At 51.3% G+C, this 57,671-nt stretch carries 50 protein-coding genes (1 of these 50 running past the window's edge); 10 read left to right on the forward strand and 40 right to left on the reverse strand.

Translation table 11 applies throughout. From position 1 onward, the window contains the following. Positions 1-516 precede the first annotated feature (516 nt). Positions 517-1,890 carry an IS1380 family transposase gene (locus tag ACR1UW_RS00005; RefSeq protein WP_498934154.1) on the reverse strand — a complete coding sequence of 458 codons (1,374 nt, stop codon included), beginning with the start codon at positions 1,888-1,890 and terminating at the stop codon, positions 517-519. 212 nt (positions 1,891-2,102) lie between these two features. Between ACR1UW_RS00005 and ACR1UW_RS00010 the strand changes: the two genes are divergently transcribed. Beyond that, on the forward strand, positions 2,103-3,551 hold the full coding sequence (locus ACR1UW_RS00010; RefSeq protein ID WP_498932894.1) for an IS66-like element ISBst12 family transposase: 1,449 nt from the start codon (positions 2,103-2,105) through the stop codon (positions 3,549-3,551). A 69-nt stretch (positions 3,552-3,620) separates the two neighbouring features. On the opposite strand, the gene fliB is transcribed toward ACR1UW_RS00010, so the two are convergent. The 16 genes from fliB to ACR1UW_RS00090 form a co-directional block, all read right to left on the reverse strand. Then, positions 3,621-4,556: a flagellin lysine-N-methylase gene (fliB, locus tag ACR1UW_RS00015; RefSeq protein WP_498934156.1), complete on the reverse strand. Its 936-nt coding sequence runs from the start codon at positions 4,554-4,556 to the stop codon at positions 3,621-3,623. A 451-nt stretch (positions 4,557-5,007) separates the two neighbouring features. Beyond that, positions 5,008-5,121 carry a flagellin gene (locus ACR1UW_RS00020; protein WP_081823197.1) on the reverse strand — a complete coding sequence of 38 codons (114 nt, stop codon included), beginning with the start codon at positions 5,119-5,121 and terminating at the stop codon, positions 5,008-5,010. Between the two features lie 348 nt (positions 5,122-5,469). Further along, the gene (locus ACR1UW_RS00025) at positions 5,470-6,648 is read right to left on the reverse strand and encodes a flagellin N-terminal helical domain-containing protein (RefSeq protein WP_498934158.1); all 1,179 of its coding nucleotides are present in this window, start codon (positions 6,646-6,648) and stop codon (positions 5,470-5,472) included. Between the two features lie 185 nt (positions 6,649-6,833). Further along, positions 6,834-7,073, reverse strand: coding sequence for a carbon storage regulator CsrA (csrA, locus tag ACR1UW_RS00030; protein ID WP_498934160.1), 240 nt, complete (start codon positions 7,071-7,073; stop codon positions 6,834-6,836). 16 nt (positions 7,074-7,089) lie between these two features. After that, positions 7,090-7,524 (reverse strand): flagellar assembly protein FliW, encoded by a 435-nt coding sequence (fliW, locus tag ACR1UW_RS00035; RefSeq protein WP_237420861.1) that lies wholly within the window; start codon positions 7,522-7,524, stop codon positions 7,090-7,092. Between the two features lie 22 nt (positions 7,525-7,546). Next, on the reverse strand, positions 7,547-8,101 hold the full coding sequence (locus ACR1UW_RS00040) for a DUF6470 family protein (protein WP_033006521.1): 555 nt from the start codon (positions 8,099-8,101) through the stop codon (positions 7,547-7,549). A gap of 21 nt (positions 8,102-8,122) precedes the next feature. Further along, positions 8,123-9,022 (reverse strand): flagellar hook-associated protein FlgL, encoded by a 900-nt coding sequence (flgL, locus tag ACR1UW_RS00045; protein WP_031212447.1) that lies wholly within the window; start codon positions 9,020-9,022, stop codon positions 8,123-8,125. Positions 9,023-9,032: 10 nt separating this feature from the next. Continuing rightward, positions 9,033-10,574: a flagellar hook-associated protein FlgK gene (gene flgK / locus ACR1UW_RS00050; protein WP_498934162.1), complete on the reverse strand. Its 1,542-nt coding sequence runs from the start codon at positions 10,572-10,574 to the stop codon at positions 9,033-9,035. 121 nt (positions 10,575-10,695) lie between these two features. Next, the gene (locus ACR1UW_RS00055) at positions 10,696-11,229 is read right to left on the reverse strand and encodes a flagellar protein FlgN (RefSeq protein ID WP_498934164.1); all 534 of its coding nucleotides are present in this window, start codon (positions 11,227-11,229) and stop codon (positions 10,696-10,698) included. Next, positions 11,226-11,495 carry a flagellar biosynthesis anti-sigma factor FlgM gene (gene flgM, locus ACR1UW_RS00060; RefSeq protein WP_033014950.1) on the reverse strand — a complete coding sequence of 90 codons (270 nt, stop codon included), beginning with the start codon at positions 11,493-11,495 and terminating at the stop codon, positions 11,226-11,228. The genes ACR1UW_RS00055 and flgM overlap by 4 nt, the downstream gene beginning before the upstream one ends. A gap of 68 nt (positions 11,496-11,563) precedes the next feature. Then, positions 11,564-11,977: a TIGR03826 family flagellar region protein gene (locus tag ACR1UW_RS00065; protein ID WP_498934166.1), complete on the reverse strand. Its 414-nt coding sequence runs from the start codon at positions 11,975-11,977 to the stop codon at positions 11,564-11,566. 21 nt (positions 11,978-11,998) lie between these two features. Continuing rightward, positions 11,999-12,439 (reverse strand): YaaR family protein, encoded by a 441-nt coding sequence (locus tag ACR1UW_RS00070; RefSeq protein ID WP_033014948.1) that lies wholly within the window; start codon positions 12,437-12,439, stop codon positions 11,999-12,001. After that, positions 12,426-12,689 carry a hypothetical protein gene (locus ACR1UW_RS00075; RefSeq protein ID WP_023633638.1) on the reverse strand — a complete coding sequence of 88 codons (264 nt, stop codon included), beginning with the start codon at positions 12,687-12,689 and terminating at the stop codon, positions 12,426-12,428. The genes ACR1UW_RS00070 and ACR1UW_RS00075 overlap by 14 nt, the downstream gene beginning before the upstream one ends. Continuing rightward, positions 12,686-14,395 (reverse strand): hypothetical protein, encoded by a 1,710-nt coding sequence (locus ACR1UW_RS00080; protein WP_498934169.1) that lies wholly within the window; start codon positions 14,393-14,395, stop codon positions 12,686-12,688. Before ACR1UW_RS00080 ends, ACR1UW_RS00075 begins: the two co-directional genes overlap by 4 nt. A 67-nt stretch (positions 14,396-14,462) precedes the next feature. Beyond that, entirely contained in the window at positions 14,463-15,155 is a 693-nt protein-coding gene (locus tag ACR1UW_RS00085; protein WP_498934171.1) for a ComFC family protein, read from the reverse strand. Next, a complete protein-coding gene (locus ACR1UW_RS00090; RefSeq protein WP_498934173.1) occupies positions 15,152-16,543 on the reverse strand; it encodes an ATP-dependent helicase ComFA in 1,392 nt (463 codons plus the stop codon). The genes ACR1UW_RS00085 and ACR1UW_RS00090 overlap by 4 nt, the downstream gene beginning before the upstream one ends. An 865-nt stretch (positions 16,544-17,408) precedes the next feature. Between ACR1UW_RS00090 and ACR1UW_RS00095 the strand changes: the two genes are divergently transcribed. Beyond that, positions 17,409-17,558 carry a hypothetical protein gene (locus ACR1UW_RS00095; RefSeq protein ID WP_498934175.1) on the forward strand — a complete coding sequence of 50 codons (150 nt, stop codon included), beginning with the start codon at positions 17,409-17,411 and terminating at the stop codon, positions 17,556-17,558. Here the strand turns inward: ACR1UW_RS00095 and ACR1UW_RS00100 are convergent. The 3 genes from ACR1UW_RS00100 to ACR1UW_RS00110 form a co-directional block, all read right to left on the reverse strand. Then, on the reverse strand, positions 17,549-18,394 hold the full coding sequence (locus tag ACR1UW_RS00100) for a DegV family protein (RefSeq protein WP_094239231.1): 846 nt from the start codon (positions 18,392-18,394) through the stop codon (positions 17,549-17,551). The two genes, ACR1UW_RS00095 and ACR1UW_RS00100, sit on opposite strands and share 10 nt — an antisense overlap. A 243-nt stretch (positions 18,395-18,637) precedes the next feature. Continuing rightward, complete coding sequence (locus ACR1UW_RS00105; protein WP_047819041.1) at positions 18,638-19,312, reverse strand: response regulator; 675 nt, start codon at positions 19,310-19,312, stop codon at positions 18,638-18,640. Further along, a complete protein-coding gene (locus ACR1UW_RS00110; protein ID WP_498934178.1) occupies positions 19,309-20,490 on the reverse strand; it encodes a sensor histidine kinase in 1,182 nt (393 codons plus the stop codon). The genes ACR1UW_RS00105 and ACR1UW_RS00110 overlap by 4 nt, the downstream gene beginning before the upstream one ends. Positions 20,491-20,706: 216 nt before the next feature. Here ACR1UW_RS00110 and ACR1UW_RS00115 point away from each other — a divergent pair, with 216 nt between their 5' ends. The 5 genes from ACR1UW_RS00115 to ACR1UW_RS00135 all read left to right on the forward strand — a co-directional run bounded on the left by ACR1UW_RS00115 (position 20,707) and on the right by ACR1UW_RS00135 (position 27,310). Next, complete coding sequence (locus ACR1UW_RS00115) at positions 20,707-21,348, forward strand: YigZ family protein (protein ID WP_033009501.1); 642 nt, start codon at positions 20,707-20,709, stop codon at positions 21,346-21,348. Positions 21,349-21,380: 32 nt separating this feature from the next. Further along, positions 21,381-22,388 (forward strand): LCP family protein, encoded by a 1,008-nt coding sequence (locus tag ACR1UW_RS00120; RefSeq protein ID WP_498934180.1) that lies wholly within the window; start codon positions 21,381-21,383, stop codon positions 22,386-22,388. A 241-nt stretch (positions 22,389-22,629) separates the two neighbouring features. Next, entirely contained in the window at positions 22,630-25,077 is a 2,448-nt protein-coding gene (locus ACR1UW_RS00125) for an SH3 domain-containing protein (protein WP_033009503.1), read from the forward strand. Between the two features lie 217 nt (positions 25,078-25,294). Beyond that, positions 25,295-25,972, forward strand: a complete 678-nt coding sequence (locus ACR1UW_RS00130; protein WP_498934182.1) for an SH3 domain-containing protein — start codon at positions 25,295-25,297, stop codon at positions 25,970-25,972. A gap of 3 nt (positions 25,973-25,975) precedes the next feature. Then, on the forward strand, positions 25,976-27,310 hold the full coding sequence (locus ACR1UW_RS00135; RefSeq protein ID WP_033009504.1) for a SpoIID/LytB domain-containing protein: 1,335 nt from the start codon (positions 25,976-25,978) through the stop codon (positions 27,308-27,310). A 144-nt stretch (positions 27,311-27,454) separates the two neighbouring features. On the opposite strand, the gene ACR1UW_RS00140 is transcribed toward ACR1UW_RS00135, so the two are convergent. From ACR1UW_RS00140 to ACR1UW_RS00200, 13 genes are all read right to left on the reverse strand, one after another. Further along, the gene (locus ACR1UW_RS00140; protein ID WP_011232627.1) at positions 27,455-28,711 is read right to left on the reverse strand and encodes a glycosyltransferase family 4 protein; all 1,257 of its coding nucleotides are present in this window, start codon (positions 28,709-28,711) and stop codon (positions 27,455-27,457) included. After that, complete coding sequence (locus tag ACR1UW_RS00145) at positions 28,708-28,974, reverse strand: hypothetical protein (protein WP_013146451.1); 267 nt, start codon at positions 28,972-28,974, stop codon at positions 28,708-28,710. Before ACR1UW_RS00145 ends, ACR1UW_RS00140 begins: the two co-directional genes overlap by 4 nt. Continuing rightward, complete coding sequence (locus tag ACR1UW_RS00150; RefSeq protein ID WP_014196795.1) at positions 28,971-30,053, reverse strand: glycosyltransferase; 1,083 nt, start codon at positions 30,051-30,053, stop codon at positions 28,971-28,973. The genes ACR1UW_RS00145 and ACR1UW_RS00150 overlap by 4 nt, the downstream gene beginning before the upstream one ends. Beyond that, positions 30,050-31,165 carry a glycosyltransferase gene (locus ACR1UW_RS00155; RefSeq protein WP_014196796.1) on the reverse strand — a complete coding sequence of 372 codons (1,116 nt, stop codon included), beginning with the start codon at positions 31,163-31,165 and terminating at the stop codon, positions 30,050-30,052. Before ACR1UW_RS00155 ends, ACR1UW_RS00150 begins: the two co-directional genes overlap by 4 nt. Next, positions 31,166-32,554, reverse strand: a complete 1,389-nt coding sequence (locus ACR1UW_RS00160; RefSeq protein ID WP_050367834.1) for an O-antigen polymerase — start codon at positions 32,552-32,554, stop codon at positions 31,166-31,168. It abuts the gene before it with no gap. A gap of 12 nt (positions 32,555-32,566) precedes the next feature. Next, complete coding sequence (wecB, locus tag ACR1UW_RS00165) at positions 32,567-33,625, reverse strand: non-hydrolyzing UDP-N-acetylglucosamine 2-epimerase (RefSeq protein ID WP_011232632.1); 1,059 nt, start codon at positions 33,623-33,625, stop codon at positions 32,567-32,569. 32 nt (positions 33,626-33,657) lie between these two features. Continuing rightward, the gene (locus tag ACR1UW_RS00170; protein WP_033009507.1) at positions 33,658-35,106 is read right to left on the reverse strand and encodes a lipopolysaccharide biosynthesis protein; all 1,449 of its coding nucleotides are present in this window, start codon (positions 35,104-35,106) and stop codon (positions 33,658-33,660) included. Between the two features lies 1 nt (position 35,107). Beyond that, positions 35,108-35,839 carry an N-acetyltransferase gene (locus ACR1UW_RS00175; RefSeq protein WP_011232634.1) on the reverse strand — a complete coding sequence of 244 codons (732 nt, stop codon included), beginning with the start codon at positions 35,837-35,839 and terminating at the stop codon, positions 35,108-35,110. 17 nt (positions 35,840-35,856) lie between these two features. Further along, complete coding sequence (locus ACR1UW_RS00180; protein ID WP_011232635.1) at positions 35,857-37,170, reverse strand: nucleotide sugar dehydrogenase; 1,314 nt, start codon at positions 37,168-37,170, stop codon at positions 35,857-35,859. Between the two features lie 15 nt (positions 37,171-37,185). Continuing rightward, positions 37,186-38,199 (reverse strand): Gfo/Idh/MocA family protein, encoded by a 1,014-nt coding sequence (locus ACR1UW_RS00185; RefSeq protein WP_011232636.1) that lies wholly within the window; start codon positions 38,197-38,199, stop codon positions 37,186-37,188. Next, on the reverse strand, positions 38,196-38,933 hold the full coding sequence (locus tag ACR1UW_RS00190; protein WP_498935344.1) for a lipopolysaccharide biosynthesis protein: 738 nt from the start codon (positions 38,931-38,933) through the stop codon (positions 38,196-38,198). The genes ACR1UW_RS00185 and ACR1UW_RS00190 overlap by 4 nt, the downstream gene beginning before the upstream one ends. A gap of 118 nt (positions 38,934-39,051) precedes the next feature. Continuing rightward, positions 39,052-40,170 carry a DegT/DnrJ/EryC1/StrS family aminotransferase gene (locus ACR1UW_RS00195; RefSeq protein WP_498934188.1) on the reverse strand — a complete coding sequence of 373 codons (1,119 nt, stop codon included), beginning with the start codon at positions 40,168-40,170 and terminating at the stop codon, positions 39,052-39,054. A gap of 235 nt (positions 40,171-40,405) precedes the next feature. Continuing rightward, positions 40,406-41,488, reverse strand: a complete 1,083-nt coding sequence (locus ACR1UW_RS00200) for a glycosyltransferase family 4 protein (protein WP_237420882.1) — start codon at positions 41,486-41,488, stop codon at positions 40,406-40,408. Between the two features lie 267 nt (positions 41,489-41,755). Here ACR1UW_RS00200 and secA2 point away from each other — a divergent pair, with 267 nt between their 5' ends. Further along, entirely contained in the window at positions 41,756-44,149 is a 2,394-nt protein-coding gene (gene secA2, locus ACR1UW_RS00205; protein ID WP_498934190.1) for an accessory Sec system translocase SecA2, read from the forward strand. Positions 44,150-44,187: 38 nt separating this feature from the next. Then, positions 44,188-45,081 carry an accessory Sec system S-layer assembly protein gene (locus ACR1UW_RS00210; protein WP_498934192.1) on the forward strand — a complete coding sequence of 298 codons (894 nt, stop codon included), beginning with the start codon at positions 44,188-44,190 and terminating at the stop codon, positions 45,079-45,081. Between the two features lie 172 nt (positions 45,082-45,253). Here the strand turns inward: ACR1UW_RS00210 and ACR1UW_RS00215 are convergent, their stop codons facing one another. From ACR1UW_RS00215 to ACR1UW_RS00235, 5 genes are all read right to left on the reverse strand, one after another. Continuing rightward, positions 45,254-46,660, reverse strand: a complete 1,407-nt coding sequence (locus ACR1UW_RS00215) for a S41 family peptidase (protein ID WP_498934194.1) — start codon at positions 46,658-46,660, stop codon at positions 45,254-45,256. 31 nt (positions 46,661-46,691) lie between these two features. Continuing rightward, a complete protein-coding gene (locus tag ACR1UW_RS00220) occupies positions 46,692-47,432 on the reverse strand; it encodes a hypothetical protein (RefSeq protein ID WP_498934196.1) in 741 nt (246 codons plus the stop codon). Positions 47,433-47,596: 164 nt separating this feature from the next. Then, positions 47,597-47,998: a hypothetical protein gene (locus ACR1UW_RS00225; RefSeq protein ID WP_498934199.1), complete on the reverse strand. Its 402-nt coding sequence runs from the start codon at positions 47,996-47,998 to the stop codon at positions 47,597-47,599. A gap of 173 nt (positions 47,999-48,171) precedes the next feature. Continuing rightward, positions 48,172-50,130: a phosphodiester glycosidase family protein gene (locus ACR1UW_RS00230; RefSeq protein WP_498934201.1), complete on the reverse strand. Its 1,959-nt coding sequence runs from the start codon at positions 50,128-50,130 to the stop codon at positions 48,172-48,174. Between the two features lie 160 nt (positions 50,131-50,290). Beyond that, positions 50,291-51,523 carry a CAP domain-containing protein gene (locus tag ACR1UW_RS00235; protein ID WP_498934203.1) on the reverse strand — a complete coding sequence of 411 codons (1,233 nt, stop codon included), beginning with the start codon at positions 51,521-51,523 and terminating at the stop codon, positions 50,291-50,293. A gap of 287 nt (positions 51,524-51,810) precedes the next feature. On the opposite strand from ACR1UW_RS00235, the gene ACR1UW_RS00240 reads away from it, so the two are divergent. After that, a complete protein-coding gene (locus ACR1UW_RS00240) occupies positions 51,811-52,944 on the forward strand; it encodes an IS4 family transposase (RefSeq protein ID WP_064214037.1) in 1,134 nt (377 codons plus the stop codon). Between the two features lie 451 nt (positions 52,945-53,395). Here the strand turns inward: ACR1UW_RS00240 and ACR1UW_RS00245 are convergent, their stop codons facing one another. Together ACR1UW_RS00245 and ACR1UW_RS00250 are read right to left on the reverse strand one after the other, a co-directional pair. Further along, a complete protein-coding gene (locus ACR1UW_RS00245; protein ID WP_498934205.1) occupies positions 53,396-56,998 on the reverse strand; it encodes a chitobiase/beta-hexosaminidase C-terminal domain-containing protein in 3,603 nt (1,200 codons plus the stop codon). A 74-nt stretch (positions 56,999-57,072) separates the two neighbouring features. Further along, positions 57,073-57,671: the final stretch of a 5'-nucleotidase C-terminal domain-containing protein gene (locus tag ACR1UW_RS00250; protein ID WP_498934207.1), read on the reverse strand. 2,836 nt of this gene lie beyond the right edge of the window; the window shows 599 of its 3,435 coding nt (coding positions 2,837-3,435); the start codon falls outside the window, past its right edge — the gene reads right to left on this strand; its stop codon occupies positions 57,073-57,075.

Here is a 57,671-nt window from a genome sequence, read left to right on the forward strand (position 1 = left end):
TGAAAGGTACGGGAATAATAGGAGATACAGTAGCTTATTTTGTATCTCTTTTGTTTATTATGGTTCCTGCGACATTGATTTACTTATCTAATTATCCAGATGCTGCACTAAAACAAATTTTTTATATAGCGAAGTGAGTTACTCTATTTACTGTAATTGAATGGATGGGACGAGAATATTTCAATACAATTAACCATCATAACGGTTGGAACATTTGGTGGTCTTTACTCTTTAACATAGTCATGTTTCCTATGATAAGACTTCATTATGTTAATTTTAGATTAGCATTACTTTTAAGTATTCCGTTTACCTGAATCCGTGATGGATTGACATCGACTTTGACTTTTTTGCTGGTTTTATGGATGCGTGATCCACCATTCCCTTTTTATGTTTAAAACAGAATGTCATCTTCACTCTCAGAAATGAAATAAATATCTTTTTTAGGTATATAAACCAAAGAAAAAACAAAAAAGGACAGAGGGTTAGGGTGAGTACAGAATTGCGAACAATCGTTCGTTATGCTCCTTCTCTCCATTTTATGTAAATGTTCAGAAGGGGCTCGCTATAGCCACTCCTTCGCGTCAGTTTCATCCAGATCTGTCGTGATCGGCGGACGAGTCGACCTGCCATCGTGATCACCGTCTGAATGATCGTCTTGATGCGACGGCGTTTCACTTTATGATGTAATGGATGTCTCGGATCGCTTAATAGATCTTGTCCAATCAGACGAAGAAGGTTGTACACGAATGCTCCCATGACTAACACGAGCGCATTCGTTTTCATCTTCCCAGATGGAAGTCGCTCTAAATCTAAGTCGCTTTTCAGTTCGCTATGAAACTGTTCGCATGTCGCATGATCATGATACAATGCGAGCACATCACTCATTCGAACATGCTCGTATCCTTCGAGGCGCACCCAGTAGCTTTCGACTTCGTAATCAGGAACGAGCATCAGCTGTCCATTTCGTTCCATCGTTCGTTCCATCACTTGGGTGACTTGAACGTACGTATACGTGTGTCCATCGATTGCTGCTGTCTGTGGAAGGCATAACTCATACGTTTGTACTCCTTCGGTTTGTCCATCATCGACGCGTCTGCCCTTTTGCGAAGCGATCTGGAACCAAAGTGCTTTCGATTCTCGGCGTAAGTTTCGCTTGATGACAAAGTCCACGTCTTCCTTTAGACATACGTGCACATTCGCTTCCGCATCGTTTCCTGCATCCATGCGGACAAGCAGACGAGACGAGGTCAGCGGACGAGCTCGATGGATGGCGGTAGTTAAAAACGAAGGCATGTTGTCTTGTACATGTTGTTTCCCTGGACGCAGCTCGGCATGAACGATATACCCTTCCTTCCCTGCATACGCAAACAACGGCGTAAAACCGTCAAATCCTTTATACGTTCGACTCACTCCTTCTTTTTTCGTATCGGAGTTGTCAAATGGGGAAGCATCTATATCAAGTGGGAGCCATGTCGTCTTCCCTTTGGTCCAACAAGGAGACAAGGTAGCGTGTTGTCGAACCAACAGACGCATCGATTCCTCCCAAATGATTGCTTCGGTCATCGGAAGACAAGCGAGCTGATCGAGTCGCTGTCGCAACGTTGGGGAGGAAGGTACGTGCCGAATGCCCATTGATGTCGAAAAGATATCGTCCTGACGATACGCTTCGATATGATCAAAATCCGTTTTTCCTGTGGCAAGCAAGCCGATCATCGAGCGAATGACGTCGCTATGGGAAATGTGCACATCTCGACGAACCGTTGGGAGCCGAAGGGCGTTTACTCGTTTATCCAGCTTCGTTTGGTGCAGTAAGTAGCCCACGAGAGCAAGCCCAGCACTTGGAGTAATCGCTTCATCTGTCAATACAAACCGAATCGGGAAATCTTTCATCACATTCACCTACTTGATGAAGAGTCGTCAACGTCGTTTTCCCTTATCGTATCAACGGTTTGCATCCATTGTAAAGATGTTTTGTCACGGATTCAGGTGATGTTCAAAAGAAAGATGATTCGTAACTATTCAGCCACATCATAAAGTGAGCTGAATATTTTCTTCTTTCCTTGTCTATGATGTGAATACTGATAGACAAGGAGGTGAATCGCATGTTGACGGTACAACAAGCTGTATTTACAGTTGAGAGCTTAATCGGCAAAGTTCAACAACAAAAACAGCTCATTCATCAACTCATTCAAGAAAATGAACATTTGCGTCACGAAAACAAACAACTACGCAAAGAAAATGAACAACTGAAGTACCGTGTTCAAGAGCTGGAAGCACGCACGAAAAAAAACAGCTCCAATAGCCATTTGCCCCCATCTTCTGACCGTTTTGAGAAAAAGCGTTCCTCCCGCGAGCCGTCTGGCAAAAAGCCTGGTGGGCAAGAGGGACATGAGGGGAAGACGCTCCGTCAAGTGGAACATCCACATCATCGTGTCGTCCACCGTGTGCATACGTGTCAAGGATGTGGAGCTTCTTTGTGTGAAGTCAAACCGTTCAAAGTCGATATCCGTCAAGTGTTTGATGTCCCTCGTGTGGCGATCGAGGTGACACAACATGAACGTGAAGTGAAATCGTGTCCACATTGTCGATGCGTGCAACAAGCCGAATTCCCATCCCATGTCACGAATCATGTGCAATACGGTCCACGGCTCACGGCGCTCGTTGTTTATTTACATCATATCCAATTGATCCCGTACAAGCGTTTAAGTGATACAATCGAAGCGTTATATCAACACTCGATTAGTACAGGAACCCTTGCCAATATGGTGAAACGAGGACGCGAAGCGCTGGAATCAAATATGGACATCATCGAAGACGCCTTACTTGAATCCAACATCCTGCATGTCGATGAAACGAGTTTGCGCATCAATGGGAAACTCGCATGGGTGCATGTCGCGTGTACATCGAGATATACATACTTGGCTCCTCACGCTTCTCGTGGAAAAAAAGCGACCGATGATATCGGGATTCTTCCCCGATATGAAGGGACGATGATGCACGATGCGTTCGGTACATATCCGAAATACACACATGCCACCCATGCCCTTTGTCACGCCCATCATTTGCGTGAGTTAAAAGGATTCATCGAACAAGGGCATACGTGGGCGATGCGCATGACCACGTTTCTGTTAGCCGCCAAGCAAGCCGTCGAAGCCCATCACGGTGCACTTTCCGAAGAAGAAGCGAGACGGTGGGAACGAGTGTATGATCGCATCCTAGAAAGAGCACAACACCGATTAGAAACGATGACGCCTCTTCCGAAAAAAGCACTCGCTTTTGTTCGACGCCTTCAAAAACGAAAGGAAGAAGCGCTGCGTTTCTTACGTGAAGTACATGTTCCCTTTGACAACAACCAAGCCGAACGCGATCTTCGCATGGTCAAAGTCAAAGAGAACATTTCGGGTACGTTTCGCGAAGAAACATTCGCGCAGTCGTTTTGCATCGCAAGAAGCATCGTTTCCACACTGACGAAACACGAAAAAAACGTGTGGGATTCGTTATGTCTTCTGTTGGCAGGCGAAACGATCGATCGAGTTCTTTCCGCTACCTAGGGCATTTTCTATGACCGAAATGCCCTATTTGTGCTGGGCTTTTTTATACACTAGCACTGGGGTGAATAGTTACATAAATGGCAAGTAATAGCGATGGTATGCATCTTTATAATTTTCTATTAACTGTTCTATTGTTGCCTCTTCGACATACTCAAGCCCTTGCAATGTTTGAGCAAGACATTCTAAATATTTTTTGCTATTTACCGCACCTTGACTAAAGCGATAATCCACTAACTCTTTACATATTTTCAATTGAATTACATAATTTGTCTGTATATTCGAAAAAGAAGGCTTCGTATGTTCTACATCCAACATTATATTTCGATATTTAGATATGACATTAGGAACTTGATCGATTTGTCCATCATCAACCGTTTTCTGAACTTTATTGAGAAATAAACCTAAAAAAATGAGACGTTCCGCTATGGAATAAGAACGATTTTGGACAATTTCAATACTAAACGAGCGAAGCTCCCAAAAATAACGTTTCAAATCGTTTGCTAAAGTTGGAGAATGAGTATCAATTATTTGTCGAATACGTAATCTTTTTGGCAATGATTCAATCGATTGCTCAAATTCAATCCCCTTTTCATTTAACAACGCTAGACGAGCTATCTCAGGACAGGATAAGGTTGCAGATTTTTCAATTACTCCATTTACAAGATGATAAGATCGTGGGTATATATAACAGGTATCACATAAAAACTCTTCCCCTAACTGAAGTTGAATACTACAAAGACGATCTTCAGTAAGAAAAAAACATTTGCCTTCTGAATCCATTTTAATATGCGCGTAATTATGGTCATTTGGATTCGAACGATTACGCGAAATATTCTGATCGATTTGAGCTGCCAACGTACGATCTTTTACCTTTTTATATTTTTTATATGTCGCCTTATCGATATCCACTCTCCAACCCGCACAACACGTATCTTCACACTCACTTCCTATGCACGAGAATAATTTTAAGTATTCAGGATATAACGTCATTTTTTGCTTTTTCATGTTTAGGACCTCATTTCTTCTAATGTTAAAAGGAGATTTCGAACATGCCGAAATCTCCTTTCCTTAAAATTATCGAAGCAATTGCAATACTCCTTGTGGTTGTTGGTTGGCTTGCCATGCCTCAACGTCTTTCGAACGTTGTGTAGACTACCTCTTCACCCTCAGCTTTACCTGTTAGGGGCTGGGCGCTTCGGTTCGGCATTTGCCTCCCCTACGGACTTCATCACCATAGCATTTCGCCTTAGGTGGTATGTCCTAGTCGTTGAACCTTCTCCACCCTTTCGGGACAGGAGCTTGGCTGCTGGTTGCCCATTGTTGCATCTTTCCTTTTTTCAAGCCATCACGCCTGCCGTTTCCAGCTACGTTGTGGCAAGGAAAGCTTTAGGGGGTCCCAGCAATTCACCCAGTGATCCTCTTAGCCGTTTCCAGCTAAGACGCCCTTCCAATCAAATTACCGAAGCAGCTGCAACACCGCTTGCGGAATTTGACTAGATTGAGCCAACATTGCTTGCGCTGCTTGAGAGAGGATGTTGTTCTTTGTGAACTCCATCATTTCTTTGGCCATCGTGCCACCCTCACTTTCGTGACGGGACCAGACTACATCTTCACCCTCAGCTTTACCTGTTAGGGGCCGGGCGCTTCAGATGAACGAGGACGATGGAGGAATCCTGTTCACCCTACGGGCTTCATCGCCATAGCACAAGCCGTAGGCGGTATGCCCTAGTCGTTGAACCTTCTCCACCCTTTCGGAACAGGAGCTTGGCTGCTGGTTGCCCAATCCTTTGACTTTTCAAGCCATCACGTTTGCCGTTTCCGGCTGCGTTGTGGCGTCAAAGGCTCTAAGGGGTTTCCAGCAATTCACCCGGTGATACTCCTAGCCGTTTCCAGCTAGGACGACTGTGCCTGTCGCTGATTAGGCAGCTAAGGCATAATCTACGTCGCGGATACGAGACTCAGCGGCTGTTAAGTTTTCTGCAGCTGTACCTAAGTTATTGATTGTGTGCTCTAAACGGTTTTGATATGCACCAAGCTTAGAACGCTCAGCTGATACATTTTTGATTGCATCATCAATAACATCGATTGCAGCTGTAGCGTTAGCATTAGTAGAAACATCTAGAGCCTTAAACTGTCCAGTGCTTGTAGTTCCATCAGTAACATCAGTAGCTGTTGTATAAGTAGCTACTTTACCTGATGAAGCAGTTACAGTTGTTCCTGTAGCAGTTGCTACTTTTAACAAAGTAGACGTTGCACGCATATCACTAATATTTATCCCAATGCTTTGACCACCATTTGCACCAATTTGGAATGTTAACCCATCAGTTGCTCGAGTCGGGTTTGTTGTTCCAGCTGTTAAACCAATCACTGATAAGTCACCAGAAGTTGCAGCATTTATTGTAATTGAATCAGTAGTGTTCTTAGCAGTGATTTCGATTTTGCCACTATTGTTAGTGACAGTTACACCTGAACCTAAGGCTGTCTGTAAATCATTAACTAAGTCAGCCATTGTCTTATTTGTACCATCATAATTCTGGCTTAATGTAACAGTTTTAGTAGTGGTGCCAATACCTACAGTAAATACTAAGTTTTTACTGCCAAAATCCGTACCTGTCCCAAGAGTAACTGTACTTCCAGTTACCTTTGCAGCTGCAGCAGCTGCAGCAGGTGAACCAGCTTTTGTTCCATCAAGTAATTTTTGAGTGTTAAACTCTGTAGTATTCCCAATACGGTTAATTTCCGATGTTAATTGGTTAATCTCTTTTTGAATTTCCCCACGATCAGTAGTAGTATTTGTATCGTTTGCTGCTTGAACGGCTAACTCACGCATACGTTGAAGGATAGAGTGAACTTCGTTTAAAGCCCCTTCTGCTGTCTGGAGGAGTGAGATTCCGTCCTGTGCATTGCGTGACGCTTGCTCTAACCCACGAATTTGCCCGCGCATTTTTTCAGAGATGGCAAGACCCGCCGCATCATCACCAGCGCGGTTAATGCGAAGACCAGAAGATAGTTTTTCCATGTTTTTCGCTGCTGCGCTTTGACCGATCGTCAGTTGGCGATACGTATTCAACGCCGCAATGTTGTGGTTGATTCTCATGTTCTCTTCCTCCTTGAAATGATGTTTTCCACGTCCTTGTGGAACGGCGGGGCTAGGGCGAAAGTCGGCCGCCTTTCGCCGCAAGCCGCGCTCACTTTTTATATCGGCGCGTTTTTTGGAAGTTTAATAGGGAAATTTAATTTTTTTTCGATGGAGCGAAAAAAGCGCCGTTTGGGCGCTTCGGGTTATCGTTGTTTCCATTGTTTCAGTTTGGCGGTCAGTTCGGCGAGCGAGGCTTCGTGTGCTTCGGCGGCGGCACTGTTTTCCGCTTGGATGGCGAGATACACTTCTTTGCGGTGAATGTCGATGTGCCTCGGTGCGTTGATGCCAAGCTTTACTTGATCGCCTTGGATGGCGAGGACGGTGATTTCGATGTCATCGCCGATTTGGATCGCTTCTTTGAGTTTGCGCGTTAAAACAAGCATGGTTCGCCCGCCTCCTTTACGTCGCCGCTTTTTCCGGGAAGAGGCGATGTTTCGTTTTGTACGGGGTGTTCGATAAGATCACTTGCTTGCCGATTCGTTTTCGGGCGTTGATGACCACGGGCGCCTGCAAGTTCGCGGTCGTGTTGTCGAACGGGTCAGCAACCGTCAAGATGACGTACACGGCGACGTCGCGTTCGCTTTCGATGTCAAGCTGTTCGACCATCGCTTCATCCAGTTCAAATTCGTACGCCGGAAAGTACGAAAACGGCTCGATCAACACAAACCCAAGCGCGGGGGTCTTGACCGACTGCAAGATGACAAACGGCGTGTCGGCAAGCGGCAAAAGGACGAACCGCTTCTCGTCCGCAAATCCGGGCAGGCCGTGGGGGAAGCGGATGATGTCTTCGTCCTTCACCGCCACCGTTCCGTGGTATTTCGTGTCGATGTTCAATGCTTGCTCCTCCTTATGTTCCTCAAATGACGACGTCAATGTGAAGCGACGGACGCTGGGCGAGGCGGATCGCCACCTCGCCCGGCATGTAGCGAATGACCGGTGGATGCGTGCGGGCGCGGATGACCGGTTTGCGTGCCTCAAAGCGAATATCCACATCCGCCGGAGTATAGGATATGTGAACGCTGAACGGGGACGGCACCCAGCCGATGTTGAATTCGTACATCGGAGTTTCGCTGTTTTCTTTCGCCTGCTCGGCGATCGGGTTGCCGCCGTCCTCAATGCGCATGAGCTCGTCGCCTTGGCGAGAGACGCGGGCCAGCCCGTCAAGCCAATCGTTGTATCCTTGTTCAGCAAACTTTTCGATGCGGCGGAAGATATGTTCTAAGTTCATGTCTTCCCACGCTTTTGTCTGATCGATCGTTAGCTTGGACGGCGTCGTACGGATCGTGAGTCGGGCCGGAGATTGCTCGATTTCCAACTCGGCAGGCGGCTGTTGGATTTCTAGTTTCGCCGGAACGGTTTCGATGGCGATTTTCGCCATCGTTGACTGCAAGCGGATCTGCGGCAGCTGCATCGTCATCTCCCCCTTATCCGCTTAGCGCAAAAAGTCGAGCAGCGTCGGCTGAATGATGCGGGCGCCGACGCCAAGGGCGGCGCGGTGCACACTTTCCTGTGTTTTCAAATCGGTAATGACCCGTTCGATATCGGCGTCTTCATTGTCCGACAAAATTTGTTGGGCGATCACTTCCTGTTCATCGACACGCGCTTCCATCAGCTCAAGGCGGTTGCTTCGCGCGCCAAGCTCGGCACGCTCGGCCAAGACGTTGTCGATGTGCTTGTCAATATAGGATAAATAACCGTTCAGCTCTTGGCCGCTCTTGCCAGCTTCCAAGTCATTCACAAGCGCTTCTAAATCGCTGAACAGCCCTTGTCCTGGAGTCGCGCTGTACGTAAAGACGCGCGTCGGATTGACGTTGACCGGGAGCTGGATGCCTTTTAACAGCTCGATTTTCACTTGTTCTGTGTTCGTCGACACTTTGTTCACTGGGTCGTCCAAGTTGACCGGCGGTCGAAGGGTATCCGTGCCATTGAAAATGTATTTGCCCGCAATTTGTGTGTTGGCAATGGACACTAAATGGTTTTTTAGCTCATCGATCTCTTTCGCGATATGCTCACGCTGCGATTGCTCATACGTATCGTTGCTTGCCTGGACGACGAGCTCGCGAATGCGCTGGAGCACTTGCGTCGCTTCGTTAAGCGCCGAGTCGGACGCATCGATCCAGTTATGGGCTTCGGAGAAATTGCGTTTAAACTGTTCCACCTCAGTTAAGTTCGTCCGGTACGCCATCCCTTTGATGGCCACGACCGGGTCGTCAGACGGGCGGGCAATTTTTTTGCCGGTGGACAGCTGGTCTTGAATTTTGCCGAGCCGTTCATAGCTTTGGCTCAAGTTGCGCAGCATATTTTGCGTCAACATCGATTGCGTGACGCGCATCATCGCTCACCTACCTTCCGACAATTCCCATGCCGTTAATGATTTTATCGAGCATTTCATCAATCGTTGTAATCGTGCGCGCCGCCGCGTTGTAGGCGTGCTGAAACCGAATCATGTTCGTCATTTCTTCATCGAGCGACACCCCGCTGACGGACTGCCGCCTTTCCTCCACCGACTGGCGGAGCACTTCGGAGTTGTTGACGAGGCGGTTCGCCTGTTGGGTGTCGACCCCCAGCTGGCCGATCATGCTTTCGTAATACGCCTGCAGCGTGCCCGCTGTGATCGGATACGAGACCGACGGCGCCGGATTTTGCAGGTTGGCAAAATTGCTGTTTTTGACATTGGCGAGACGAATGGCGTTTAAGCCGTTCCCCGGTTCGTTCGGCGCTGATGAAGCGGCGATATTGTTTAAATCATCAATATTGGATGACAATTGGATCGCTTTCGCTGCCCCGTCCACTTGCGTCAAATCGCTGAAAAACAGCCCTCCCGGGTTGCTCGGGCTGAGCGTATACCCTGTTTGGTGCACTTCGTTAAACCGTTTGGCGAACGAATACGCGAGCGTATCGAGCTTTTTCAACATATCGGGATAAATGCCTTTGACACCGCTTCCGTCATCATATCCGTAGGCCTCGATCAACCCTTTCAACTTGCCGGAGGCGACAAACGGGATGGAAGAGCCTCCAAGCAAAAGTCCGGTAAGCGGACCGGGCGGCATCTCCGGGGAGGAGCTGGCGCTCGGCGATACGGACAGCGTCTGGTATCCTTGGTTGCCATTGACCAGCAGCTGACGCTGGCCGTTGCCATCAAAAATATATACATCATAAGACCCCTCCGCCGTTTTCAGCGCATTGCCGCCGCTTGGCTTCGGCTCGACTTCGATTTTGACGAGCGCAGACAGTTCATCGAGCAGTCGGTCGCGCTCATCGTACAAATCGTTCGGCAAGTAGCCGTGCGGTTCGACTTCGGCGATTTGTTGGTTGATTTTATACAGCTGTTCCGCGATCGAGTTGATCGATTTGACGGTCACTTGAATTTCATTGGCGAGATCGTTTTGAATAGAGGTTAACGAATCGGCCAAATAATGAAACGTCTCGACCACCGCCAGTCCGCGCTGGCGCACGACCGAGCGGGCCCCTGTATTTTCTGGGTTTGCACTTAAATCCTGGAACGCCTGCCAAAATTGATCCATGGTTTTGGATAAACCGCTGTCGGACGGTTCGTTCATAATGTCCTCCATTTTTTTTAACGCATCGGCTTGGGCTTGCCAATAGCCGAGCTTGTTGTTCTCGCCGCGGTATTGCCAGTCAAAAAAGCGGTCGCGCACCCGCTCAATCGAGCCCGCCTCGACCCCCGTCCCCATCTGTCCCGGAATTTGCGGGCGATTGAGGGAAGCCGGCGGGTACGGCTCGCTTTGGACAAAGTTGACGCGCTGACGGGAATAACCGGGCGTGTTGGCGTTAGCAATGTTATGGCCGGTCGTGTACAGCGCCATTTGCTGCACGGCCATGCCGCGCTTGGCGACTTCCAGCCCGTGAAATGTTGATCCCATCGTGCCCCTCCTTTTCATCTTCTAATGATTGTCCGCTGTTTTCTGCCTAGCGGCTCTGTTTCGTTTTGACGGCTGTTGGATGGATCGATCTCTCCTTATTTTCCGTCGGTGACTTGTGCTGCTATGCTTTGGAATCAAAGAGTGAACGGCTTCGTCCATGTCCATATTGTCTCGTTGATTGGTTTGGCGCGGTATAGTTCACGTTGGGCGGCTGCGGCATCAATTGGTCCAACATCAGCGTCACCCATTGCAGCGACTGGCGGATGAGCTGCCCATTCAGCTCGTTGACTGCCTGGAGTTCGTTGATCACGTCGAGCAACTCGCTAGCCAACTGTTCGGCTTTTTGCCGCTCCTCCTCGTCCATTTTCGACAAGCAATCGGCCAATGTCAGCGGATGCCCGCCATCGGACCATGCGGCGACGAGTTGTGCCCGCTCGCGCTCGAGCTGCTGGATGGCGGCGATAGCAGTTTGTTCTTTTTGGATCAGCTGCATTAATCCGTCCATATCGCCTCGTTTTAATACGTCCGTTTTTTGATAGGCCAATTGAAGCAAATGCTGGTGCAGCGTCAAGTGCCGGTCAAGGAGCGCCATCAGCTGCAGCGCTGGCGCACGCTGTTCATCATCGGTTCGGCGATTTTCTACCCTTGTGTTCATTGGCCATCGCCCTTATAGAACTTGTATAGTTTCTCCGCAATGGCGCGGGCATCGATCTCATACGTTCTGTTGTCGATTTGTTCCTTCAACCGGCGCACTTTCTCTTCCCGCTCAGCGGCCCAAGTGGAGCGTTGCTGCAGCTCTTTTGCCTCCTCAGAAATTTCGACGCGATCCCGCCGCCCGGGTTGCCCTGTTTTTCCTTGTGGGATGCCCGAGTACTGACGGTAGGGATGAACGCCAATCAAAAACCGGTTATCGATTCTCACTGCGATTCCTCCTATCCGTTCCGCCCGTTGTTGCCTTACTACTATTATCGGTCAATCCGTTCATTTGTTTAGCGGCCATTTCGCTCTTTGTCGGTGTAATACGTGCGAAACACTTGTTTTTTCTTCTGTTCTTCTTCTTTTTTCGCCATTTCCAGCTGCCCTTGCAAATCTTTTGAACAGTCGGGGCACATTCTGCCTTCGCGGATCAGCTTGCCGCAGCGGTCGCACGGATATCCTAAATTCGGCAGCTGCGCCAACGTTAATCGGCCGCTTTTGATGAATTTGACCAACAGCGTTTCAGGCACGCCTGTCGCATCGACAATTTGCTCCATCGTCGCCAACCGGTTTTCCCGGCGCCGCAAAAATTGGACCACGGTTTGAAATTGCCGTTCTTCTTCTTCATGACAAGACGGGCAAATATCGCGAAACGGCGAGTAGACAAACAGACGGCCGCAAACCGGGCAATTTTCTAAGTTCATCATTCTCCCCTCCCAATGTGCCCATTACGTATACAAATTGACGATCAACCCTTGAATTTCCCCCAACGTCTTCAGCAAATCAATCCTCGGCCGTTCTTGCTCGAGCACCGCGTTTGTGACGTCCAGCAGCTTTTGGTCGATCGTTTTGACGATATGATAGACGCGGGAACGGCCGCTCCAATGGAACCCATACTGCTCCGTCAGTTTCAAGCCATGGTTCACCGCTTCATCGAGCAATTGTCTGACGAGCTGTTTATACCGCCGCAAATCGTCAACCGTCCGCAACTTGGCCAGTTTTTTTCCTTGCTGTTCGATTTCATCCGCCAGCTGTCTCAGCCGCTCGTTTCGCAGCTTTTCCTGCTCCTTGGCGGTCAGCTCGGCAAATGACACGGATGGCGAAAAAGAAGCCGCCGCTTTTTTGCCGATTGGAACCGATGGGGTGTTGGCAATTTTATTGATCTCCATCTTCTTCGCTCCTACCGCCTTGTTCATCAAGCTTCTGAATCCATTTTAAAACTTCCCCGATCACCGCGTAAAGCTGCGGCGGGACGCGCGGCACCGGATCGACCAGCTGTCTCAGCAACTCCCGGTCATGGGGCAGCGGAATGCCCGCCCGCCCCGCCTTGTCGGCCACCTCATCAGCGAGCTGCCGCGGCTGTCGGCCAAGATGTTGCTCATATGATTTGAAAGCAGGGGCGTAACGGTGTCTGTTCATATCGTCCACTCCCACTGGCTCGTTTCGTTTTCCGTCTTCACTCTGTCTGTCGCCGCCCGCTCTTGGTCTTGGGTGTTCATCGGTTGGAAAGTGAGGCGTTGCACCCGATAACCGATCTGTTCCAAATGGTCTTTGACTGTCGCCGCACATGACTGCAACACCGCCGCCAACGGCTCGTGTTCTGTTTCCACCGTCACGGACAGCTGCCGTTCGACCGACTGCAAGGAAATGCCGACTTTGCCTTGATTCGTGTCCAACAAAAAGTAGAGGCGGCAGTTTTGCCAGTCAAGCTGTCCGTCACCGCTGCGAGCGTTGACGTGCACATGTACGGTCGCCATCTCACCATGAAGCGAGAGTGGCCACTGGTACAACATAGTTTGGGTGTGGCTGTCAACAGTAAATTTGTTGAGCAACTGTTGGCCGGTAAGATTCATGAGCAGCCGTTCCGCCTGCGCAGGAGCCGTTCCTTCCTCAACCCATGACAGCAGCATCGCCTTCAAATTCTCGACCGGCTGTAATCGCTCTCCGCTCAAGAGCGCACGGACGGTCTCTTGTTCATGGAAAAAGCCGAGGCGGCGCAGCGATTCAAAGACTCCTCTCGCCGATAATGCGCCATCGTTGGGCGCTTGGTCCACATGTTTCAGAAGGCGCGACAGCTGCTCGTGCGGCTTCGTGCCCTGCCACGCTTCCGATTCCATGAAAAACCGCTGTACTTTTTGTTCAGATGGCTGAAAGCGGAGCGACTCCAACAACGCTTTCACTTCACGCGCCGTCTTGGCCGCTTCGTCCGTCTTTCCTTCAGCAAGGCCGCGTTTCGCTTCTGCCAATTTCGCCCCCGCCTCAAGCAACTTCGTTTCCGTTTTCATGTCAGTAAACAACAACCATTCCCCGTGCAACAGCATGCGGTCGAGTGAATGAATGAGCGACTCAACAAGCGGCGCGGCTCGCTCTGTCGACTGTTGGGCAGCGGCATGCGCAAATTGTTCGAGCTGACGGACCATATCACGCTGCCAAACGCGAAAATCGTGGACCAATTGCCTTATTTTTTCTGTCACTGCCGTCATGACAAACGTCCGAGCCTCTGCCGTTGGAAGAACCAGCTCCGATGCAACCGCATACGCGCGCGAACCTTCCAATCGCTCCGTTTGTTCACGAACAGGCGCCGCTTTTGCTTCATGGGTTTCTTCCGGTTCCGTTTTCGTCAACAACGGCGCCAACAGGTCTCCGAGCGGCGGGCCATGGAGCGCTTCATGCGCTAGGCGCAAATGCGTCTCGGTCACCTCGAGCTGTTTCGCCGCCAAAGCAGCGAAGGTTTCCTGTTTTTTCTTTATCGAGCCGCCTTCCGTCTCCCAAAAACGACGAACGGCTTCTTTTTCCTTTTCGGTCAGGCGAATGCCACGGGCCGACAGCCATGAATCGATTCCATCGTCCAACGAAGATGGCAGAAACCGCCCTATAGACGATAGTGGCACCGCTTGCGCCATCCAAGTTCCACCTTCTTGCTTCACAAGCCGCACCATAAACGAACGGTCGCTTGGGACGCCATCCACAAAGTGGACGCGTACATCCTGTTGGCCGATGGCGACCACGGCCTCTTGATCGTTGAACCTTTCTTTCATTACCGCCATCTGCACGCTCCCCGGCTGCAATGAAACAGCCGGTGCGGCGACCTCATTGGATAGTTGATCGTGACGAATACGCATCATTATTCTTCCTCGCTCTTTGTTCTCCTACTTTATTATATCGGCACGTAGGCTTCCAATGTTTACACTGTTACGCGCGAATGAGCGTCAACGCCCCCACCTCCGCCGCCCCCGCTTCAAGCAAAACAAGGGCGGCGTGGCGGATGGTGATGCCCGTTGTGTAAATGTCGTCGATCAGCACGATTCGTTTTCCGTCAAGCGGGGGATGATCGGCAAGGAAAAATGGGTTGTCGGTCTCGAGCCGCTCGCGGCGCGATTTTTTCGATTGCTTTTCGGAATGTTTACGGGCCAGCCAAGGGAAATACAGGGATGGAAGCAGGCGGGCGAGCGCTTCCGCTTGGTTGAAGCCGCGCTCATCGAGGCGATCGCGGCTCAGCGGGATCGGAACGATGCACCAATCGCGGCCGAAATGGCGGAAAAACGCGTGGACAAACGGACGGCGGAATGCCTCGACGATGACATAGTCGCCGCGGAATTTCCATAAGGCGACGACGTCTTTCATCCAGTCGTTGTATACATAGACGGATCGGTTTTTCACGAGCACCCTCCCCCATTGTTCATCTTCCTGCCACCGAAGGCAGTCGGGGCACACGGATGGCGCCGCCTCCTCAAGCGGGCGGCCGCACATCTCGCAAAGGCGGCCGTCAATAAGCACAAACGCACCGCGGCAGCGCGGGCAAAGGACGTCTGGGTCTTCAAGAAGAAACAGCTGGCGCCAGCTCGTGATCGGATTGTACGGGGAATGACAAAGGAGGCAGTTCATCGGCGCAATAGCCCCCTTTTTCGCGCTTCTTCATTCATGCGAAGGATGTGGCGACGCGCCCGCACCATCTCGTTCGTTTTTCCGTGATGGAAAAAGCGGACGTCGCCATCCGGAAACGCCGCGTGGCGGCCGACGCGGCCGGCGATTTGCACGAGAGCGCTTTCCGTAAAGATGCGGTCTTCGGCGCCAAGGACGGCGACATCGATGTTCGGTACCGTCACGCCGCGCTCAAGAATCGTCGTCGTCACAAGCAGCGGAACGCGCCCGTCGCGAAATGCCTGAACGTGCTCGGCTCTGTCTGGGGCTTCGGCATGAACGCCGACGATGCGGGGATTGACGCGCTGCAAGAGGCGGGTGACAGCTTCAAGCTCATCGATATGGGGAACGAACAAAAACGCCTGCTTTCTCTGTTCCAAACGATGGCGAACCCACGCAAGGACGTTTTCGGGCAAGCGGCCGCGCTCGAGCTGCTTGCGCCAATTGCCGCACCATTCAAGCACGGGGACGGGGAGCGGATGGCCGTGATAGCGGGCGGGGATGACGACGGCGTTCCGTTTGCCACGCGCAATGTCACGTTGCCAAGCGCGGGAGGGAGTGGCGGTGAGATAGATGAGGCTTGATCGTTCTTTCCGCGCTTGACTGACGGCGTATTCAAGCATCGGTTCAACCGAATACGGGAAGGCGTCGACTTCATCGACGATCATAACGTCAAATGCGCGGTAGGCTCGCAGCAACTGGTGGGTGGTGGAGAGGACCAAAGAAGCGATCCGCCCGCGCTCATCGCTTCCGCCGTGCCATACGGCGAGCGAAACGCGCGGGAACGCCTGGCGGAAGCGCGGAGCGAGCTCGCGGACAACGTCCACTCTAGGCGTGGCGAGGCCAACTCGCCAACCTTCCTCCAAGGCGGCAGCGATGGCGGGAAACAACATCTCGGTTTTCCCTGCCCCGCATACGGCCCAAACGAGCAGTTCGCTTCGGTCCAGCACCGCCTGGCGGACTGCCTGGGCAGCCTCCGCCTGAGCGGCGGACAGTTCCCCGTCCCAGGAAAGCGGCGCTTCGTGCGGCTCGGACGGAAGCGGCATCGTCACGTGCACAAGGCGGGTGCAAGTGCTGATGCGCCCCATCACCAAGCACTTGCGGCAATACGCGCAATCTGCCCCGCAGCGGGCGCACGGAAACGAGGCGAACAGACGACGATCGTCGTTTCCGCAACGGACGCAGCGCCAGCCGCGCGCTGTGTTGATGAGCCCGGGCTGTTCGCATAGCGAACCGGTCTGGATGGCGGCAGCGACTTCTCCATCGGGAAACGGCAGCTGCTCTCGGGGTAGGCGCTGGCCATTGAGCCAGACGACAAGCGGCGAAGCAGCGGTTGATGGGGGGATGTACAATGAGCATCACTCCTTTTGAAATTCAAGAAAAGCATGTTCCCGAGCTGGGAGCCAAAAAGAGCGGGTGGCGCAGTGATGCGGTAAAAACGCGCTCCCCCTAGGTTGAAAGGCTTTGAGCGCATCAATGAGCCAGTGTTATGGAGAAAGAGCAGAACTGACGATGTTTTTCCCTAAAAGGCGGGTGGAAAACCGCTGTTCCCCTTGATCGATGAGTTGAATGTGTGAAAAGAAGGAACGAAGCTACAAGGTTTTTCTAGTTGAGAAACGAAGCGAGAAAGCGGTTGTGCTAGCAAATCACCGCCCTTCTAACAAAATGATGAAAAGATGGGGAGGAAGCAAAAAACGGCAGCCTTCGATCGGCAAAGAAAGTGGAGGCAAAAAGGGCTTCCCAATGGAGTCAAGATGTGGTTTGACCCTCTTTTTCACGACATATCGACCTTCGAAAGAAAAGGATAAAGCGAAATCCGACAACATCAAAGATCCACAGAGAGTCATCGAGTCGATCGACAACGTGTTTCGACAACATTCCCAGGGAAATAGCGACAAATTTTTCAGGAAAGGAAAATGGTTCGACAAGTTTGGCCAGCCCCACATCTCCGCCCGTTTCATAAAGTGGAGAGAGGAGAAGAAGACGATGCAGCTGACGAATTTGACATTCCCCACACCTAAAGGGAATAGGTTTTCTCGCTCTTATGTTTGTCACAGATGAATTCGTCAACTGCGGGCAGTTATGGAGAATACCGCCGAAGGAGAATGGCAAGCGCATTGAAGTTGGATGAGGAAATCGGTAAAAACATTATATGAAATAGCATCCACTATGAATAGCATCAACATGACCCAAAACTCATTCGGATCATTTCGTCCCATGAACGCCAAACGGGAAGACGGAAACATCTTGATCGACCATACAGCGGAAACGAGAATCCGCCGCCGCACAAGGCGGAGCACACCGTTCCGCCTTGTGCTCGGCTGCAACGCCTCGAGGCGGCGCTTTGCGGCCTCGGCTTATGGCTGATACCACGTCAGCCCGAGCGCCCCTTCGCCGACGTGCGTGGCGATGACGGGGCCGAAATAACTGATCAAAAACTCAACGTGCGGATAGCGGGCGGCCAGCTCATCGCGCCAACGGCTCGCTTCATCGGGCTGGTTGGCGTGGATGATGGCGGCTTTGAGCGGCACACCCTTTTCCGCATCTTCGGCGAACAGCTCTTCGATGCGGTGGATCGCTTTTTTGCGCGTGCGGATTTTTTCAAACGGCACGATCACTTTGTTTTCAAAGCGAAGAAGCGGCTTGATTTGCAAGAGGCCGCCGATGAACGCCTGCGCCCCGGTCAGCCGTCCGCCCCGCTGCAGATGGGCCAAGTCATCGACCATAAAGTAGGCGCGCAGCGTTTGTTTCATTTCATCCAAGCGAGCGATGATATCCTCAGGAGACCTCCCCGCCTGCGCCATTTCCGCCGCTTCGATCGCATAAAACCCTTGTGCCATGCAGCTGATTTCCGAGTCGTATGCGTAAACACGCAATCCGTCCACCATCGTCCCCGCCGTGACCGCCCCTTGGTACGTGCCGCTGATGCCGCTTGAGAGGTGGATGCTGATGACAGCGTCGTACCCTTCCTCACGAATGGCAGTGAACAAGTCGACAAATTCGCCGACTGAGGGCTGCGATGTCGTCGGCAGCTTAGGATTCTGCTTGATTTTGACAAAAAATTCATCGGCCGTCATATCGATCTCTTCGCGATATGTTTCGTCCCCAAAAATGACGCTGAGCGGAATCATCCGGATGCCGAGCCGCTCGCGCACGTCTTTCGGCAAATAAGCCGTGCTATCGGTGACAATCGCAATTTTCACAGGCGCCATTCCTTCCTGATTCAGCCTTTTCTGCCATTATACCAAAAAGACTCGTTGTCCACCACCGCTCGATGCATGAGGAGGCAAAGAACGCGGGCAGGCCGTGAAGCGGAACATCGTTGATCCTCATGCAACGCTTTGCCCAAGCCGCTCCTTCGCCGCCAAACGGCGCATCGATGCCACAGGAAGCCGCTTCGATCGTCAACGCACCGCTGCAAAGACTGGCGAGAGCCCCCGTTCCGTTCAGCGCACTTCGACCCAGCCGTTTTTGATCGCAACCACAACGGCTTGCGTCCGGTCATTGACGTTTAATTTTTGCAAGATGCTGCTGACGTGGTTTTTCACCGTTTTTTCGCTAATGTACAGCGCTTCGCCGATGGCGCGGTTGCTTTTGCCGTCGGCCAACAGCTGCAGCACTTCGCATTCGCGCCGCGTCAACAAATGGAGCGGGCGGCGCACTTCTTGTTTGACCGCCACGCCGCCTTTTTCCGACGTCAGACGGCGGTATTCGCGAATTAAGTTGTGCGTCACTTTCGGGTGCAAATACGAGCCGCCTTCAGCGACGACTTTCACCGCTTCAATGAGCGTGTCAGCGTCCATTTCTTTCAGCAAATACCCGGTCGCTCCCGTCTGCAAGGCGCGCATCACATAGTTTTCATCGTCATGGATCGATAGGACGACGACTTTCGTCTCCGGATACGTTTCGATGAGCTGCTTTGTCGCTTCCACTCCGTTCATGTCCGGCATATTGATGTCCATGAGCACCAAATCCGGGCGGTATGTTTCGACGATCGACAGCGCTTCGCTTCCGTCGCTTCCTTCGGCCACGACTTCAAAATCGCCTTCAAATTCTAAAATGCGCTTAATGCCTTCACGGAATAGTGAATGGTCATCGATAATGGCGATGCGTGTTTTCATCGTTTCCTCTCCTCCTTGGTCATGTCTGCGGCTGAACGGTCAATCGGAACGCGAATGAACACGGTCGTGCCGCTGCCAGGTTTCGAACGAATCGTCAACGTGCCGTCAAGCAGCTCGACCCGCTCCCGCATCCCGATCAAGCCGAACGCATTTTCTTTTTTGACCGATGGATCAAATCCTTTGCCATCGTCTTTGACACTGACAAGCAGATGGCGGCACGTCACTTCCATTTTGACGTCGATATGGCGCGCTTCGGCGTGCTTTAAGGCATTTTGCACCGACTCTTGGACAAGGCGAAACACGGCCGCTTCCATCCGCGACGGCAGCCGAATTTCTTCGCCGATATGTACAAAGGAAATATGGACTCCGTTATTATATTCTTCGGTCGTTTGCAAGTATTTTTTTAGCGTCGGAACCAATCCTAAATCATCAAGCGCCATCGGCCGCAAATCGTAAATGATGCGGCGCACTTCGGACAAAGCCGAACGCACCATTTTGCGAAAATCACGAATCTCGGCGATCGCCGCCTCTGTCCCTCGCTCTTTGATCACCTTTTCGACGAGATCCGATCGAAGCAGGACATGCGCAAGCAGCTGCGCCGGACCGTCATGGATTTCCCGCGACAGCCGACGCCGCTCTTCTTCCTGGGCTTCGATGATTTTCAGCCCAAATTCCTGCTTTTGCTTCGCCCCTTCAACGAGCTCGCCGACCTGGCGGAAATCGCTGTTTAAGTAGTGAAGCACGACCGTAATTTGTCCAACTAAATAATCGGCGCGTTCGATAATTTGCGCAAGGCTCGCCAATCTCCGCTCGAGCTCGTCGCGGCGCAGCCGCAGCTGTTTCTCCCGCTCGCGCACCATCGTCAGCTTCATATGCAACTCATGCGCCGCTTCATACGCCTCGCGAATATCTTGCTCCGAGTGGGTGGAAAAGTTTTGACTCACTTCCGACAGGCGGCGGCGCGCCTGACGCACCTTCATTTCCAGCTGATCCGCTTCTTCGATCGCCTGCACGGTCAGCCGCTTCACCTCCTCAAGTTCGCGAAGCAAATGGTCGTGCTCTTGACGCGACTGCTCCCCGATGCGGAAAATTTCGTCTTTGCTATGTTGAACGGTGTCGATCATTTTTTCGACAATCCGATCTAACTGCTTTACGTCCCACTGTTTTGCCTTAGCCATTTGCCAACCTCCAACAGCGCTGCCAAGCGGTGCGCATGGGCGCCAGCAAAATTTGTTTGAAGGAAAAAAGTTGTCGATTTATAATAATAAAAGCATGCTCTATCTATTGCTCTTTTATTTTTAGTTTACCATATTGAGAACAGAGCGCTAGCCGTTCGTGCAAAAAAATAAACAAATAAACCGTTTGCACGATGTTGATCGTTGAGGTGTTTCGTTTTGTTGCAAAAATATTACACGGTTAAAGGATACGGTGAACACGAAATCGTAATTGAAAAATCACGGTTTATCTGCTATGTCAACCGCGCGGAAACGGAAGAAGAGGCTGTCGCCTTTATTCAACAAATCAAGAAGAAGCATTGGGACGCCACCCACAACTGCTCCGCCTATTTGATCGGCGAGCATGACCAAATCCAAAAAGCGAACGATGACGGCGAGCCGAGCGGCACCGCAGGGGTGCCGATGCTTGAAGTGCTGAAGAAAAAAGGGTTGAAAGACACCGTCGCGGTCGTCACCCGCTACTTCGGCGGCATCAAGCTCGGTGCGGGCGGCTTGGTGCGTGCATACAGCCGCGCCGTCTCAGAAGGCCTGAACGCCGCCGGCATCGTCGAACGCCGGCTCATGCGCGTCATGCATGTCACGATCGACTATTCGTGGCTTGGGAAGGTGGAAAATGAGCTGCGCTCTTCCGTATATACTATTAAAAATATCCAATATGCCGACCGCGTCACGTTTGATGTTCTCGTTCCCGAGGACGGCCAGTCTTCGTTCGGCGAGTGGATGACCGAACTGACAAACGGAAGGGCGGACATTCAGGCGGGAGCGATGGAGTATGCCGAACGGTTGCTTCCGTCTTCCTAAAACGACACCGTAAAGGAAAGAAGGGTTAAACGATGAATCATACAAGAAAAACGGTGAAAAAGCGAAAGAAAAAAAAGCGGCTCCGCCGATTATTTTTGCTCGTGTTTCTTCTTTTGCTCGGGGGTGTCGGCGCCTTTGGCTACAATATTTACTCCGAGACGAAACAGGCGTCAAGCAAAATGTATCAAGCGCTTGATCCATCAAGCAAGCCTGCAAGAAATATTGAAATGCGCAAAGATCCGTTTACCGTGCTGTTAGTCGGAGTGGAAAACCAGTACCACGACGAGGAGGGGCGGTCTGATGTCGTCATGCTTTTGACCGTCAATCCGAAGACGAACAAAGTGTATTTGTTGAGCATTCCGCGCGACACGCGCGTTTACATCCCGAGCGAAGGGCGGAAAGACAAAATCACCCATTCCTACAGCTACGGCGGCATTCAATCGACGATTGCAGCCGTCAATGAGCTGATCGATGTACCGATTGACTATTACGTGACGACTGATTTTGAAGGGTTCGAAAAAATTGTCGATTCCCTCGGCGGCGTCACGGTAGATGTTCCGTTTACATTCAAAGCTCAGCTGACAGGTTCGCTCAAATGGCATACGTTCCATAAAGGCAAACAAGAGTTGAACGGCAATGAAGCGCTCGCCTATGTGCGCATGAGAAAATCGGACCCCCGCGGCGACTTTGGCCGAAACGAGCGGCAAAAACAAGTCATTCGTGCCATTATTGACAAAAGCACGTCCATCACCTCGCTGCCGAAGCTGGATGACATCATCGCCGATTTAGGGGATCACGTGCGGACGAACATCCCTCCGGCCGATTTGTTGTCGTTCATCTATGTCTATCAAAAAATGAAAAACGTGGACGTACAAAATCTGCATCTAGAAGGATACGATGAAACGATCAACGGCGTGTACTACTACATCCCCGACGAGCAATCGGTCAGCTCAATCAATGAAACGCTGCGGCAAGCGCTCGAGACGTCCAACGCCTCCCTCACGCGCAGCGATTCACCATCCACACAAAACCAAAATTAACGATCACAAAGAAGGTGCTCCCAAAAGCAATGGGGCGCCTTTTTCCATTTACAGCGTATATCATGCCGCAATGATGATGAAAGAACACAACTTTTCATGTCCTCTGCTTTTTTTCTCTCTTTTTCAACAAAACTTTTCATTTTTTCTCATAATAGGACTGAATTCGGGTTGGATAAAACGGCAAAATTCGCTATGATAGTATAGAAAACGCAAACTTGAGAAAAAAGGGGGGATCGAATCCTTGAAAAAAACGCTTCTTTCCGTCTTGTTGGTGACTTGCCCGCTGTGGCCGTCGGCCGCCTTGGCCGCCGATGGAAGTCCGTCCTCATCCTCACCGACACTCATGGTCGCTGAGCATAACGCTTTGCTGAGGAGAGGAGCGACGGATTCCTATCAAATCGTCGAATCCATTTCCGCTGGCCAACAAGTAAAGGTCATCGACAAGTTCCAAAACGCTGCTGGCGAAACGTGGTATCGCATCGAATATAAGGGCATCACGGGCTGGGCGCGGGCAGACGACTTTTCTGAAGCGCATGTCTCTTCCGCCTTCCCTAACGTGATGTTCGCCAAGCAAGACTCGTTGCTGAGAAGAGGGGCAACCGATTCATATCGATCCGTTGGTTCGATTCCCGCTGGCCAACAAGTGAACGTCATAGACGAGTTTCAAAATGCCTATGGTGAAACGTGGTACCGCATCGAGTACGGAGGCGTCACCGGCTGGACGCGTGCGGACAGCTTTTCCAACCAACCGCCTTCCATGCTCGTCGGAAAGCGTGCGGTGATCGCCGCCAACGACATCGCGATGCGCAAGGGGGCATCCCCTTACTATCCGGTCGTCAAAACACTGTCTAACGGCGATGTCGTCTCCATCATTGCCGAGTTCACCAATTCGCTCGGGGAACAGTATGTGCGTGTGGAGTGGGCGGGAGTCAAAGGATGGGTGAAAACGGAACAGATCTACATACCCAAACAGCTTCCGACACTTTTGCCGACATTCATGAACGTTGTGCAGTCCTCCCCGGTTCGCCGCGGGGCGAGCGTCCATTACCGCGCCGTCGCCACAGTGTCACGCGGTCAATCTGTCAAAGTGATCGATTTGTTCGTCACAAATGGTCAGGAACTTTGGTGCCGCGTTGATCTCGGACATGTCCGGGGATGGGTGTCGGAAAAAGTGTTGACGATGTCATCAACCATGTCGGTTCCAAGCGGTGTCTCGGATACGTCCAGCGTCTCAGGCCAGCCGCTGACGGTCAGCGTTTCGGTCGCCAATGTGCGGCAAGCTCCATCTTTAAAAGCAAAAGTCGTCACCCAACTGAAAAAAGGAACCAAACTGAACAGCCTGTCAAGCGCCAAAGATGCGTCGGGAGCGCTTTGGTACAAAGTGTCCCTCAATGGAAAAACGCTCGGCTGGGTGCACAGGACGGTCGTAACCAAATCCTACCTTTCCCCACCAGCCAGCCAGGGGATGCAAAAGCAGGTGACCACCGCTAATGCGGCGCTGTTTGCCGAACCTTCGTTGAGCGCCGCCGTCATCGAGCGGATTGCGAAAAACCGAACGGTCACGGTTTTGAAGACGACAGAAGCATCTCCGTTCGACTGGGTGCAAGTCACCTCTGCATCGGGGAAAACGGGATGGATGCCGGTGTTTGAAGTAAAAGCCCCATCCTACGTATACGTCAAACAGGCGGGCACTCCGCTGCGCCGAGGTGCCTCTTCGAACTATCAATCGTTGAAGGCGTTGGCAGCGAATGAGCGGCTTGCTGTCCTTTACGAATATCATGGATGGCTGAATGTCGAAACATCCAATGGCGTCCGCGGATGGGTGGAGGAATCAAGCACCTCTACCGTCGCCTTAAATAGTCTCGTTGAACCGACGTTTTCGACCATCAACGAAGATGCCTATTTGACGTGGAAAAAAACTTCTAATTTCCGCGTCTCCTATTCGTTGTTGCCGGGCAATCGTCTGAAAATCACCGGCTCGTTTTCCTACGCTGAAGTCCCGTCGACCGACATTCCAGGCATACAAACGGTGGAGTGGAACGGCAGCAGCCTGCTCATCACCTTTGAACCGGGGTACACGTTCACCCTGCGCCATTACAGCGACCGATTGGCGCTGAAAATTCTCGAGACCGGACTCAAGGGCAAAAAAATCATCATTGACGCAGGGCATGGGGCGCACGACACCGGGGCGATCGGCCCTGGCGGCACGCGGGAAAAAGATATTACTCTCGACACCGCCTTATTGCTAAAAGAAGAATTGGAGCGGGCCGGAGCGATCGTGAAATTGACGCGAAGCACCGACATCTTTTTGGAGCTGTCTGAACGGACATGGATCGCCAACAGTTCCGACTACGACGCCTTTATCAGCATTCACGCCGACTCGTACTCGCGGACATCTCGCGGAACGACAACGTACTACAACGTATCGAGCAACTTCAATGGGCCAAAAAGCAAGCAGTTGGCCGCCATCGTGCAAAAACATCTTGTCCAACAGCTCGGAACATATGACCGCGGCCATAAAACGCAAGACTTTTACGTCAACCGGAAAAACGAGCTGCCGAGCATTCTCGTTGAGCTCGCCTTCATCTCCAATCCAAATGAAGAGGCGCTGCTCAAAACGAAAGCGTTCCGCCAAAAAGCGGCCGTCGGCATTCGCGAAGGACTGGAAGAGTATTTCAGCCAATTCTAGTTTGTTCGCGTTCGGAGAATAATAGCATGAGAAGGCCGGTAATGCAACGGATTGCAAAGCTTTACGACGGAGTTCGTCAAACTGAGAAACATGGCAGCATCGCGTTTTCATTCCTTGCGATTCCTCATGAACCGAGCGAATCCGTTGTGTTTCACCGGCCTTTTAGGAAAGCTATTATTCTCCTTTCTTTCCATATCCAAAAACGGGGGAGATGAACATGATGAAACGAAAAGCCAAATGGGCCGTTGCTGCCAGCCTAGCGGTCGGAATGACGGCAGGCGCCCTCTTGTTTACGCCATCGGCGATGAAAGCATCGGAAGAAGTCGTGTTAGCGAGCGTCGACTGGGTGACTTCCCAGCTCAACCCGATGAAAAACGACATTGCCAACCTGAAAGCACAACTGGCCGCCCAGCAACAACAAATTCAACAACTTCAACAACAACTTGCTAGCAAACCCGCTTCGCCTTCTTTGCCTTCTGTCGTCTATGTAGCGAAAAACAAGGCGGCCGTCCGCAGCGGAGCGTCAACGAGCTACCGCGTCATCACTTATAAACAGGCAGGGGCTTCACTGCAAGTGGTCGGGGCGCACCTTACTTCCCAAGGATTGTGGTACAACATCATCCTCTCCTCATCGTTGAAAGGTTGGATTTATTCCGGCGATGTCTCGACATCCGCCGTCAGCAGCGACAGCACCAAGCACGTCATCGCCACGGCCGCGGTCAATATTCGAAAAGGAGCGACGACTTCTTATCCGATTATTGCGACCGTTCCAAAAGGGACAGAGATGGTCTATATTCAGCCGTTTACCAACAGCAAAGGGGAGAAATGGTACAACGTGCAACTGTCTGATGGGCGTCGGGGTTGGATGGCCGCTGAATTTGGTGAGGTGAAGTAGACGGTGAAAAAATTGGCGTGGTTGGCCGTCGGCCTGTTTTTGCTCATCGTCTCTCCTTCCGCGTCGAACGCCGCTGGGGTGAAAACGTACAACAATCCCGTGCAAGTCCTTTTATATAAAGGGACATCGGTGACAGTCGCCGTCGAAGGAAACTATCAAATCGTCAATAAAGAGACGTTGACGATTACCCCGTTGCCAAGCAAGACAAATTTGACATTTCGGTCTTCCTCTTCGACCGTGTTTGTCACGTACAATGGAAAGACGGATTTTTCAAGCACCGGATTTACTATTCAAGAAACAATCGGCGCGGCGCCGTTGTCCCTTGTCAAGGTGAACCAAACGCGGTATCGGGGAAGCGTCGACATTCGCCTGCAAAACAGCGCCTTGTATGCTGTCAATATTTTAGATATGGAAGATTATTTAAAAGGAGTCGTGCCGAGCGAGATGCCTGCCTCTTGGCCGCTTGAGGCGCTGAAGGCGCAAGCCATTGCAGCCCGAAACTATGCCTATAAACATAAAACAAGTTTGACGACCAATCCAAACACACAGACGTATAAAGGATATGATGGAGAATCTCCACGATCGAACGCGGCAGTGGATGCAACAAGAGGATTGTATCTGAAATATAATGGCAGTATCATTGAAACGTATTACCACTCGACAAGCGGCGGCAGAACCGCCAATGTAAGCGACGTCTGGAACTCGTCGCAAACCGCCTACCCATATTTGGCGAGCGTCGATGACCCGTATGAATCATCGCCGTACAGCCGATGGTCATTCACCTTCTCCCCAGCTGTGCTGTTGCGTTCGTTCGGGTTCACCGATCCATCGGTTGTTTTATACGACGTCTCGATCGCCAAAACCGGCGCGAACGGAGAAGTGGGTGCCGTCACGATTGAAACCTCGGCAGGCGAAAAAACGGTGAAAGGCAATGAGACGACCATCCGCAAACTGTTCCCGCTAGACGGCAATCAATTTTACGGCATCTTGCCGTCCAACTGGTTTGACATTCAAGTGCAAAAAAGCGGTCCATTCGTGTCGATTCAAACGGCCAGCGGCAACATCGCCGCCTCTTCCTTGTCATCTTACTCCGTCCAAACAGGGAACGGAACCGTTTCGCTCGCCGGCGTCGAAGGAATCAAGGTGCAAACAACGGATGGCATCGTGCCGCTTTCCGCCTCGCCGTCAGGGGTTAGCTCGATCACTGTCACTGGAAAAGGATGGGGGCACCGGATCGGCATGAGCCAATACGGAGCAAAAGCATTTGCCGAGCGTGGATGGACGGCGGAGCAAATTTTAGAGCATTACTTCCGCGGGGCGGAAGTCTCGTTCGAGTGAAAGCATGACGATTGTGAAGGAAAACATCACTCGCATTCCAACACTCCCGACGCGGTCGGAAAATATCTTTCCAAATGGAAACATAGCCGCTTTTCACATAAAGGAAAGGGCATCCTGCTTATGAGCGGGACACCCTTTTCTTTTTTATTGTTCCGTCGGCCAAACGGATTCGCGTTTTGTTTCATCGCCAAGGGCGTGAAGCAAATCGTCGACAATGCGAATCCATGAGTATTGCTCCACCGCCAACTTGCGCCCATTTTCCGCCATCTTTTCGTATTCCTCGCTCGGAAGGCAAAGCAACTCGAGAACCGCTGCAGCGATCTGTTCAGGATTTTCTGGAGGAGCGATTTTTCCGCAATGATATGTTTCTAAAATCTCAGCGCTCTCCCCTTCGCCGCAATACAGCACCGGGGTTCCGGTGGCGATCGCCGGGAAAATTTTCGACGGCCTTGCCCCTTTAAACAAATCGATGTTGCGCAGCGAAACGATGCTGTAATCGGTGATGGAGAAAATCTCCGGCATCTTCTCAACCGGAACGGATCCGTAAAACGTCACATTGTCAAGGCCGAGCTCTTCTTTTAACGCCATCAGCTTTTCTCGCTCTTGGCCGTCGCCGACAAACAGGAAATGCGCCCGTTCATCTTTTGCTTTGACGATGGCCGCCGCCCGCAGCACCGAATCGAGCCCTTGGGCGTATCCCATCGTTCCGGCGTACGTAAACACCACTTTTCCTTCGAGCCCTAATTCCGCAAGCAGCTTCTTGTTTTTCGGCAGCGGGCGAAACACATCCGTGTTGACGCCGTTCGGCAATAAAAAGACATCCTCGGGCGCCTTCCCTTGCTCAATCATATAATCGCGAATGCCTTCCGTCGCGGCGGCGATTTTCCAAGCCTTCCGGTATAAAAACAGCTCGAGCCATCTCGCCATTCGGATGAACAGCCGATTTTTCAAAATGCCGAGCTCAACGGCCGATTCCGGCCAAATGTCAGCGACGTTGAAGACAAACTTCGCCCGTTTCAACTTCGCGCCCACGTACCCGGTGATCCCTAAAAACAACGGCGGGGAATTGCAAATGATCACATCCGTCGGCTTCGCTTTCACAAGCAGCGAATAAAACGAGCTGAACGTAAACGAAAAATACGAAGCGAGCCGTTTCCAAAAGCTCCCCTTTGGCGACGGATAAATCCATGTCCGATGAACGGGAATGCCGTCCCATTGTTCGAACAAATAAAACAGGCCGCGGTATGGCTTGGGGATGACGCCGTGCGGGTGATGCGGGAACGCCGTGAGCACTTCCACTTGATGCCCCCGTTTGATCAGCTCCTTGCTCACCTCATACACACGAATTTGCGGTGCGCCTGTTTCCGGCGGGAAGTGTTGGCATAGGTAAATGATCCTCATGGCCCGCTCCACACCACTTTCCCAAAAAATCGCAAACGAACGTTCCATTTCGAGCGCCAAGAGGCGAGCGCAAACGAGGCGTGGAAAAGGGGAAACGCCCCCCTGGCATCGTCCCGCTGTCCTTGGATGGATAATCGTTGCCGCGAACCGACGGTCATCATGAGCTTGCCAACGGAAAGCCGCCGGCTTCGCGACTTAGCCTCCGCTTTCGGCAACAAACGAGCACCAACCGCGGCGGCTGATATGACGGCTTTGTTCCTCATCGACTCCCTCCACCGCCTTTCAACGTTTGCTCATACAATCGGATCATGCGCATCGCATTTTCCGTCCAATCGTAATGTTCATGGACATGGTTGACGCCGTTTTCCCCCATTCGTTGCCGCAGCCTCTCATCAAGCAGCAGCCGTTCGAACGCCTCCGCCAGCTTTTCCGGACTGTTTTTCGGCACGATCAACCCCGTTGTTCCCTCACGGACGACTTCCGGCAGCCCGCCGACGTTGGAGACGACAACGGGAACGCCGCACGCCATCGCCTCGACGGCGGCAACGCCAAAACTTTCGCTGTCTTCAGTCGAAGGCACGGCGAAAATATCCATTTGATTGATATACAGCGGCACTTGTTCGTTCGGAACTTTGCCGGCAAACGTCGTCACGGATTGGATGCCGAGGCGGGCGCACAGCTCCTCGTATTCACTCCGCTGCGGCCCGTCGCCGACGATCAACAGCTCCGTTTGCGGATGCCGCTCGTGCACAATGGCAAACGCCCGAATCAAATCGGCGATCCCGTACTTGTCGGAAAGAGCTTTCACCGTGCCGATCGTCACGGTCCGTTTCGGCTGTTTCGGCAACGGTTTGAAGCGGGCGACATCAACACCAAACGGCGTCACTTCGATCGGTTTGTCCGTATACTTTCCGGTTTCTTTCGCCATCACACGGCTTGTCGAACAAATGACATCCGCACGCTGGAATGTATATTCAAGCATCCGTCGGTTCCAACGATTGGCATTCGGAAACTGATACACGTCGCGCCCCCAGACGGAGACGTAAAACGGATGATACCCCGCAAGCGCCCCGATCAACCCGTAGCTGGAGGCATAATGGGCGTGCAAAATATCTGGTCGAAACGAAGCGAGCAGCCGCTTTAATGAAAAGACAGTGGAAAAATACGACAACTTCCCCGGCAGCCATTTCGGCAGCACGACTGTCTCGACTTCTTTCGCTTGCTCCGGCCCGTAATGGTCTTTAAACGTCACGACTTTCACATCAATGCCTTGCGTTTGGTAAAAGCGGGCCCACTTATGCGTATGGATCGATTTGCTTGGAGCCAATAAGGCGACTTTCATCGGAGGCCCCCCACCAACGTTTCTTTCACCTTTTCCACTCTCGCTTCCCACGAATGTTTCGCCATAAACGTCTGCTCAATGCGCAAGCGGCACTCCTCGAGCATGTCCGCCATCTTGGCGATCGCTTCTGCCATCGACGACGGGTTGTCGTCGCAAATGACGCCGTACCCATCCGCTTCAATCAGCCGCTTTTGCGCTGAGCAAGCGGTGGCGACAATCGGCAGGCCGCTCGACAGATAGTCAACCAGCTTGACGGGAACGGAAAAATCATTGTACTCGCTCCGCCGCCGCGGGATGAAGGCGAAATCCATCTCCGCATACAAACGGTCGAGCGCTTCGCCGCTGACGTGCTCGACGCGCACTTGCAAGGCGGCAAGCTCTTCTTTCACCGCAAGCGGCTGCCGCTCGTACTCGTCTTTTCGGCAGACGACGGTGAGCGAAACAAGCGGCTTGCGGCGGTTTGCCAAGCGAATCGCCTCGAGCAGGAGCAAAAGCCCATAGTCGGCATTGTTGATGCCGCCAACATAAATGGCATTCAGCGGCTGTTTCGCCGTCCCGAACCGCTGAAACGGCTTTTGCTTCCCACCCGGCGGCAAATCAACCATCGGGCGGCGGATCGCGACATATGTTCCCATTTCGAGGCTCGGCAAAAAGATGACATCGCAGTACCGCTCGTAAAACCGTTCTTCCCAACGGTACATCATTTGCATGGCCGCTTTTTTCCAACCACGGAGCGGATACAAATCAGGAAACTTCCAATAGACGTCGCGGTAAAAGACGCCGATCGGAACGTTGCGGGCTTTCAAGTAGCGGAGAACGTCCCGGTCGACGAACGGACGTTGCGGCCGGTGTCCTGGGTCAGTGAGCCAAAGCGGAATCGTCTGGTTTTCCATATAGCAAAACCAGACATCATCGAGCTTGCCTTGGCTGCGGAGCTCTTGAAATTGCTTCTCCCGCTCGGCTGACGTGCCGGCGATCAGAAGAACGTCCACTCCCTCTTTCGCTCCCCAACGCAAAAACGCCTGATGCATTTCATACGGCCGCAGCTTTGACCCGCTGTTTCGTTCCGCGGCGAGTGAAAACGGGTAATAAATCAATACGGTTTTCATCATTCATCCCTCATCAGTGATTCGCCTTTTCGTTGCAAACCATGCCCGTAAATCCCCCTGCACCCGCAGCCATAACGCCATTCCGCCAAACAACGCCACGATCAGCACCCAGGTCGGATTGAACAAAAAATCGGTGAACCCACCGACGAGCGTGCGGGGGATGTTAACGGAAAAATAAACGAACAAACTTAAAAACAAAGGATTTTTTGGCAGCCGTAGAAACCCAATGTACAACAGCTGCGTCACGACACCGACATACAGCGTGCCGATGACGATTCCAACGTAGCCAAAGTTCGCATACGCCTCAGCGACAAAGAGCGTATTGAGCACCCCTCCCGTTCCATCCTCGATCCGCTCCGGGAACACGTGCGCCATCACGAGGCGGGCGGAGCGGACGTTCTCGACGTCAAACAACCCTGTTAAAATCGAGGGCAAGCTTTTTCCATAAAGAAATGGCAGCGCTTCGCCGAACAAATTCAAATGAAGAAACGTCGGCGCGATTTGCGCCAAAATCATGCGGCCGATCGGGCCCTTGTTGTAAGACAAAAAGGTCGTGGCATCTTGCACCCCTTGAATGACGATGTACATGCCGACGAGCACCGCCGCCCCCACTCCCCCATACAGCGCCAGTTTCACCGCCGACAGCCTTGTTTTTCCAATGTAAATGCGAATGAGGAAAAACATCATCACATAAAAGAAAATCGGCGATTTGGCCAAATCATACACATTGACGAACACCGCCCCGACAAACAGACAGATAAACAGTAGCTTCCACCGCCACTCGTGCGTCAGCTCGGCAAACAAATAAGCGATAAACGACAAAAGCGGCGTGAGCGTAATGGCAAAAATATTGCGAACGAGCACGTTTCCGGCAAAATGGCGCGACGCCTCAATGCGCAACGCAGCCAAGCTCTCATCCGTCCCTGTCAAGAGCGCAAACACCGGAATCGTCGGCGTTTTCCAAATCATATACGCAATGGCGGCAAAACTGAGCAGCGACAGCGCCAAAAACGCATAAAACACTTGGCTGCCCGTCGCTCCGGCCAACGGGGAAAGCGGCTTTTGCAAATAGGCGCGAAACTCCTGCCTGGCTTCAAATCCGCACAGCCTTGAAACGACCACCATCGACAGCGGGAACACGATCATAACGAAGCTGACGACGAAAAACCCGATCTGCCGGTATTCCTCGGGCCGAAACAACTTGCGAATCATGTAGTAATCATCCATTCCCAATGCGATCAGCAGCGCGCCGATGAAGCTCGACAGAAGGAACGAGTAATAGTACACAATCGACACGAGATTCGGTGCCTTCCATGAAAGCGTCCCCGCTGCATAGCGAAACATCAAGGTGGAGGCGACAAGAACAATCAACCAGATCAACACGTCCAACATGCCGACGCACCCTTATCGCTGTCCGATCGCCGCCACGATTTTCTCCGCCGCATGCCCATCGCCAAAGACGTCCGCATAAACAGGGGCGACTTCCTTGTGGACCGCCGCGACGATCTTCTCGCGGTCCGTGCCGGTTAAGATGTTCGCCCCGCCTTTGAGCGTTTCCACCCATTCGGTTTGTTCGCGCACCGTCACGCAAGGCACGCGCAAGAAATACGCCTCCTTTTGCACGCCGCCTGAATCGGTGATGATTTTTTTCGCGCCGCTCTCTAGCCGAAGCATGTCCAAATAACCGACCGGATCGATCAGCCGAAGCCCTGGAATCGCCGAAGCGTCCAAGCCGTACTCTTCAAGCTTATGCCGCGTCCGCGGATGAATCGGCCACACTTTCGTCCCGTCGATGTCCGCAAAAGCAGCCAAAATGGCTTTCAATTTGTCGGGGTCATCGGTATTTTCTGCTCGGTGAATGGTAATCAAGTAGTAGGATTGTTCCGCCAGCGACAAATCAGCCAAAATCGTCGATTGGCGCTGTGCGAGCTCCTTGTTGTACAAAATGGCGTCATACATGACGTCGCCGACATTCCAGACGTTTCGCGTAATATTTTCTTTTCGTAAATTTTCCACGGCCGTCTCCGTTGGACAAAATAAGAGCTCGGAGACATGATCGGTCATGATGCGGTTGATTTCTTCCGGCATCTGCTTGTTGAAGCTGCGCAGCCCGGCTTCGACGTGGATGACCGGAATGTGCAACTTCGAAGCGACCAACGCGCCGGCGAGCGTCGAGTTCGTATCGCCATAGACGAGCACATAATCCGGTTTTTCTTGCATGACAATTTCTTCAATTTTCATCAGCATTTCGCCCGTTTGCTTTCCATGGCTGCCTGAACCCACCCCAAGATAGTAGTCAGGCGTCGGAATATTCAACTCCTCAAAAAAAATGGCCGACATATTCGGGTCATAGTGCTGCCCGGTATGGATCAGCACTTCGGTATATTGTTTTCGCAAGACGCGCGAGACGGGGGCAGCCTTGATAAACTGCGGTCTGGCGCCTAACACGGTGGCGATTTTCATCCGAAACACCTCCTAGATCAGATGAGCGGTTATCAAGTATTTTGCGCATTTTCATCCTCGATCGTGCGCACCGGACGGCGCAAATCACGATCAACCCGGCTGGCAAAGAGCGTGGCGGCAAACAAGCCCCAACCAGCGAGCACCCAGCCGTCAGCAAGCGACGCCTGCTGAACGTAGACGATGACGATGAGGGCGAGCAATGTGCCGACCAAAACCAAAGCCATCTTTTTCCATGACACTGGCACAGGATACACTTGCTGGCTTTTGCGAAAAATGAAAGCCACAGCGACAATATACGTAATGAGGCTGGCCGCGACCGCCCCCCAGCTGAGCCAAAGCGGCACCAACACGGCGTTCAACGCAAGATGAAGAAGCGCCGCTAGCGTGAACACCCGTGAAATATAGCCGGTTTCCTTTGTCAAAAACAAGCCGGTGGAAACAATCAGATAATAAAAGTTCAAAAACGTGACGGCCGATAAAAACGGGATATAGGACGCTGCATCGCGATATTCCGGTTTGAAAAAGGTTTCCACAAGCCACGGGCTCGCCGTGGCGATCAAAAGCAGCCCAAACGCTCCAATGAGCAAAAGCGCCATATACACTTTCGCAAACAGCGCACGGCTTTCCGGCCGGTCTTTCATCGACATCGAATACGGACGCCACGCCATCTGCACGCCGCTCGTGATGAGCGTGATCACGGTCGCGAGACGCAAGGCAACCCCAAACACCCCGACTTCCTCCAACGACGCAAACCGTTGGATGAAAAACGTGCTGACGTTGGCGATCACCCAAAAGGCGAGCGAAGTCGGCACGAGCGGGGCGGCGTAGGCAAGCAGCTCCTTTAACACGTCAAAGCGCACGCGCCACACCATATACTTTACGGTCAAATGCAGCATCAACAAAAACACGAGCGCGCTGCTCACGAGCCGGCCGATGAGCAGCCCTTCCGGCGTCGCCGCGAACCACCGGAGCGCCGCATACGACAGCACAGCGACAAGCAGCATTTTCACGAGCGTCCAAATCACGACTTTTTTCGTCTGAAATTCAAACCGCAGCACCGTCGTCGCCATGACGAAAATCGTATCGAGCAGCAACGTCGCGATACTGATGTACAGCAAATCGACATAGCGAGGTTCTTGAAACAGCGCGCCTGCGATCCACGGACCGGCCAAAACGACAGCCAAAAATAAGATGGCGACGACAAACAGCCGGAAGTACATGACGTTGCGCACATACAAAAGGCGCTTCTCTTTGTCGTCCGTGTCGTAATAGTAAAAAGAGAGCGCCGAATCCGTACCGAAAATGACGAGAAATGTCAGCATCGACGTCCATTGGTCGATCAAGTAGACCGCCCCGTACTGCGCCTTTGACAAATAGCTTGTATAAATCGGCAGCATCAAAAAGGCAATCAGCTTCGTGCCGACGTTCATAAACGCGTAAAGGAGCGAATCCGCTCCTAAACGCTTGAATGCCGAGAACAATTTATAACAACTCCCGCTCGTCGACCATTTTGCTGAAGCGCGCCGGGAATCCTTTCACGACCGTCCTCGGTTCCGTATCTTTTGTGACGAGCGCCCCAGCGGCGACAAACGTCTCTTCCGCCACCGTCACGCCCGGCAGCAAAATCGCTCCGCCTCCGACGCGCGCCCCGCGCTTGACGGTCGCCCCTTTGATTTTGGCGAACCGTTCTTCCGTCCGCCCCATGTAGTTGTCATTGGTCGTCGTGACGCACGGCGCGATGAACACATGGTCTTCGAGCGTCGTGTAGGCCGTGATGTAGGAGTTCGACTGGATTTTCGTCCGATCGCCGATTTGGACGTGGTTTTCGACGCACACCCCGCGCCCGACGATCACATATTGGCCGATGTGCACGTTTTCGCGCACGCTCGCCAAATCAGCGATCAATGTGTAGGCGCCGATCGTCGCGCCTCGATAGATGACGGCGTTGGCGCCGATCGTGCAATGGTCGCCGATGACAAGCGGCGGCAGCTCGCCCGACAGCTTGACGGTGCTCGTTTTCGCCGGCTTCGGCGGTTTGCCGAGCACCGCTCCGTCGGCGATCGTCACGCCGTCGCCGATGACGGTTCCTTCGTGAATCGTGACGCGATGTCCGATTTTAACGTCGTTTCCGATTTTTACATTCGCCTCGATGACAGTGAAATGGCCCATTTCGACACGTTCACCGCAAACAACAGAGGGATCGACAACGTTCATGGTTTCGTCTCCTTCGCTTACAATTTGACGTATTTTGCCGGTTTCGACACATCTTTCATAGCATTGCGTGTGTCAAACACGACCCGGCTGTGACGAGCGACCATTTCATAGTCGATGTTGGAATGATCCGTCGTAATCAAGACAAGATCTGACTGTGCAAGCAGTTCCGGCGTCAGCTCGACCGTCTCAATCACCCGGTTGCACGCCCGGAACGACGGAACATACGGGTCGACGACCGCAAATTCCGCTCCGTATTGCTCGAGCAGCTCGACGATTTTCAACACTGGCGATTCGCGCACATCATCAATGTCTTTTTTGTAGGCGACGCCGAGCACCGTCACTTTCGAACCGCGCAGCGCCTTCCCTTCTTCGTTCAAAATGAGCATCGCGCGGTTGACGACATATTCCGGCATTGCGTTGTTGATTTCGCCGGCCAGCTCGATCAGGCGCGTATGGTAGTTGTATTCACGCGCTTTCCATGTCAAATAAAACGGGTCGATTGGAATGCAATGGCCGCCAAGCCCCGGGCCCGGGTAAAACGCCATAAATCCGTACGGCTTCGTTTTCGCCGCCTCGATCACTTCCCAAACGTCAATGCCCATCCGCTCGCACAAAATGGCCATCTCGTTCGCCAGTGCAATGTTGATATGGCGAAACGTGTTTTCAAAAATTTTCTCCATTTCCGCCACCGCCGGGCTCGACACCTCGTGTACATCGCCTTCAAGCACCGCACGATACATCGCCGCCGCCACTTTCGTGCACGTTTTCGTCACGCCGCCGACGACTTTCGGCGTATTTTTCGTCTTAAACTGCTTGTTGCCTGGGTCAACCCGCTCCGGCGAATAGGCGACGAACACCGTCTCCCCGACGACGAGCCCCTTTTTCTCCAGCGCCGGTTTCACGATTTCTTCCGTCGTGCCCGGATAGGTGGTCGACTCCAACACGACAAGCATTCCTTCATGGGCGTATTTGGCGACTTCGTTTGCCGAATTTTCGACGTAGGATGTATCCGGCTGGTGATGCTCATCGAGCGGAGTCGGCACTGCGATCGCCACGGCATCGACTTCCGCGATCCGGGCGTAATCGGTCGTCGCCATGAGCCGCCCTTGCTTGACCATCTCATGCAAATCTTCATCGACAACATCGCCGATGTAGTTGATCCCATTGTTCACTTGATCGACGCGGCTTTGTTGGATGTCAAAGCCAATGACATGAAACCCTGCTTTTGCTTTTTCGACTGCCAGCGGCAACCCGACGTAGCCAAGCCCGACCACGCCGATGACCGCGTCGCGTTTCTCAAACTTTTGCAACAGCCGTTCCGCGTAGTTCATTCCTCTCATTCCTTTCTACTCAGATAGTTGCACTCTTGTCCCCGTTTCCGCCGAACGCAAAATCGCTTCGATCAGCCGAACAGGAGCCAATCCGTCCCAACCAGTGACGATCGGCTCGCGGTTTTCGCGAATCGCTTGCACCATATCTTCAATGATCCATTGGTGCCCCGGCTTGCCAAACGGGTCGGCGTTGATCTCATCGATGAGCTTTGCCCGTTCTTCCTCGCTGACGCCTTCCGCTTCCCACGTTTCGATAAAGTTGGCCGTCCGGCCGCCGATTTTCACTGATGCCGTTTCGCCGAAAATGGCGATCGATTCCTCCAAGTTTTGCGGATAAATCGTCGTCGCTGCCTCAATGACGCCAAGTGCCCCGCTTTCAAACTCGACGACCGCCGCCGCGACATCTTCCGTCTCAATCTTGCGCAGACGGGTCGCCGCCATCGCTTGCACCGCCTTGACCGGCCCCATCAGCCAAAGCAGCAAATCCAAATTGTGAATGGCTTGATTCATCAGGACGCCGCCGTCAAACTCTTTCGTCCCCCGCCACGCCGCCTGGTCATAATAGGCTTGATTTCGATTCCAGCGCACCGTGGCGTTCGCATGGCTCAGTTTTCCGAACATCCCGCGCTCCATCGCCTCTTTCAGCTTCCGAATAGCCGGACGAAAGCGGTTCGGATGAACGACCGCGAGCTTCACGTCGTATTCTTTCGCCGCGCGGATCATCTCTTCGGCGTCGCTCACACGGAGCGCCATCGGCTTTTCCACAATGATATGACGGCGATAGCGGGCCGCCAGCTTGGCCAGCCGCGCGTGCAATCCAGACGGAACACAAATGTTGACGACATCGATCTGTTCGTTCTCCTTCAACATCGTCTCCATATCAGTGTAAACAGGAACGTCCGACACGTCGCGCAAACGTTCCGGATTCGTGTCGCACACTGCCGCCAGCTCGGCGCCGTCCGCCTTTTCAATGGCATCGATATGTTTTTTGGCGATATGCCCCATGCCGACAATGGCAAAACGGATCATGAAGAATAGTACCTCCTCGCGTCCAATATATACTTCCAAAGCACGAGCCAAACGACCGTCAAAAACAGGCCGAGGACAAGGCCGACGGCCATCAGCTGCCCCGTATACGTTTTCGATTTCGCCACCGTTTCCGACAACACGGCCGGTTTTTCGTAAAAGACAAGATTGCCGCGGATGCGATTGACGCGCTCCATCACTTCGGTCAAGTTGTTTTCCGACTCGACCAACAAGTCGCTGATGTCATTGAGCTGTTCTGGATTCAAGCGGCCCGACTGTATTTGTTCGCTATAATAATCGACTTTTTGCTGCAATGCGCGCTCCCGTTCTTCCAGCGCATGCAAGTATTTCGTGGTGACATCAATCCGCTCTTGCGAATGGCGATTGAGCTCCTGACTGTATTCCGACACAACAAGCTTCAATTCTCGACTCACGTCTTGTTCATCGTCGCCTTTGACAGTGATTTGCACGTACTGTTCCTCAGGAACGACGACATCCAAGTTTTTCACCTCAGGAAACTTCGCTTCTATATTTTTCGGATCCGTCAACTCTTTTACGTCAATCGATCCGGTAAACACGACAGCTTTCCCCGTATACTTCTCCCCCTGCAGCAAAAACCGCCCTGCGATGACGGTCAAAACGATCGTTGCAAGCGGAACGAGAAGAAACCACCATTTTCGCTGCCAAAAAAAGCGCAAATATTCGTATAGCACAAACGGTCGTTTTTCCGCCGTCAATCCGGCCACCATCCCTTATCATAAAATAACAAAGTGTTGTGAACAAAACAAATGATCCAACGCCAAAGAAAACGCCATTGCTGTGCGCAAGTGACGTCTCCTTTGGCCGGTTGGACGATCAAGCGGAATGACGGTAAAATTCCGCAATTTTCTCCACGACGTACTGTTGCTGCTCCTCTTTCAGCTCTGGGAACATCGGCAGCGACAGCGCTTCTTTCGCCGCTTTTTCCGCCTCCGGCAACTGCCCTTCCTTATACCCGAGCGAAGCAAACACCGGTTGTAAATGCAGCGGCAGCGGATAGTACACCATCGTCGCGATCCCTTGTTCTTTCAAAAACGCTTGCAGCTCGTCTCGCTTCGGCGCTCGAATCGTGTATTGATGGAACACATGATAGCGCCCATCGACTTCTTTCGGCGTCACAACAAGGTCGCCGACCGCCTCCTCGAGCAGGCGCGTATACGTCGCCGCTTGCTTGCGCCGCTGTTCCGTCCACCGATCCAGATGCGGGAATTTGACGCTTAAAATCGCCGCTTGCATCTCATCGAGGCGGCTGTTGTAGCCAAGTACATGATGGTAATATTTCGGCTTGCTGCCATGAACGCGGATGACCCGGCATTTTTCCGCCAGTTCGTCATCGTTCGTAATGATCATGCCGCCATCCCCGTAGGCGCCCAAGTTTTTCGTCGGGAAGAAACTGTACGTCGCCGCCGTCCCAAGCTCGCCGACGCATTTCCCGTTGTATTTCGCGCCGATCGCCTGGGCGGCGTCCTCGATGACAACCAATCCATGCCGCTTGGCAATCGCGGCGATCGCCTCCATATCCGCCATTTGCCCGTACAAATGCACCGGGATGATGGCTTTCGTTTTCTCCGTCACCGCCGCTTCAATTTGCGCCGGATCGATGTTGAACGTCACCGGATCGATATCGACAAACACCGGTTTGGCGCCGGCCCGCGCAATCGATCCTGCCGTCGCGAAAAAGGTGAACGCCGTTGTGATGACTTCATCGCCCGGCCCGACGCCGGCCGCTTGCAAAGCAATATGTATCGCATCGCTTCCGTTGCCGCAGCCGATTCCGTGTTTCGCCCGGCTGTAGGCAGCAATATCTGCTTCTAGCTTTTTGACATAATCTCCTAAAATAAAGCGAGAGGAGCGCATCACTTCATCCAATACGCGCATGATCTCCGGCTTCAATTGTTCATACTGTTCGCTTAAATCCAACATTGGCACGTTCATCGCAAGTTCCTCCAAATCCAAAAAATATATAGAGTAAACATGTTTAGTTTATCACATTTGCGTCAATATATAATGACAGTTTTGTGGCAATCTTGGCCTTGCCGCAAAAAAAATCAGCGAAGGAACGGCAGAAGCTGCATAAACAACGAAAAAGAAGGGTATAATTTTCCAAAGACGGGCCATTCCTGAAAAAAGCCGTTTGTCCCTTTCATGACACAAACGGCCCATTTGCTATTTATCGGTCATTTCCGTATACTTTTCGGCTTCCCCGAAGCAGCTTACGAATAAAAGTCATAAACGGTTTGTACTGATCATTGACCAAGCCGATCAGTTCAGCCAGCAGTTCCCCGAAGACGATCAAGGCAAAGACGATGAGAATGGACTGCCATAACGTCGAGGCGGAGAACAAAATCGCGCTGATGGCAAACATCAAGCCAAACGCATAAATGAGCAACACCGTGTTGCGATGTGAAAAGCCAAGGGCCAGCAGCCGATGGTGAAGATGTGACTTATCTGGCGCCGAGATCGGCCTTTTATTCACAATACGGCGAATAATGGCAAATGTCGTATCGAAAATCGGTACACCCAAAATGAGCACTGGAACGACGAAACTGAAGAGCGTCACGCTTTTATAAAGCCCTAGCACCGACAAGACGGAAATCGCATATCCTAAAAACAACGCGCCGGTATCCCCCATGAAAATTTTCGCCGGGTGGAAATTGTAAAACAAGAAAGCGATGACGCTGCCTAAGATGATCAAGCAGAGCGTGAAAATGAGCATTTTGCCTGCCATGCCCGCCATGACGGCAATGGCCGCAATCCCAATGGCGGAAATGCCCGCGGACAATCCATCCAACCCATCGATCAAGTTGATGGCGTTCGTAATCGCCACAATCCAAAATATCGTAATCGGATAGCTCCACAGCCCCAACTCAAACGTGCCGACAAACGGGACGGTCAAAAGATCGACTTTCAGTCCGGAAGCGACAACGACGAACGCCGCCAGCAATTGGCCCGCTAACTTCATTTTCGGTGACAACTCGTATAAATCATCAAGCATTCCGACGAGCACGATGATGATGGCACCGACCGTCATCCCGGTTACCTGTTGCTCATATACTCCGCCGACAAAGTAGCCGACGGCGACACCGATAAAAATGGCCAATCCGCCAAGCCTTGGCATGACTTTTGTATGCACTTTTCTCCCGTTCGGCCGATCGACCGCGCCAATTTTGACAGCGAGCTTGATCACGAACGGGGTGATGACCAATACTGTGATAAACGAAGCCAAACATGCGGCAAATGCTTCCATATTCATATGCAATCACCTTGGCCTTATAAAATCGCGGAAACACACATCATCTTTATGTTACCATATACGATGAGTAAATCAATCTTTTTTTACACCCCTTTTTTGTCCCCAAGGATGGAAAATTTCTTTTTCCCTTGCCGCGAGAAGCTCGAGCGCCAATCCGGCGGACGATTCCACATTTTACATCCTCCCTCCACAGGAAACATCTTGTGCTATAATTAGGTTTTAGAGCACTTGGTGTGAATCATGCCTGTCTAGGAGAGGAATGGACATATGTTTGCAAAAGTAAAGCAACTATTTGACGAAAGCGCGCGAGACGTGCAGCGTCTTGCCAAGCTGGCGGCGCAAATCAATGAATGGGAACCCACCATTTCTTCGCTGAGCGATGAACAACTGCGCCAAAAAACGGTTGTCTTCAAAGAACGGCTCGAACGTGGCGAGACGCTCGATGACATCAAAACCGAGGCGTTTGCCGTCGTCCGGGAGGCGGCGCGGCGCGTGCTCGGTCTGCGCCATTACGACGTGCAACTGATGGGCGGATTGGCGATGCATGAAGGAAACATCGCCGAAATGCAGACTGGGGAAGGAAAGACGTTGGCGGCCACTTTGCCAAGCTACTTGCACGCCCTCCTTGGAAAAGGCGTCCACATTATTACGGCCAACGAATATTTGGCGCGCCGGGACTGCGAACAAATGGGCCGTGTGTTCCGCTTTCTCGGCTTAACCGTCGGCCTGAATGTGTCGCAAATGACGGCCAGCGAGAAAAAAGAAGCATACGCGGCCGATATCACGTACGGCACCGGCACCGAGTTCGGTTTTGATTATTTGCGCGACAACATGGTGTACCGCCTCGAAGATAAAGTGCAGCGCCCGCTGTATTACGCCATCATCGATGAAATCGACAGCATTTTAATCGACGAAGCGCGCACCCCGCTCATTATCGCCAATAAATCGGGAATCGGAGCCGAATTGTTCCCGATTATGGCGCGCATCGTCCGCACCTTCGAAGAAGGAAAAGAGTATGAACGGTCTTTGGAGACGAAACAAATTTTCCTCACCGAAGAAGGGGCGCAAAAAATCGAGCGGGCGTTTGGCATCGACAATCTATACGACTGGGAGCATCACGTGCTGCTCCATCATGCGATGCAGTCGCTGCGCGCTTGGTTTATCATGCGGCGGGATGTCGATTACATCGTCAAAAACGGCAAAGTGATGATCGTTGACCCGTTCACCGGCCGGGTGATGGAAGGACGCTCGTTCAGCGACGGCCTGCATCAAGCCATTGAAGCGAAAGAAGGTGTGGAAATCACCGAAGAAAACGACATCCAAGCCACGATTACGATCCAAAACTATTTTCGCATGTATGAGAAGCTGGCCGGGATGACCGGCAGCGCTACGCCGTCGAAAGAAGAATTTTGGCAAACGTACCGGCTGCGCGTGATTACGATTCCGACAAACCGGCCATCCCGCCGCACCGACTGGGACGACCTCGTCTACCAGACGTACGAGGCGAAAGTACGGAAAATTATCGACGAAGTGAAAAAAATGAATGCCATCGGCCGCCCTGTTCTCATCGGCACGACATCGGTCGCACAGTCGGAACGGTTGTCAGCGGCGTTTTCGAAAGCAGGCATCCCTCACCACCTGCTCAATGCCAAAACGGAGGAAGAAGAAGCGCGCATCATCGCGACCGCCGGGCAAAAAGGGCAAGTGATGATCGCGACCAATATGGCCGGGCGCGGGACCGACATTTTGCTTGGAGAAGGCGTCAAGGAACTTGGCGGGCTGCACATCATCGGCACAGAGCGCCATGAAAGCCATCGCATTGATATGCAGCTGCGCGGCCGGGCAGGACGCCAAGGGGATCCGGGGTCTTCCCAGTTTATCATTTCGCTGGAGGATGATTTATTTCAGCTGTACGATCAAGAGGAGCTGGAAAAATGGCGAAGCAAAGTCAAGACGGATGAAACCGGGCGCATCGTGTCGCCCGACCCGATCAAGTTCGTCCAAAAAGTGCAAACAACGATCGAAAACGCCCATTATTCGGCGCGATTGCATTTATTGAAATTGGACACCGTGATCGACCAACAAAGCAAAGTCATCTACCATATGCGCGATCGCGTCTTGGCGCTGAAGCAAGCAAAGGTGCTGTCCGAGCTCCTTCGGCACATTCAGCGTTATATCACGCAAACGATCGACCGTTATTGTCCGGAAAACGTCTTTTTTGAAGAGTGGAACATCGAAGGACTGCACAACGAGCTGCGCCGTGCCTTTTTCCGGTTTGCCTATCCGATTGAGGATCTTCGCCATAAGCAAAAAGAAGAAATCGCCCAACTTGTTTGGGACGAATACCAATCGCTTGAAGCGGCGCTCGCCGATCTTCCGTGCGACGAAGAACAAACGATGCGGCTTAAGCATTTGATGGTTGAAACCATCGACGCCCACTGGATTCGCCACTTAAATCAACTGAATGTATTAAAAGAGGGGATTCATTTGCGCAGCTACGGCCAAGAGGATCCGTACCGCGCCTTTGAAATGGACGCCTACCGCGAATTCGTCGCGCTGCAGCAAGCGATCGACGCCGGCATTTGCACCACAGCCATGAACTATTTGAAAAGCCAGTTTGTCATCGATGACGAAGCGGCCGTCGCCGCGAACGAACCATAACCGCGGCGCAGCACGCCGCCTCGTAAAGGAGGTTCCCTATGATTTTCCGACGAAAACAACGCACGCAACCGGAAGCCGAGCTGCCGGCGCAACATGTCAAACAGCCGGAGGTCGGAACGAAAACGACGCTGTCGTTTCATCCGGACTGGCAGCTGTCTCCAGAGGAAACGTACGTTTATCGCTTTTACCACGAACAGCTGCCGCCGCTTCAGCCAAACCAAATTTCCATTTCCGGCGTCAAGCTGGTCGAATACAACGATGGGTTTGTCGCTGTCGCCATTTTGCGCAACACGCTGCCGAAGCCGGTTCGCTTTGAACGAATCCGCCTGTTGCTGCTTGACGAGGATGGCACGGCGATTGCCCGCAAAGAGTTTGATATGAGCGCTTTCGGCGAACTGCCGCCAATGACGGCCCGCCCGTGGCGGTTTTTGTTCGCCGCCGAGGACAAGCTCGTCGATCAGTTGCCTCAAGATGGATGGAAGATCGCCTTTGAACTGACACCGCGGCATCGGCTCGACCTAGAGGAAAGCTGGGAGCAGACGCTGTCGGCCAAGCAGCGCCAACATCTGCAAGCCCTCGTTGACTCGGTTCCGCCTCCCGCTCCCGGAGAGGTGAACTTCATGGGCATTGAAGCGAAACAGCTGCCTTCCGGTGAACTAGGCGTCACGTTGCTCATTCGCAACGGCAGCGACAAACATATCCATTTTGAACAAATCCCTCTTGAAGTGCGGGATTATGCTGGCGATATCGTCGCCCGCGGATTATTTCCGTGCCATCTGGAAGTGAAAGCCCACACCAGCAAACCATGGACGTTCCTCTTCCCACCGGAATTGCTGCGCAAAGCAGAACCGGATTGGACGTCCTGGAAGGTGACGATCCCATCCGCCCCGGCACAGAGCGAAAAGCAAGAAACGCAATCAAGCGAGGAGTAACCGGCAAAAAGCTGGCCCCCATGGTCGCCAAACGACCGATGGAGGCCAGCTTTCTTTGCATCGTTCCGTTCAAAACGACCGCGCTCCCGTTGTCCGTTGAACCTTAGACGCAACAGCCGAACATTGCATCATCAAGAACGACAGCTATCCAACCCATCTCGACGGGAGGGCCTTATTTCGTAGAAGCAGCGGTTTGAATCTCCATGTAAGCACCTTTTTTCATCGCCACGCCGTCTTTGCTTTTCAACACCGGCGGAATGACCAATAAATAGCTCTGCCCTTTGGCCAGCTTCGCTGCCGGTTTGATCAAAAGCTCCGTCCCCCGGCGGATTTGCGCCGTCACCGCTACTTCCTGTCCGCCTAATTGATACAATTTTACTCCGCTTACCGCGGTATTGGCGAGCGGACGAGAGAAGCGGACGACAAACGTCTTATCGACCGGCGCATTGCGCAGCTTGCCGAGCGACTGATACCCTTTCAGCTGGCCAATCAGCAAATCGCGGTGAGCGGCATACAGCTCTTTCCCAACAACCGTCGGCACATCCGGCTTCACCCCAACGTGATGAATCGGCGTCCCTTTTGACGAGAAAAAGTGGGCGACGGTCAACTTCAACATGCTGCCGTCCGACAGCTCAAACATTTCCTGCATCGATCCTTTGCCAAACGTCCGTTGCCCATACAAAACGGCCGCCTTTTGCTCCTTCACCGCCGCCGCCAACATTTCCGACGCGCTCGCGCTCGACGCGTTGACAAGCAGCCGGATCGGACCCGCCATTTGCACCGGCTGTTTGACAGCGGCATACACTTCTGGGTGATTCGAACGGTCGCGCAACTGAAACGCCTGTTTCACATTCGGGAAAAAGCCGGCGATTTGCTGCGCCGCTTCCACATATCCCCCCGGATTGTCGCGGAGGTCAAAAATCCACCCTTTCACCCCGCTTAACGAGCGAATGGCGCGTTCGATCTCGCCAGGCGCTGTCTCATCAAAACTATATAGCTGAATATAGCCGATATTCCCTGCCAGCCGTTTGAACTCCACGTTCGGCCAGTCGATTTTTTCCCGCTTGATGGTGACACTGACGGTTTCCTCGGTCGACGGCCGCCAAACGGTTACGGCCACCGTCGTTCCTTCTTCCCCTGCGATCAAGCTCAATACTTTTTCCATAGTCTCATTTGTTACCGGCTGCCCGTCAACCGCCCGAATCACATCGCCCGGCTGCAGCCCGGCGCGGGCGGCTGGTCCATTGTCCAAGACAGACAGGATGTGGACGCCGTCCTCATCTTCCTCAACCATCACGCCGATGCCGACAGACTCCATATCAATCCACTTCAAAAATTCTTCGTATTCTTCCTTTGTCATATAGGCAGAATACGGGTCAAGCTGTTTGACAATATCTTGCGGGGTGCTGGCTTTCAGCACTCGATCGCTTACGGGTTCAACATAATACTGACGAACCAACTCCCTCACTTCTTCGAGCACCTTCGTTGACGCCGTCGCCGCCTCCGCCGGCGGACTCCAAACCGAAAATGAGGCCGCAAGCAATAGAAGAGCCGCCGCCCATCGCTGAATCACCTTCATATCCGTCTCTCCTCTCCCGACATGCGCCAGTTTATTCGATATCGACATCTAAGACAACCGGCGCTTTAAAATCATCGATATACACCGCCAGCTGCTTGCGCGTCGCCGCATCCACCACGTTTGGCAGCCACCGGTCGCAAAGCGACAGCAACCGCTCCGCCCGCGCGATATCCCCTTCATCATACGCATCAAGCAACTTGTCCATGGCTTTCATAATATTGATGGGATCATAGGCACGCAGCTTGACAGCCAAAGCCGGGCGTTGAAACCATCCTTCCATCTTTTCGCGCAGCGACGCTCCCGGAACGCGGCCGATGAGAATCGCTGTTTTGCGAATTTGATATTCCAGCGGACCGTAGGAATCGTACACAACATCCACATCCCCCGTCCGCAGCGCCCGGTCGACGTTGGCCGTCAAGGCGCGCAATCGCTCCCCGCTTTCGACCGCGCTGATATAGGCAGAAGCCTTTTTCATCGTCTGTTCTCCGGCCGCGATCCGTTTTTCCAACTGCGCCCTTGCCGTTTGTGGACGCACGCGCGCCACTTCTTTTTTTGCCGCCTCATAATCGCGTTTGACTTGGTTGAAGAGACGGTACGGCTTGGACCATTGATTGGCTTTCATCGCCCGCTCAAGCTGGGCGGCATGCTGTTCAAGCCGCTCCACATTCGGGAACGAGGCCGCTTCCGTCTGAACGGCCAACAGTGAAAAAGATAGCCAAAACACCGCCAGCCATCCGATGATGGAAAATGCTTTTCTCCGTTTTCTCCTCACGCTTTCACCTGCTATCTACAAAAATAGTAAACATGTATTTCAATTTTACTGGAAAAGAGGCAAAATGAAAATATGCCCTGAAAAAAAAATCCAACGTAAGCCCTTCCAAGCATAAATAAGGCTGACTCTTCAGCCACCTTTTTGACTGTCAGAGCCAGCCTTGATCAACGAAAGTGCGGCCAGTTCGTTTGCTGCTGATCCCCGTCGATTTTGCTCAGCGTCCGGTAGCGAAACGGAATGATGGCCTGTTCTGGCTTTCCAAGAAACTCTTTCGCCCATTCGAACGGAATCAAATCGAACTGTTCCTTGTTTTCGGCAATGAAATAGACGCCGACGACTCTTCCTTGTTGATGGAGGTCAATTGTCAAAAAAGCCGGGTAATACGTGCCGTCTTGCGCCCACAGCACCGCTTTGGCCGTCACCCGGCCGCCTCCTTCGTCTTCCACATCCGGATTGGCGATTCGCTCCAACACCTTGATCGCCCATCCTTGTTTTTTATATCCTCCGACCAGCTTCGGCGGGTTTTTCCGCAACTGCTCCAACAACGTTTGTTCGTCCATCGTCAAGCTTTTGCCTCCCTTGCTGTTTGCCTATCCACATATATACAATACTTTTCAGAGAAATGCAAATGCCTAGAAGAACAGCATGCAAGGACTTTCTCGATTTCGGAACCCCTATCGATGAGCAACATCCCTTGTTCATTCACCATCCTTCTAGGCAAGCAGGGGAGGCGAGCGCATCAGCGGAAGATGGCGCGAAGGTCGTCGATGTAAATCGCTCCGGCGTTTTTCCGCCCGATATCCGTTTCCATATAACGCACCGGCATCTCCAGCATGAGCGGAAGCGCGACATCGCTAGGCACAGCGGCCTGCACATATTTCCAACCGATCCAATCGACATGGCGGGCAAAATCGATCCAGATGCGGCGCCCGCTTCCATCCCGCAGCTGGGCGCGCAGCCAATGGCCGCTTCCGTCTCCATACACCCACATGCCAATCGCTTGCGGCCGTTTCGAAATCCAAATCGCTTCCTCCCGACTAGCATAGACGCCGGATGTCCCTGGCATCCCGCGGAAATCGTATGAAATTTTCAGCGCCTGCTTTCCTTCTCTCACCTTTTCTGTCGTCCGTTCGACCGCCGCCCCCACATAGTTGACGCCCGATGCATTCCACTTCGACTCCGTTTCAAAGTCATCAAGCACTTCTTCGCTTTCCCCGTTCTCTTGCGTCTCTTTGTACACAACAAGAAGCGCATTCGCCACTGGCCGTGCGAATCCATCAGACGGTTTGTTTTCGACTTTGAGCTGCCCGTTTGGCTGGCGGACGACAAATGTCGAAGAACCGCCGCCATCGAGCGTCATCGCATCGACGGCGCCAAGCTCATGCATCAGTTTGGCCAGCTCATTCAACGTCATGCCTTGGCTATAGGCAGGCTGGCGGCCATCGACAACGACGAGCATGACATTTCCGTTCTTGTCAATGCCGACGGCTGTACGCGGATGGACCCCTTTAATCGAAAACGACTGCACTTTTTCATCCGCCACCAACCGGTATCGGCCGCCAAGCGCTTCTTTCACCCCATTCCATTCGGGCTGGTCATACTGAAGGGAAATTTCCACCTCATCCCCTTCTTTCGCCTGCCGCAAATAGTCGCTCGCCCGGCCATGGCCCGATAGCACGAGCTCTCCAGGTTGAAGCGGTTCATTGCCTTGACCGACTACCACTTTCTTCACCGTTGCAGTGACCGTTCCATTCCCGTTCAACACCCCTTGTACATTCGTCAGCACGACTTCCGTCCCAAGAGCGTTCGTTTTCGTGGAGGCAGCGAAATACGGGGTGTACAAAATCAACTGATGAGCGCGCCGCGGCTTGTTGATGCCATCGACGGGATATGAGCCTCCTTCTCCAATTCGAACGCCAATTTGAACATCTGGGTTTCCAATCATCGGCTTTCCATCAGTGCTGATGCCAAAAATCGTCCGTTCCGCCGTTGGCGTTGTATTCGTCATCACGATCTCTCCCCGGTGCACCATCAAATCGGTCGGCGAACCATCCTCTTTGAAATAATCGCCGTTCACCGCCGCCAGCACGGTTCCGTCGCGGCCATCGTACCGTTTTGCCTGCTCAAGCACCGGTTCAATGCCAAGCACTTGATCATTGGACAGCGCCGTCTCAATGGCCAGCCTCTCATTCGACGTATCGATGTCAAGCTTGTACACATGCTGCTTGCCGCGCGCGCCGACGATTTCCATTTCCTCTTTTTCCACCCCGGAGGCGATGCGCGTCGACACCTCCTTTACCACCGTGCCGACCGCCAGCTGCCTTGCCCCATACTTCCCCGGATTGACAAGCTTCAGCTTCTCCCTCGACGGCGTTTTATACACAACATGCCCTTTGATATTGGTGACGTAATATCCACCGCCAACCCCGTATTGGCCGCCAAACGCCTCGTCATACGAATACACCCGGTACTGTTCTCCAGGCTGCAACACGCGGACAAACGTCAGCGCCCCGTTTTCCCGTTTCCATAGGTTAATCGGTTTCACGATCTCCAATTTTCCAATCTGCCCCTGCACGAGGCGCATGCCTTCCCAGTAGACGACATTCGCTCCGGCATCCGCTTCTGCCGCCTGCAGCGCCGTCCATGCGGCCAACACCGCCCCGACCCCAATGCGGATGATGTTCCTCGCTTTTCCCACTGGTCCTATTTTCCTCTCTTTCTATCATTTTGTTGACACTGATTCTATTATACGACAAACTTCTACAAAAAGGGGAACCCTTTTCCATTTATTTAGTCAAAAAAAAAGAACGTCCCAGCAAGGTTGGGACGCTCTTGAGAAGCGAAAGGATCATCCGCGGTCACGGAGCATAAAACTCTTGAGAGTAGTAGGGTTGATGGAATGAATTGAACGCCACCCCAACGCCGAGGCGGGTAAAGTCCGGGTATAAAAGATTTTGCCGATGCCCGAGCGAGTGCATCCACGCTTCATGGACAAAAATCGCATCGTATTGTCCGTAGGCGATGTTCTCGCCCGCCACGCGATAAGCGATGCCATGGCGCTTCAGACGGTCAAACGGCGACAATCCTTGCAAGTTCGTATGAGAGAAGTAGTGATGGACCGCCATATCTTCGCTATGTTCACGGGCGGCCGCCGCCGCCTTCGCATCCCACGCGAGCGCCGGAAGCCCGTGCAAGCGGCGCGCCGCGTTTGCTAAATCAAAAATTTGATATTCATACGCTGTGCGCAGCTCCTCCGTCGTCGTTCCGTAAAACCCGGGCTTTTCATCCTCGAGCGCCCGATTGACGACAAGCACGCCATCCACCCGGTTGTTGTTGTACCGGTCATAAAAGAAGGTGACGTAGCGGCCGTTGACAAGATAGGTCCCGTATTCGTCATTTTGAATGTCGTAGACGGCATCCTTTTTTTGGATGAAGGCGAGCGGCCGGCCGTAGCGCGCTTCCACCACCGTTTTCGCCGTTCCGATGCCCGTTCCTTTTTTCGTTTGAACAATCGGGTGATTCGTGTACATCGCCGCCACCCGATCACGGTCATAGCTCACCATCAAAAAGTTTTTGTAACCGCCTTGATCATACGCCTCCCAATATAGGCCGTAGGCGTTTTTCGTCTTCCGCTTCGCCGTGCCGTACATCGCTTCGACCTTGGCGCGCGAGTCGCCGATCGCCACCCCGTTCATCGTGACATCCGCCATGCTTGTTTTCGCCTGCTGCACGCATAAAGCAGCGGCCAACTTCTCTCTTGACGGCGTTTCATAGCGGACGCGGGCATCGTTCTTGATCCGATATCCTCGGCCGACACCAAAATAGCCGCCGCCTAGCGCGTACACGCGATACACCGCACCGCTTGGCAGCGTCTTCACTGCTTTGTTCGACAACCATAGCTCTGTCGGCGCCACCACCGTCACCCGGCCGATTTGCCCGGGCTTCAGTTCAGCACCGTCCCACCACACTTTTTCCGTGCCGACACGTTCTCCGCATCCCCCCGCCTTGACCATGGATGAACTCGGCATCCAAAGCCATCCGGCCGCAGCCAACAGCATTCCGATTGCCACGGCCTGCACCCATTTTCTCACTTCCGTCCGCTCCTTCCTTTCTCTTTTTCTTTCATCATAGATGTCTTTCCGTCAAAAGAAAAGAGAAAAAAGAATGATTTCGAAGAAAAAGAGGGGGCTTTGGTGGCGCAAAGGTCAACATTTCGTCAAACAAGCTTCTCACCGGACTTGGCTAAGGGGCAAAATATAGGTTAAAATGGATCCAGGCGTGTTGATTAACCAATAATATCCATAAAAAACATAGAAAAAAGAGCACCTTTCCTGTAGAATGTAAGTAACAACACAAACAAACCTAGGAGGTGCTCTCTATGCACAAGCATACCACACTCCCAAATTTGATGCAAAAAATTGTTTCTGATGAAGATCTCCAGTCGATTACCGAAGCCGTTGGCTACCATGACACTTCGCGGACGTTTACGGTGCGCACGTTGGTTGATTTTTTTCTGCTGGCGGCACTTCACGAATGGAAAAGTTTCCGTCATGGTGCCGATGTGGCGAAAATGTACGGATTGCCGACGTTTCATTACTCGACGGTTTCTAAGAAAGCGAAAGAAGTTCCGTACGAGGTGATGAAGCGCTTATTTGCTTTGGTTGTTTCTAAGTGCAATCGCCAAACCCGCCGTTCGCTTCGCTTTCCAAAAGCATTGCGTATAGTAGACTCCACGACCGTCACCGTGGGGAAAAACCGCCTGACATGGGCACCCTATCATGGGGAACGATCCGGAGTGAAAATGCACGTCGCGTATTCCCCTGAGCAACAAATGCCGAGCGACATCGTAGAAACCGTAGGGTTGCGCCACGATGGACCGGTGGGAGAGCGGCTCACAGACGTACAAACGGTTCTTGTCGAAGATCGAGCGTACTTTAAAATTGAACGCCTCGATCGGTTTGTCGAACAGAAGCAACCGTTTGTGATTCGGATGAAAGACAATGTCGAGATCCATCAAAAAAAGAGCCTAAAGCGCCTTTCTTCCTCCTCTTCTTCTATTGTGGCGGATTTTACTTGCCAGTTAGGAACGAAACAATGTCGTTCCAAAAAGCGCCATCGCGTCGTGATCTTTCAGGATGCGAACGGGCATGAAATCCGTGTGGTCACGAACGTCTTAGAGGCATCGGCGGAAAAGATTGCCGAGATGTATCAAGAACGTTGGACAGTGGAAGTGTTTTTCCGATGGATCAAGCAATATCTAAACGTTCCGACCTTATTTGGCAACAACGAGCATGCGGTATACAACCAACTTTTTGCGGCATTTATCGCTTATGTGTTACTGAGATGGCTATATCATCGAACGGAAAAACGGACAACCTCGTCCCTTACCTTTCTTTCGTTTGTCCGTCGTTTTTTCTCTGGGCAACTTCCTCTCGAATGGAAATCCGAGATGGCAGCTGTCTTATTTGAGTATGCCCGAATATATGGGAGGAGTATGCCTAATTTTGGATAATCAACAGCCGTGAAATGGATCATATTATTCTTCCATTTTCGTGAGAGAGGAGCATACTTTAGGCTCTTCACCAAAAGTTGTACTTGATTTTTTCTGAACATACCCTATTTACGCTTGTGAGGGAAAATCAACAAATCAGTGATTTTTGCACATCTTTGTGCAGGAAACCGTATTGCTTGTCAAATACATGTTGTGGTGAAGAGCCAAAAAACCAACAATAATGAAATAATTTTCCTCATATAGGTTCTTCCTGAATTTTTTACCAATGAATTGTACCATGGGAGTGCTTTATTGTAAATAATTATTTTCATTTTCTGACAATAAATAACTCAAACTTTGCAAACTGAAATCGTTGGCTCCTTGGTAGGAATTAGGGCTTAATACTATTTATCTAGCTTCTATTTTATATTAACTGTCTCAAAAGTTATTTGAAACGGATTTTATGTTTCTACTAAAGTACAAAAAGAAAAGACCTGCAGAGATTTATCTCCGCAGAGCCTTTCGACAAACTTGGGAGCGTGACAGGCGATATTACTTCTCCCTTTGAATCCTTAAATATGATATTAGAGGTATCAACTCCGTTCGTTACCGTCCATAATTGAACATTTTCTGCGCCTTTAATCTCTTTTACATTGGCATTGTCGATTAATACTTCTTTTACTTCTGCACCGCTTAAGTCAATGACAGCATCTTTTGAAGTTGGGCTGATCACAATTTTTGTATTTTTTAAACCTTCCCCTTTAACAGTAGCTGAGTTCTTTAGCCAGATTCCCTCTCTAATTACTGAAGTGCCGTCCATGTTGATCAGAGAGTTGGCAGCTTGAATCGTTAGTTTTTTGGTTGAGAATCCAACAAGATTATATACCTTGTCATATTTCGGCTGTGTAGCACCTAATTGTATCTGAATTAGTACCGGATCATGGTCGCTTGCACGTCCGTGCACTTCCATAAAAGATGAGTTGATATGGACAATATCGACTATTGTTGATTGTGCCAAGTTATTAGATACTAAAATGTGATCAAGTACTTGGGAGTTCCCTTGATGCGTATACGAATAGCGCTCTTCTGCCGGAACTTTCTCGATCATATTTGTTAATTCGTTTCCTTTTAGTGTTTTTAAAGGATTTGAAAATTCGAAATCATTAAAGTCCCCTAATACCACAATATTTGCATTCGGATCTTTTGATTGAACATCTTTTACAAAATTGTTAACGATTCTTGCCATTTCAAGGCGTTTAGCCTCGCTTTTGAATTCTGGAGGCTGAACTTTCCCGAATAAAGGAAAGTCTCCGCTTTTAGAGTTGAAATGGTTTGCTATTACGATCACACTTTTTCCATTAAATTTAAACTGTGCTGCCAGCGGCTTACGGCTGGAATCAAACGCCGGGTTTGTTGGGTCAATGCGGCCTGGGTTTAATGTCAGTTTTCCATTTTCAAAACCAACTGCTTGTGTGGCAGTACCTTTTGTTCCTTCTACAAGAGATACCCGGTCTTGGTTATAAAGAAAGCCAACGCGAATATTTCCACCAGGAGCACCGCCGTCCCTATTATTTTCCGGAGCGATATCCGTATAAGCGTATTCTGGACCTCCAAGTTCTTTAATTTTGTTGATTAATCTCGCAAAACTTTGATCAGCATTGGTATTTCCGCTGTCTGTTTCCCCGTCATTATCCTGCATTTCTACTAAACCGATAATATCCGGCTGCTTCAAATTTTGGACAATTGCCTGTGCTAGCTTTGTTACCTTTGCGTCATCTGTTTTTGCTGAGAAATTCTCTACATTGTAAGAAGCAATTGTCAGTTTCTCTGGGTCTGGAGTAATCGTTGTTGTTTCACGAACGGTTGTTCCTTCAATAAGCTTTGGTAAATCACTTTTATTGCTTAACACTTTATAGTTGCTGAAACTATAACTTACAACCCCCTTGATTGAGCCATTAAAATAATCTCCCGTTTTTGCCACATAGTTTTCATCATTAATATCAATCATGATTCTTTCAGGGTTGTAGTCTGTTTCTGAAATTTTTAATCCACCAGCTATTGTATTCGTTGGAATTGATTCAGGGACAACGATGATCTCACCATATTTTTGCGGTGCAACAACCTTTGGATTATCTACCTGCACAAGCATTCCTTCTAAACTTTCAAAGAAGTCGATTCCATCTTCTTCCGGATCAAATTTAGTGAAACTGTCATTATCAATAACTTCAGTCGGAAGGGCTCGGTCTTTTCCAATCACAACTGGTGCAGGAAGCGGTTGTCCTCTTGAAATCACTTTTATTGATCCAGATGACGCATTTATTTCTGTAACAGTCAAATCTATTTGTGCTTTTTCAGAGTATCCTTCCAGTAACCATTCTTTTACCTGTCCTGTTACTTGAACAACGTCACCAACATTTACGCCATGAAGTTTTTTATAAACTAATATTCCTTCTGATGTCTTATCATCATTATCTGGCTGTAAATCTTGCATATAAAAGTTATTATCATCAACTACATAAGTTACGATACCTTCAACATCTGTTACATTTGATCCATTTAATGGTGAAATATGCCCAGCGCCCTGAATATCACGGATACGAATTTCTCCAGCTTGAACGATGTAATTAAAGGTAGCTACTTCACTGTTCGTTAAACCATCTTTAACACCAAAAGCCTTGATCGTAGTATTTTTAGTTATAGTAATTGGTTCACGATAGACGAGGCTGTTTGTCGTAGGTTCGCTGTTGTCTGTTGTGTAGTAGATTGTCGCGCCTTCTGTGGCTGTTGATAATGTTATCTTATCTCCTCTCTTCACTAGTCCCGAACCAGGAGTCGCTGTAATAGGTTGCACTTTACTTAAATCAGTAATAATATCAGCTGCATCACGAGGAATTAACTGGTATGTCCCATCAAATGCACCTAAGACGCCGGTAATAGATTCATAGGTTTTATTAACAGAAAGTAAGTTTACATCTTCCGGACGAATTACAAACGTATTTCCGTTGCCATCTTTGGCAATATAATTGCCGTTGGATAAAGATTCAACGGTTACATTGTGAACAGCTACAAGCATACCTTCTTTATCTTCGTTAAGTTGGTCTGCTGTTAACACTTGCGGCTGTGGAACAGTCTCGGATCCGATTACTTGTACATCACTTGCTTGAACATTGATTTCCAATAACGTTCTGTATTCTGCCAAAGTTCCTTTTACACGAACTTTATCTCCGCGTTGAACATTCAGTCCTGAACCGTATAGGACGATTCCAGCCGTTTCATCCTGGATATAGACGGTATTTTTTAATACAGCCGTCACGATTCCTGTAGTCCTCACCTGTGTGCCGACTGCTTGTTTTCTTACATCCGCAATCGATTGCTCTTGCAAAACTTTATAGACAAAAGTCTGAACTTCACTTTTTTCAAGCCCATTTGCTACAGCGATTGCTTTAATCGTTACATCTCCGTCAATGGTTATTGAACCTGTATACTCTGTACTTGTTTCGGTTGGATCTGTTCCGTCCGTTGTATAATAGATTTTTGCACCTGGTGTTGCTGTTGATAGCGTTACTACTGTTCCCTTTTCAACCGCTCCGGCTGCAGGGGAAGCGGTGACTGATTCAACTTTTGCTGGGTTAGTATCTTCAACAAATGCATAAGATGTTGGAGACTTAAGACCAGGGACATTAAAATAAGCTTCTAGGCTTCCAGTAATTTGAACTTTTTTCCCTAAATTCGCTGCATTAGTCTTTAAGTTAAGGGCTGTTCTAATCGGTCCGCTTGGCAACTGTACCGGGATTATTTTTGATTTGTCTGTTTCATTTGGATTATCTGCTAGTGCAAGGTTCGTATCGACAGTAAATGGCCCTGTATGTGAATACGTAATGCTTGCGCCATTTCCTGATTTTACAACTCCAACTATATAACCTTCTACTGTTGCGTTTCCAGAATTATTGGCAATTGCTTCAGCAACTGTCATAACTTCAGCTGCTTTTGATACATTAACCGGGACGAACAGACTTATGGCCATAACCCAAATGAGCACTATGTTGAAAGTTTTCTTCCAACTTTTTATCTTCATTTTATCCTCCCTAGGTTTATATTTTTTCCATACATAGCCCCTGGCAATTTTGCCAAGGGCCTTGTTTAATTTTTTTAGTCAAGGAAATATGTTTCTCCTTCTACCGTAACATGGTTTAAAACGATCGCTGTGTTTCCTCTTAAATAAAGGTCACCTTTTACAATTGCATACTCTAATTTGTCAACTCCCGTTACATCAACAGAAACGTTGCCGTTGTAAACTTTAGGAGATTGTGCCGTTCCGCTGAAATCAGCTGCGTTTATAGAGGTTATAGCAGTCGCTACATCAATGATACGTCCTTCCACCGATGGATTTACCGTTTGATTTGGTTGAGCAGCTACGTAATCTCTGAACATTTCCCAGTCTACAAATCCCGGCTCGCTTACACGTCCTTCTTCAAATGCTTTCTTAAACATTGTGTAACCGTCTCCGCCTTTAGCAATGAACGTATTAGTTGCAACAAAATATGTCTTATTATCCTCTAGAGGAACATAGTTTGTTCCGTCTTCTTTTACCTCAATGGTTTTTACTCTATTTCCAGCTGGTTCTCTGCTGTCATAAGTAAACCTTAAACCTGAAACATGAAGAAATGCACCGTTTGAAGCAGGAGCTAGACTGACACTGTGCTCGAGAGCTGCCTTAATTTCTGACCCTTTTAACTCCATAATAGCGA

Source organism: Geobacillus lituanicus, from assembly GCF_050994965.1.
GTDB lineage: Bacteria > Bacillota > Bacilli > Bacillales > Anoxybacillaceae > Geobacillus > Geobacillus stearothermophilus.

Coding starts and splice junctions, on each gene's coding strand:
- ACR1UW_RS00005 (WP_498934154.1), bottom strand. CDS start 1,890: ATGAAAGATTTCCCGATTCGGTTTGTATTGACAGATGAAGCGATTACT.
- ACR1UW_RS00010 (WP_498932894.1), top strand. CDS start 2,103: ATGTTGACGGTACAACAAGCTGTATTTACAGTTGAGAGCTTAATCGGC.
- fliB (WP_498934156.1), bottom strand. CDS start 4,556: ATGAAAAAGCAAAAAATGACGTTATATCCTGAATACTTAAAATTATTC.
- ACR1UW_RS00020 (WP_081823197.1), bottom strand. CDS start 5,121: ATGGCCAAAGAAATGATGGAGTTCACAAAGAACAACATCCTCTCTCAA.
- ACR1UW_RS00025 (WP_498934158.1), bottom strand. CDS start 6,648: ATGAGAATCAACCACAACATTGCGGCGTTGAATACGTATCGCCAACTG.
- csrA (WP_498934160.1), bottom strand. CDS start 7,073: ATGCTTGTTTTAACGCGCAAACTCAAAGAAGCGATCCAAATCGGCGAT.
- ACR1UW_RS00040 (WP_033006521.1), bottom strand. CDS start 8,101: ATGCAGCTGCCGCAGATCCGCTTGCAGTCAACGATGGCGAAAATCGCC.
- flgL (WP_031212447.1), bottom strand. CDS start 9,022: ATGCGCGTCACGCAATCGATGTTGACGCAAAATATGCTGCGCAACTTG.
- flgK (WP_498934162.1), bottom strand. CDS start 10,574: ATGGGATCAACATTTCACGGGCTGGAAGTCGCCAAGCGCGGCATGGCC.
- ACR1UW_RS00055 (WP_498934164.1), bottom strand. CDS start 11,229: ATGAACACAAGGGTAGAAAATCGCCGAACCGATGATGAACAGCGTGCG.
- ACR1UW_RS00065 (WP_498934166.1), bottom strand. CDS start 11,977: ATGATGAACTTAGAAAATTGCCCGGTTTGCGGCCGTCTGTTTGTCTAC.
- ACR1UW_RS00070 (WP_033014948.1), bottom strand. CDS start 12,439: ATGGAGATCAATAAAATTGCCAACACCCCATCGGTTCCAATCGGCAAA.
- ACR1UW_RS00075 (WP_023633638.1), bottom strand. CDS start 12,689: ATGAACAGACACCGTTACGCCCCTGCTTTCAAATCATATGAGCAACAT.
- ACR1UW_RS00080 (WP_498934169.1), bottom strand. CDS start 14,395: ATGATGCGTATTCGTCACGATCAACTATCCAATGAGGTCGCCGCACCG.
- ACR1UW_RS00085 (WP_498934171.1), bottom strand. CDS start 15,155: ATGAACTGCCTCCTTTGTCATTCCCCGTACAATCCGATCACGAGCTGG.
- ACR1UW_RS00095 (WP_498934175.1), top strand. CDS start 17,409: ATGAACGCCAAACGGGAAGACGGAAACATCTTGATCGACCATACAGCG.
- ACR1UW_RS00105 (WP_047819041.1), bottom strand. CDS start 19,312: ATGAAAACACGCATCGCCATTATCGATGACCATTCACTATTCCGTGAA.
- ACR1UW_RS00110 (WP_498934178.1), bottom strand. CDS start 20,490: ATGGCTAAGGCAAAACAGTGGGACGTAAAGCAGTTAGATCGGATTGTC.
- ACR1UW_RS00120 (WP_498934180.1), top strand. CDS start 21,381: ATGAATCATACAAGAAAAACGGTGAAAAAGCGAAAGAAAAAAAAGCGG.
- ACR1UW_RS00130 (WP_498934182.1), top strand. CDS start 25,295: ATGATGAAACGAAAAGCCAAATGGGCCGTTGCTGCCAGCCTAGCGGTC.
- ACR1UW_RS00140 (WP_011232627.1), bottom strand. CDS start 28,711: ATGAGGATCATTTACCTATGCCAACACTTCCCGCCGGAAACAGGCGCA.
- ACR1UW_RS00145 (WP_013146451.1), bottom strand. CDS start 28,974: ATGAGGAACAAAGCCGTCATATCAGCCGCCGCGGTTGGTGCTCGTTTG.
- ACR1UW_RS00150 (WP_014196795.1), bottom strand. CDS start 30,053: ATGAAAGTCGCCTTATTGGCTCCAAGCAAATCGATCCATACGCATAAG.
- ACR1UW_RS00155 (WP_014196796.1), bottom strand. CDS start 31,165: ATGATGAAAACCGTATTGATTTATTACCCGTTTTCACTCGCCGCGGAA.
- ACR1UW_RS00160 (WP_050367834.1), bottom strand. CDS start 32,554: ATGTTGGACGTGTTGATCTGGTTGATTGTTCTTGTCGCCTCCACCTTG.
- wecB (WP_011232632.1), bottom strand. CDS start 33,625: ATGAAAATCGCCACCGTGTTAGGCGCCAGACCGCAGTTTATCAAGGCT.
- ACR1UW_RS00175 (WP_011232634.1), bottom strand. CDS start 35,839: ATGAACGTTGTCGATCCCTCTGTTGTTTGCGGTGAACGTGTCGAAATG.
- ACR1UW_RS00180 (WP_011232635.1), bottom strand. CDS start 37,170: ATGAACTACGCGGAACGGCTGTTGCAAAAGTTTGAGAAACGCGACGCG.
- ACR1UW_RS00185 (WP_011232636.1), bottom strand. CDS start 38,199: ATGATCCGTTTTGCCATTGTCGGCATGGGGCATATCGCCAAAAAACAT.
- ACR1UW_RS00195 (WP_498934188.1), bottom strand. CDS start 40,170: ATGAACGTGCCAATGTTGGATTTAAGCGAACAGTATGAACAATTGAAG.
- ACR1UW_RS00200 (WP_237420882.1), bottom strand. CDS start 41,488: ATGAATATGGAAGCATTTGCCGCATGTTTGGCTTCGTTTATCACAGTA.
- secA2 (WP_498934190.1), top strand. CDS start 41,756: ATGTTTGCAAAAGTAAAGCAACTATTTGACGAAAGCGCGCGAGACGTG.
- ACR1UW_RS00210 (WP_498934192.1), top strand. CDS start 44,188: ATGATTTTCCGACGAAAACAACGCACGCAACCGGAAGCCGAGCTGCCG.
- ACR1UW_RS00215 (WP_498934194.1), bottom strand. CDS start 46,660: ATGAAGGTGATTCAGCGATGGGCGGCGGCTCTTCTATTGCTTGCGGCC.
- ACR1UW_RS00240 (WP_064214037.1), top strand. CDS start 51,811: ATGCACAAGCATACCACACTCCCAAATTTGATGCAAAAAATTGTTTCT.
- ACR1UW_RS00245 (WP_498934205.1), bottom strand. CDS start 56,998: ATGAAGATAAAAAGTTGGAAGAAAACTTTCAACATAGTGCTCATTTGG.